56 protein-coding genes and 2 riboswitches (1 of these 58 running past the window's edge) are annotated in these 57671 nt (G+C 38.2%); of the genes, 15 read left to right on the top strand and 41 right to left on the bottom strand.

The annotated features are described in order from the left end of the window. The 4 genes from V7112_RS18665 to V7112_RS18650 all read right to left on the bottom strand — a co-directional run. On the bottom strand, window positions 1-314 hold the 5' portion of the coding sequence (locus tag V7112_RS18665; RefSeq protein ID WP_335422648.1) for a branched-chain amino acid ABC transporter permease. The gene continues 547 nt to the left of window position 1, outside the view; 314 of the gene's 861 nt are visible here — the first part of the coding sequence; its start codon is at window positions 312-314; the stop codon falls past the left edge of the window. A gap of 270 nt (window positions 315-584) precedes the next feature. Continuing rightward, the gene (locus V7112_RS18660; RefSeq protein ID WP_335422646.1) at window positions 585-1820 is read right to left on the bottom strand and encodes an ABC transporter substrate-binding protein; all 1236 of its coding nucleotides are present in this window, start codon (window positions 1818-1820) and stop codon (window positions 585-587) included. A gap of 80 nt (window positions 1821-1900) precedes the next feature. Next, complete coding sequence (locus tag V7112_RS18655; RefSeq protein WP_335422644.1) at window positions 1901-2917, bottom strand: amidohydrolase family protein; 1017 nt, start codon at window positions 2915-2917, stop codon at window positions 1901-1903. 40 nt (window positions 2918-2957) lie between these two features. Beyond that, the gene (locus V7112_RS18650) at window positions 2958-3956 is read right to left on the bottom strand and encodes a VOC family protein (protein ID WP_335422642.1); all 999 of its coding nucleotides are present in this window, start codon (window positions 3954-3956) and stop codon (window positions 2958-2960) included. Between the two features lie 426 nt (window positions 3957-4382). Here V7112_RS18650 and V7112_RS18645 point away from each other — a divergent pair, with 426 nt between their 5' ends. Continuing rightward, window positions 4383-5177 (top strand): IclR family transcriptional regulator, encoded by a 795-nt coding sequence (locus tag V7112_RS18645; RefSeq protein ID WP_335422640.1) that lies wholly within the window; start codon window positions 4383-4385, stop codon window positions 5175-5177. A gap of 74 nt (window positions 5178-5251) precedes the next feature. On the opposite strand, the gene sufB is transcribed toward V7112_RS18645, so the two are convergent. The 18 genes from sufB to V7112_RS18555 form a co-directional block, all read right to left on the bottom strand. Further along, window positions 5252-6649, bottom strand: a complete 1398-nt coding sequence (gene sufB / locus V7112_RS18640; RefSeq protein WP_335422638.1) for a Fe-S cluster assembly protein SufB — start codon at window positions 6647-6649, stop codon at window positions 5252-5254. A gap of 55 nt (window positions 6650-6704) precedes the next feature. Continuing rightward, window positions 6705-7154, bottom strand: coding sequence for a Fe-S cluster assembly sulfur transfer protein SufU (sufU, locus tag V7112_RS18635; protein WP_335422635.1), 450 nt, complete (start codon window positions 7152-7154; stop codon window positions 6705-6707). Then, complete coding sequence (locus V7112_RS18630) at window positions 7144-8364, bottom strand: cysteine desulfurase (RefSeq protein WP_335422633.1); 1221 nt, start codon at window positions 8362-8364, stop codon at window positions 7144-7146. The genes sufU and V7112_RS18630 overlap by 11 nt, the downstream gene beginning before the upstream one ends. After that, window positions 8364-9671, bottom strand: coding sequence for a Fe-S cluster assembly protein SufD (gene sufD, locus V7112_RS18625; protein WP_335422631.1), 1308 nt, complete (start codon window positions 9669-9671; stop codon window positions 8364-8366). The genes V7112_RS18630 and sufD overlap by 1 nt, the downstream gene beginning before the upstream one ends. A 17-nt stretch (window positions 9672-9688) precedes the next feature. Beyond that, complete coding sequence (gene sufC / locus V7112_RS18620; protein WP_335422629.1) at window positions 9689-10474, bottom strand: Fe-S cluster assembly ATPase SufC; 786 nt, start codon at window positions 10472-10474, stop codon at window positions 9689-9691. 420 nt (window positions 10475-10894) lie between these two features. After that, window positions 10895-11035 carry a hypothetical protein gene (locus V7112_RS18615; protein ID WP_335422628.1) on the bottom strand — a complete coding sequence of 47 codons (141 nt, stop codon included), beginning with the start codon at window positions 11033-11035 and terminating at the stop codon, window positions 10895-10897. Window positions 11036-11318: 283 nt separating this feature from the next. After that, on the bottom strand, window positions 11319-12161 hold the full coding sequence (locus V7112_RS18610) for a MetQ/NlpA family ABC transporter substrate-binding protein (protein ID WP_335422626.1): 843 nt from the start codon (window positions 12159-12161) through the stop codon (window positions 11319-11321). Between the two features lie 15 nt (window positions 12162-12176). Continuing rightward, window positions 12177-12776 carry a methionine ABC transporter permease gene (locus V7112_RS18605; RefSeq protein ID WP_438823920.1) on the bottom strand — a complete coding sequence of 200 codons (600 nt, stop codon included), beginning with the start codon at window positions 12774-12776 and terminating at the stop codon, window positions 12177-12179. A gap of 97 nt (window positions 12777-12873) precedes the next feature. Continuing rightward, window positions 12874-13899: a methionine ABC transporter ATP-binding protein gene (locus tag V7112_RS18600; RefSeq protein WP_335422622.1), complete on the bottom strand. Its 1026-nt coding sequence runs from the start codon at window positions 13897-13899 to the stop codon at window positions 12874-12876. 143 nt (window positions 13900-14042) lie between these two features. Continuing rightward, window positions 14043-14149: riboswitch (SAM riboswitch) on the bottom strand. Between the two features lie 103 nt (window positions 14150-14252). Next, on the bottom strand, window positions 14253-15575 hold the full coding sequence (locus V7112_RS18595) for an O-acetylhomoserine aminocarboxypropyltransferase/cysteine synthase family protein (RefSeq protein WP_335422620.1): 1323 nt from the start codon (window positions 15573-15575) through the stop codon (window positions 14253-14255). Window positions 15576-15645: 70 nt separating this feature from the next. Next, window positions 15646-15747, bottom strand: a riboswitch (SAM riboswitch). A gap of 144 nt (window positions 15748-15891) precedes the next feature. Then, on the bottom strand, window positions 15892-17166 hold the full coding sequence (locus V7112_RS18590) for an MFS transporter (RefSeq protein ID WP_335422618.1): 1275 nt from the start codon (window positions 17164-17166) through the stop codon (window positions 15892-15894). Window positions 17167-17260: 94 nt separating this feature from the next. Then, the gene (locus V7112_RS18585; protein WP_335422616.1) at window positions 17261-17581 is read right to left on the bottom strand and encodes a thioredoxin family protein; all 321 of its coding nucleotides are present in this window, start codon (window positions 17579-17581) and stop codon (window positions 17261-17263) included. A 67-nt stretch (window positions 17582-17648) separates the two neighbouring features. Beyond that, window positions 17649-18002: a toprim domain-containing protein gene (locus V7112_RS18580; protein WP_335422614.1), complete on the bottom strand. Its 354-nt coding sequence runs from the start codon at window positions 18000-18002 to the stop codon at window positions 17649-17651. Window positions 18003-18257: 255 nt separating this feature from the next. Next, window positions 18258-18641 (bottom strand): glycine cleavage system protein GcvH, encoded by a 384-nt coding sequence (gene gcvH / locus V7112_RS18575; protein ID WP_335422612.1) that lies wholly within the window; start codon window positions 18639-18641, stop codon window positions 18258-18260. Window positions 18642-18750: 109 nt separating this feature from the next. Continuing rightward, entirely contained in the window at window positions 18751-19110 is a 360-nt protein-coding gene (locus V7112_RS18570) for an arsenate reductase family protein (protein ID WP_335422610.1), read from the bottom strand. A 429-nt stretch (window positions 19111-19539) separates the two neighbouring features. After that, entirely contained in the window at window positions 19540-21324 is a 1785-nt protein-coding gene (locus V7112_RS18565; protein ID WP_335422609.1) for an acyl-CoA dehydrogenase family protein, read from the bottom strand. 58 nt (window positions 21325-21382) lie between these two features. Continuing rightward, window positions 21383-22561 carry an acetyl-CoA C-acetyltransferase gene (locus V7112_RS18560; protein WP_335422607.1) on the bottom strand — a complete coding sequence of 393 codons (1179 nt, stop codon included), beginning with the start codon at window positions 22559-22561 and terminating at the stop codon, window positions 21383-21385. A gap of 69 nt (window positions 22562-22630) precedes the next feature. Further along, a complete protein-coding gene (locus V7112_RS18555; RefSeq protein WP_335422604.1) occupies window positions 22631-25015 on the bottom strand; it encodes a 3-hydroxyacyl-CoA dehydrogenase NAD-binding domain-containing protein in 2385 nt (794 codons plus the stop codon). Between the two features lie 246 nt (window positions 25016-25261). Between V7112_RS18555 and V7112_RS18550 the strand changes: the two genes are divergently transcribed. Continuing rightward, complete coding sequence (locus V7112_RS18550) at window positions 25262-25411, top strand: YuzL family protein (protein ID WP_335422810.1); 150 nt, start codon at window positions 25262-25264, stop codon at window positions 25409-25411. A 40-nt stretch (window positions 25412-25451) separates the two neighbouring features. Here V7112_RS18550 and V7112_RS18545 read toward each other — a convergent pair whose 3' ends face one another. Next, complete coding sequence (locus V7112_RS18545) at window positions 25452-26369, bottom strand: proline dehydrogenase (protein ID WP_335422602.1); 918 nt, start codon at window positions 26367-26369, stop codon at window positions 25452-25454. 203 nt (window positions 26370-26572) lie between these two features. Between V7112_RS18545 and V7112_RS18540 the strand changes: the two genes are divergently transcribed. Beyond that, the gene (locus V7112_RS18540; RefSeq protein WP_335422600.1) at window positions 26573-26887 is read left to right on the top strand and encodes a hypothetical protein; all 315 of its coding nucleotides are present in this window, start codon (window positions 26573-26575) and stop codon (window positions 26885-26887) included. A gap of 15 nt (window positions 26888-26902) precedes the next feature. Beyond that, on the top strand, window positions 26903-27268 hold the full coding sequence (locus V7112_RS18535; protein ID WP_335422598.1) for a spore coat protein: 366 nt from the start codon (window positions 26903-26905) through the stop codon (window positions 27266-27268). Window positions 27269-27551: 283 nt separating this feature from the next. Here the strand turns inward: V7112_RS18535 and V7112_RS18530 are convergent, their stop codons facing one another. The 5 genes from V7112_RS18530 to V7112_RS18510 form a co-directional block, all read right to left on the bottom strand. Continuing rightward, window positions 27552-27800, bottom strand: a complete 249-nt coding sequence (locus V7112_RS18530; protein WP_335422596.1) for a YusU family protein — start codon at window positions 27798-27800, stop codon at window positions 27552-27554. Beyond that, window positions 27772-28578, bottom strand: a complete 807-nt coding sequence (locus V7112_RS18525) for an IucA/IucC family C-terminal-domain containing protein (RefSeq protein WP_335422593.1) — start codon at window positions 28576-28578, stop codon at window positions 27772-27774. Before V7112_RS18525 ends, V7112_RS18530 begins: the two co-directional genes overlap by 29 nt. Before the next feature lie 183 nt (window positions 28579-28761). Next, entirely contained in the window at window positions 28762-29574 is an 813-nt protein-coding gene (locus V7112_RS18520) for an ABC transporter ATP-binding protein (RefSeq protein ID WP_335422591.1), read from the bottom strand. Between the two features lie 74 nt (window positions 29575-29648). Then, window positions 29649-30707: a FecCD family ABC transporter permease gene (locus V7112_RS18515; RefSeq protein WP_335422589.1), complete on the bottom strand. Its 1059-nt coding sequence runs from the start codon at window positions 30705-30707 to the stop codon at window positions 29649-29651. Continuing rightward, on the bottom strand, window positions 30704-31708 hold the full coding sequence (locus tag V7112_RS18510; RefSeq protein ID WP_335422587.1) for a FecCD family ABC transporter permease: 1005 nt from the start codon (window positions 31706-31708) through the stop codon (window positions 30704-30706). The genes V7112_RS18515 and V7112_RS18510 overlap by 4 nt, the downstream gene beginning before the upstream one ends. A gap of 530 nt (window positions 31709-32238) precedes the next feature. On the opposite strand from V7112_RS18510, the gene V7112_RS18505 reads away from it, so the two are divergent. Further along, window positions 32239-33210, top strand: a complete 972-nt coding sequence (locus V7112_RS18505) for an ABC transporter substrate-binding protein (protein WP_335422584.1) — start codon at window positions 32239-32241, stop codon at window positions 33208-33210. A 39-nt stretch (window positions 33211-33249) separates the two neighbouring features. Here the strand turns inward: V7112_RS18505 and V7112_RS18500 are convergent, their stop codons facing one another. From V7112_RS18500 to V7112_RS18480, 5 genes are all read right to left on the bottom strand, one after another. Then, complete coding sequence (locus V7112_RS18500; RefSeq protein ID WP_335422582.1) at window positions 33250-34200, bottom strand: Gfo/Idh/MocA family protein; 951 nt, start codon at window positions 34198-34200, stop codon at window positions 33250-33252. Window positions 34201-34305: 105 nt separating this feature from the next. After that, a complete protein-coding gene (locus V7112_RS18495) occupies window positions 34306-35061 on the bottom strand; it encodes a (S)-benzoin forming benzil reductase (RefSeq protein ID WP_335422580.1) in 756 nt (251 codons plus the stop codon). A 120-nt stretch (window positions 35062-35181) separates the two neighbouring features. Further along, the gene (locus tag V7112_RS18490; protein WP_335422577.1) at window positions 35182-36264 is read right to left on the bottom strand and encodes a Ger(x)C family spore germination protein; all 1083 of its coding nucleotides are present in this window, start codon (window positions 36262-36264) and stop codon (window positions 35182-35184) included. Further along, window positions 36261-37349: a GerAB/ArcD/ProY family transporter gene (locus tag V7112_RS18485; protein ID WP_335422575.1), complete on the bottom strand. Its 1089-nt coding sequence runs from the start codon at window positions 37347-37349 to the stop codon at window positions 36261-36263. Before V7112_RS18485 ends, V7112_RS18490 begins: the two co-directional genes overlap by 4 nt. A 24-nt stretch (window positions 37350-37373) precedes the next feature. After that, complete coding sequence (locus V7112_RS18480; RefSeq protein WP_335422573.1) at window positions 37374-38858, bottom strand: spore germination protein; 1485 nt, start codon at window positions 38856-38858, stop codon at window positions 37374-37376. A gap of 166 nt (window positions 38859-39024) precedes the next feature. Between V7112_RS18480 and V7112_RS18475 the strand changes: the two genes are divergently transcribed. The 7 genes from V7112_RS18475 (at window position 39025) to V7112_RS18445 (ending at window position 46623) form a co-directional block, all read left to right on the top strand. Further along, window positions 39025-40398, top strand: coding sequence for a S8 family peptidase (locus tag V7112_RS18475; protein WP_335422572.1), 1374 nt, complete (start codon window positions 39025-39027; stop codon window positions 40396-40398). Window positions 40399-40499: 101 nt separating this feature from the next. Then, entirely contained in the window at window positions 40500-42194 is a 1695-nt protein-coding gene (locus V7112_RS18470; protein ID WP_335422570.1) for a DUF6044 family protein, read from the top strand. 162 nt (window positions 42195-42356) lie between these two features. Continuing rightward, a complete protein-coding gene (locus V7112_RS18465) occupies window positions 42357-43388 on the top strand; it encodes a glycosyltransferase family 2 protein (protein WP_335422568.1) in 1032 nt (343 codons plus the stop codon). After that, window positions 43357-43770 (top strand): GtrA family protein, encoded by a 414-nt coding sequence (locus tag V7112_RS18460; protein WP_335422566.1) that lies wholly within the window; start codon window positions 43357-43359, stop codon window positions 43768-43770. The genes V7112_RS18465 and V7112_RS18460 overlap by 32 nt, the downstream gene beginning before the upstream one ends. 230 nt (window positions 43771-44000) lie before the next feature. Next, window positions 44001-45257 (top strand): hypothetical protein, encoded by a 1257-nt coding sequence (locus tag V7112_RS18455; RefSeq protein WP_335422563.1) that lies wholly within the window; start codon window positions 44001-44003, stop codon window positions 45255-45257. A 9-nt stretch (window positions 45258-45266) separates the two neighbouring features. Continuing rightward, window positions 45267-46034 carry a hypothetical protein gene (locus V7112_RS18450; RefSeq protein WP_335422560.1) on the top strand — a complete coding sequence of 256 codons (768 nt, stop codon included), beginning with the start codon at window positions 45267-45269 and terminating at the stop codon, window positions 46032-46034. 55 nt (window positions 46035-46089) lie between these two features. Then, window positions 46090-46623 carry a DUF5381 family protein gene (locus tag V7112_RS18445; RefSeq protein WP_335422559.1) on the top strand — a complete coding sequence of 178 codons (534 nt, stop codon included), beginning with the start codon at window positions 46090-46092 and terminating at the stop codon, window positions 46621-46623. 48 nt (window positions 46624-46671) lie between these two features. Here the strand turns inward: V7112_RS18445 and V7112_RS18440 are convergent, their stop codons facing one another. Next, a complete protein-coding gene (locus V7112_RS18440; RefSeq protein WP_335422557.1) occupies window positions 46672-47847 on the bottom strand; it encodes a D-alanyl-D-alanine carboxypeptidase family protein in 1176 nt (391 codons plus the stop codon). Between the two features lie 191 nt (window positions 47848-48038). Then, window positions 48039-48752 (bottom strand): ASCH domain-containing protein, encoded by a 714-nt coding sequence (locus V7112_RS18435; protein ID WP_335422555.1) that lies wholly within the window; start codon window positions 48750-48752, stop codon window positions 48039-48041. Window positions 48753-48923: 171 nt separating this feature from the next. On the opposite strand from V7112_RS18435, the gene V7112_RS18430 reads away from it, so the two are divergent. Continuing rightward, window positions 48924-49073, top strand: a complete 150-nt coding sequence (locus tag V7112_RS18430; protein WP_165439141.1) for a hypothetical protein — start codon at window positions 48924-48926, stop codon at window positions 49071-49073. 35 nt (window positions 49074-49108) lie between these two features. Here V7112_RS18430 and V7112_RS18425 read toward each other — a convergent pair whose 3' ends face one another. Together V7112_RS18425 and V7112_RS18420 are read right to left on the bottom strand one after the other, a co-directional pair. Beyond that, a complete protein-coding gene (locus tag V7112_RS18425; protein ID WP_335422553.1) occupies window positions 49109-49309 on the bottom strand; it encodes a CLC_0170 family protein in 201 nt (66 codons plus the stop codon). A gap of 135 nt (window positions 49310-49444) precedes the next feature. Further along, on the bottom strand, window positions 49445-50050 hold the full coding sequence (locus V7112_RS18420; protein WP_335422552.1) for an alpha/beta hydrolase: 606 nt from the start codon (window positions 50048-50050) through the stop codon (window positions 49445-49447). A 176-nt stretch (window positions 50051-50226) separates the two neighbouring features. On the opposite strand from V7112_RS18420, the gene V7112_RS18415 reads away from it, so the two are divergent. Together V7112_RS18415 and V7112_RS18410 are read left to right on the top strand one after the other, a co-directional pair. Continuing rightward, on the top strand, window positions 50227-50715 hold the full coding sequence (locus V7112_RS18415) for a hypothetical protein (RefSeq protein WP_335422549.1): 489 nt from the start codon (window positions 50227-50229) through the stop codon (window positions 50713-50715). 86 nt (window positions 50716-50801) lie between these two features. After that, window positions 50802-51791: a DUF3231 family protein gene (locus tag V7112_RS18410; protein ID WP_335422547.1), complete on the top strand. Its 990-nt coding sequence runs from the start codon at window positions 50802-50804 to the stop codon at window positions 51789-51791. Window positions 51792-51834: 43 nt separating this feature from the next. Here the strand turns inward: V7112_RS18410 and V7112_RS18405 are convergent, their stop codons facing one another. The 4 genes from V7112_RS18405 to V7112_RS18390 form a co-directional block, all read right to left on the bottom strand. Further along, the gene (locus V7112_RS18405) at window positions 51835-52683 is read right to left on the bottom strand and encodes a MurR/RpiR family transcriptional regulator (protein WP_335422544.1); all 849 of its coding nucleotides are present in this window, start codon (window positions 52681-52683) and stop codon (window positions 51835-51837) included. A gap of 4 nt (window positions 52684-52687) precedes the next feature. Beyond that, window positions 52688-54073, bottom strand: a complete 1386-nt coding sequence (locus tag V7112_RS18400) for an aspartate aminotransferase family protein (RefSeq protein ID WP_335422542.1) — start codon at window positions 54071-54073, stop codon at window positions 52688-52690. Between the two features lie 160 nt (window positions 54074-54233). After that, a complete protein-coding gene (locus V7112_RS18395) occupies window positions 54234-56261 on the bottom strand; it encodes a TRAP transporter permease (protein ID WP_335422540.1) in 2028 nt (675 codons plus the stop codon). 85 nt (window positions 56262-56346) lie between these two features. Continuing rightward, the gene (locus V7112_RS18390) at window positions 56347-57354 is read right to left on the bottom strand and encodes a TAXI family TRAP transporter solute-binding subunit (RefSeq protein WP_335422539.1); all 1008 of its coding nucleotides are present in this window, start codon (window positions 57352-57354) and stop codon (window positions 56347-56349) included. Between the last annotated feature and the right edge of the window lie 317 nt (window positions 57355-57671).

The raw sequence follows: 57671 nt of genomic DNA, 5'->3' as shown, positions 1-57671 counted from the left end.
GCAATAACTAGCATTAAACCAAATGTCAGCAACACTTGCTGCAGCACTTTTCCATAAACACGTTTGATTAATACTTTTTCAAGGATAAAACCAAATATCCCTACTGAAATAGCGGATAATAGTAGTGCAAACCAAAAGTTAATCCCATTGCTGATAAAGGTAAAGGCCAAATAGGATCCTAGCATAAATAGTGCTCCATGAGATAGATTGACAACATTCATAACGCCTAGAATAATCGTTAGCCCTGCTGCAATCATAAAGTACAGCATTCCATATGCAATACCCGTTATAAGTTGAACTAGAATTATATCCAAGGACTCTCCCCTCTCTTCCTTTAAAAATGTAGTAGTATAATCATTTTTTAATGAATAAATGGGGTTGTCTTTTTGGACAGCCCCATTTATTTAGTTTATCCCGCATTAACTGGCAGTAAGACCCCCACTTCAAGACTTTAGGAAAGCTGAAGAAGTATAAGTGGGGGATCAACTGCCAGTAAAAGCCCGATTGGTTCAACTAACATTCAGTGGGGGTGGAGAAAACCCCACTGAATCAAGTTTCACTTTATCGGAATTTTTTAGTAACCATTATTCAAATGGTGATGTTTCCGGCATTGTTACTTTTTCTTTTGTTTCAATTACTTCAGGAACAAGTTTTCCATCTTTCATCACATTTTTCGTAATATAGATATTTTGAATGATGTTATGCGTTTTTTCATCAATTGTACTTGGTCCGCGTGGACTATCATAAGAAATACCTGGTAATTCTTTGATTAACTTTTCTGCTTCTACGCTGCCTGCTGCAGCTAGAGCTTTGTCAATAACAGTTGCTGAGTCATATCCATTAACAGAGAACGTATTTGGAAGCTTTCCGTATTTCTTTTCATAAGCTTCAACAAATTTTTTGTTTAAATCATTCTCCAACCAAGGTGAGTATACAGTTCCAGCAAGATATCCTTCCGAACCATCTCCAGTAGGCTCTAACATTAGTAAATCACCAAACTCTAATGTTCCAGACATTGGTATTTTATCTTTTAAACCAAATTCCTTGTATTGTTGAATATAACGAATACCGTCACTACCAGCAAAGAAGGAATAGATTACATCTGGCTCCAGGCTAGATGCTTCCTGTAAATAAGTAGAAAAGTCATTTGTCCCTAATTTCGGATAAAGTTCTTTTATTACTTCACCGCCCGCTTCTTCATAGGCAGCCTTAAAGGATCTTAACACCTCAATACCAGCAGGGAAATCAGAACCCATAATAACCGCTTTTTTACCAACATTTTCTGCTACATACTCCCCAAGAGGGTATCCATTTTGCCAGTTAGACCAAGAAACACGGTATACATAATCACTCTTTTTACCCCAGTTAAGATCATCTGCTGCTGCGTTTGGTATAATCATTGGAATTTGGTCTTTATTAACTTCATCACGTAATGCAAGAGCGATAGATGAGTTAGTTGTTCCAACTAGAAGGTCTACTTTTTCACTATGAACTAATTGGCGATATTTTCTTAAACCAACTTGTGGATTTCCTTCGTCATCTTCAAATTTTAGCTCTACATTTTTACCGCCTAACTTTCCACCATGTTCCTCTAAATATAGTTCGAACCCTTCTTTAATACTGTCAGATAATGGTGCCAATGGACCCGTAAAGGATAGGACAAAACCAATTTTAATCGTTTCTCCTTCGCCTTCTCCTTCCCCATCTTTGCTTCCAGTTGTATTTGCTTTAGTGTCACCACCGCTACCGCCACTACACGCACTTAATAAAACCAGGGCTAAAACCAATAATAGTCCTAACAACTTTTTAAAATTTTTCATCATCTTTCCCCCTTTTTAATAGTAGGCTTTAGGCCAACACGATATTGGTCACTCAGACGTTTCCACAGGATGTGGCGTTCTTAGTCTGAGTTCCTTTTACTTAATCCAAGAAAATCCAAAGCATTTTGTCCAAGCATTAATTTTGCATCCTCTTCTGAAATATCCTCAAGGTTGTCAATAACCCTTCCGACTGGCTTTTCGCGCAGCAGGAATGGATAATCAGATCCGGCAATAATTTGCTTTGTTCCAAAACGTTCAATCATAAACTTCAAATTATTCGGATCGTAAACGAGAGAATCATAATACAGTTTTTTTGCATAGAAGCTTGGAGGTTTTTCTGTACTACGAGTATCCGGCCAGACTTCCCAGCCTTTATCCATTCTTGGAAGGATATAAGGCAGAGACCCACCGCCATGGGCAAAGCAAATTTTAAGGTTTGGCAGCTTGTCCAGCATCCCACTCATAATGATGCTTCCTGCTGCCAACGCAGTTTCTGACGGCATTCCGACTGTATACATTGAATTGAACCGTTGCAGCCTTTCTCGTCCTAATGTTGCCCATGGATGGACGAAAAGTGGAACATTCATTTCTGCTGCTGCTTCAAAAAAAGGATATAGGGAATCGTCATCGAGATTCAGTCCGTTAACATTAGAACCAATCTGAATCCCTTTAAGCCCCAGTTCATTAACAGCCCTTTCCATCTCAGCTATCGCCTGCTTCACATCCTGCAGCGGAACCGTGCCCATTCCGACAAATCGGTCCGGATACCTTTTTACCACAGAAGCGATAAAATTATTCTGTGATTGGGCGAGCTCTAATCCAGCCTGTGAATCTGACCAGTAGGTAAAAGTTACTGGAATCGGTGACAGTACCTGGATATCCACACCTTCTTTATCCATGTCTTCAATCCGCTTTTCAGGGTCCCATGTCTGCTCAGTTATCTTCCTGAAAGTTTTGCCCTGTATCTTAATCTCAGCTCCACAACTGCAGGTCATTTCAAGAGTCGGAAATCGATCATCTGCATATTTTTCTGCCAGGTCTGGGAAATCTTCTGAAATGATGTGTGTATGAAAATCAACACGTAACTTTTTTGTCAAAACAAAACCTCCTTTCTTAAAATCTAGTAAACTATCATTTTTATTTCTTAATTTCTGTACCATATGTTAAATAGCTTTTTGGTGGTGTGCTTCCCCACATATCAAGTCCAAATTGCCCTGTTCCTGATTGCCACTCAATCGGCTCCCAGTCTGGTGCAAAAATTAGCATGCCACCTGTCCACAGTTCAACTCGGTTGCCCGATGGCTCAAAAGCATATAGGAATTGTGCCCCGCTTGTACCATGTTTTCCTGGTCCCCACTCAATTTTGATGTCATTTTCTGCCATGATATTAAGTGCACGCAGTAATTCATCTGGTGAATCCAAGAAATAAGCAACGTGGTGCAGGAGTGCCCCTGATTGATTACTGTTTCGCATAAGTGCAATTTCATGTGCAATATTTGTTTTGCTCAGCCAAGAGCCAAGACGAACATCCGCTTCATTTTGGATATAGTAGCGATGATGGATTCCAAGGAAATTAGTCCACCATTCTTGTTCTTTTGCCACATCATCCACCATCACATTCACATGGTCAAAACGGCGTGGCGCTGCACCTTTTCCACTGTATTTCATTGGGTGGCTTGGCAATTTGGAAGCAGTTAGTGGATTCGAATACTTCTCCATTTCCCAGTAAAGCTCAACCGGAATTCCGGCAGGACTGTGGAATTTGATTGCATCTCCCTGTCCAAGCTCCGTACCACCTTCAATCCACTTATAGTCAGTTCCTGTTTCTTTTAATGTTTTTTCAAATGCATATAATGCTTTTTCTGAATTAACTCGCCAGCCAAAATGATCTAGACCGGATTGGTCTGACTTTTGAAGAACCAATGTGTGGTGATCCCAGTCCTGCCATGCTCGTAGATAAACCTTGTCTTTTTCCTCCGCGGAGACATGCAGTCCCAAAACCTCAGTGAAAAACCACGTAGATCTTTCTAGATTAGTCACGTTGATTGATGCATGACCGATGTGTGCAACATTCGATAATTTCAAATCTAATTCAGTAAGTTCTACTTCTTTTTGTTTCGCATTTGATAAAGTCATTTTTTCATACCCCCAATTTTCTTTTATTTTGAATAAATTATCCCACAATGGAAATCGCTTTCATTTTTTATGTAATTCCCATTATTCAAATAATTCATTATAAAAAAAGATATCTTTTTGATTTACAGGACTAAATACCTGAATTAGTTATTATTATATGGGTTTGAAAATGCAAACAAAAGCGTTAGTTTCCTCTATGTGGAACAATATCAAAAAAAATTAAAAAATTTGAATTTTTATTTTTTTAAACTAGGCTGTTGGGATAAATCCCACCATTACTTAAATTACCACTTCTATTGTATACGCTACCATTCTTTTGGTATACATTACCAATCTTTAATGGTAGAATATTTAGAACATAACTAATATTAAAAGTAAAAGAATATGTTCCTCTATTTGGAACAGCTTACGAAAGGGGAATGGAACATGTCTAAGAAAGCCAATAATCCACAAATTCTCTCATCCGTCAGTAATGCACTTCGTATTCTTAAAAGCTTTTCTACATTTGAACCAACACAAAAGGTTAGTGACCTCTCAGAATCACTTGGTCTGGCAAAAAGTACGGTAAGTCGTTTGCTCACTACACTTGCTCATGAAGGTTTTGTAGTAAAAGATAAAAAGACTGGAAAATACAAACTTGGATTATCCGTATTAACACTAGGCGGGATTGTTACAAATCACCTCGAAATTCATAAAGAAGCAGCCCCACTACTACATAAATTAGTGCATGACACAGGGGAAACAGCACATTTATCGATTCTGGATGGTCTGGACACAATCTATATTCATAAGGAGGAATGCAGTCATCCTGTTCGTATCCTCACCCACCTTGGGAGAAAAAACCCAACATACTGCACAAGCTCTGGGAAAGTATTGCTTGCATTTGAAGAAAATAATCTTGTTGAAAAAGTAATCGAACGTGGGTTACATGCCTATACAAGTAAAAGTATTACAGATCCCGATGAGCTTCGGAATGAATTAAAGTTGATCCGGGAAAGAGGCTATGCAATAAGCACCGAGGAATTAACAGAAGGGACAAGATCCGTGTCAGCACCCATTCGTGATTATTCAGGAAGGGTTATCTCTGCCATAAATGTAGTCGGTCCTCTCCAACGCATGCCGGATTATAAGGTACCGGATATCGCTAAAAAGGTTATGAATGCAGCCAATGAAGCTTCTGAAAGATTGGGGTATGATAAGAGATTTTTGGAGGTCAGATAAAGGAAGAATAGTTTATTAATAAAAAAACAACTCGTTTGAGAAATTCTCAAACGAGTTGTTTGCATGTGTTTAGATTATCCGATAGAACCTTCCATTTCGAACTTGATCAAGCGGTTCATTTCAACTGCGTATTCCATTGGAAGCTCTTTTGTAAATGGCTCGATGAAGCCCATTACAATCATTTCAGTCGCTTCTTGTTCTGAAATACCACGGCTCATTAGATAGAATAATTGTTCTTCAGATACTTTTGATACCTTCGCTTCGTGCTCTAATGAAATATTATCATTTAGAATTTCATTATATGGGATTGTATCAGAAGTAGATTGATTATCCATAATTAATGTATCACATTCGATGTTTGAACGAGCACCTTCTGCTCTTCGACCAAAGTGGACAACACCACGGTAAGTTACTTTACCGCCATGTTTTGCAATTGATTTCGAGACAATTGATGATGTCGTATTTGGCGCAAGATGCAGCATTTTTGCACCAGCATCTTGGTGTTGGCCTTTACCAGCGATCGCGATAGAAAGTGTCATACCACGAGCTCCTTCACCTTTAAGGATACATGCTGGGTATTTCATAGTTAACCTAGAACCGATATTACCATCAATCCATTCCATTGTTCCATTTTCTTCAACAACAGTACGTTTTGTAACTAGGTTGTAAACATTGTTTGCCCAGTTTTGAATGGTCGTATAACGGCAATACGCATCTTTTTTAACAATAATCTCAACTACCGCACTGTGAAGTGAGTTAGTTGTGTATACAGGTGCTGTACAACCTTCAACATAGTGTACGCTTGCACCTTCATCAACGATAATCAATGTACGCTCAAATTGACCCATGTTTTCAGAGTTGATACGGAAGTAAGCTTGAAGTGGTGTATCAACTTTGATACCAGGTGGTACGTAGATGAATGAGCCACCAGACCAAACAGCTGAGTTCAATGCAGCAAACTTGTTATCAGTTGGAGGAATTACAGTTGCCCAATGCTCACGGAAAATTTCTTCATTTTCTTTAAGAGCTGAATCTGTATCCTTAAAGACGATTCCAAGATCTTCAAGGTCTTCCTTCATGTTGTGGTATACAACCTCTGATTCGTACTGCGCAGAAACACCGGCAAGGTATTTTTGTTCAGCTTCTGGAATACCTAATTTATCAAATGTAGCTTTGATTTCTTCAGGTACTTCATCCCATGATTTTTCAGACTTCTCAGATGGTTTTACGTAATACGTAATCTCATCGAAGTTTAAGCTATTTAAGTCTCCACCCCATTGTGGCATTGGTTTGCTGTAGAAATGCTCCAAGGATTTAAGACGGAAGTCTAACATCCATTGAGGCTCTTCCTTCATGCGGGAAATTTCTTCAACAATTTCTTTAGTTAAACCACGTTTTGAACGGAAGATGGAAACGTCTTTATCTGCAAAGCCATATTTATAATCGCCGATTTCAGGCATTTTCTTTGCCATTCTACTTCACTCCATTCTTTGTAAGGAACCCTCGTAATATGCTACGAGAGATCACTCACGATTCGTTTTGTTCGTTCTCAAATCCCTTTTCCATTGCTTTCCATGCTAATGTTGCACATTTAATACGCGCAGGGAATTTTGAAACGCCCTGAAGTGCTTCAATGTCTCCTAAATCAATGCTATCATCATGTTCTTTTCCTAGCATCATTTCTGAGAAGATTTGTGACATTTTTAATGCATCTTCAATTTTTTTGCCTTTAATCGCTTGAGTCATCATGGAAGCGGATGACATTGAGATGGAACATCCCTCACCGTCGTATTTTGCGTCTTGAACGACACCATCATCATCAACTTTTAAAGTAAGATGAATACGGTCCCCACAAGTCGGGTTATTCATGTCGATTGTTAACGCACCTTCTTGAATAACACCACGATTTCTTGGCTTTTTATAATGATCCATTATCACCTGTCGGTACAAGGTATCAAGGTTTATGTTAGAATCCATTGCTGAAATACTCCTTTGTTTTTATGAGTCCTTCAACTAGTTTATCAATTTCTTCTTCTGTATTATATAGGTAAAAACTTGCACGAGCGGTAGCTGATACCTTTAACCATTTCATTAACGGCTGTGCACAGTGGTGACCTGCTCTTACAGCGATACCTTCCGCATCTAAAACTGTCGATACATCATGTGGATGAACGTCATCAATATTAAAGGTTACGAGTCCTGCACGATGTTTTGGTCCATAAATCGTTAGACCCTCAACCTGTGACATTCGTTCCATTGCATAATTTGCTAAATGATGCTCATGCTCTAGGATTTGATCAAGTCCAATTTCCTCTAAAAAGTCAATTGCTGCACCTAATCCAATTGCTCCAGCGATGTTCAATGTTCCTGCTTCAAATTTCCAGGGAAGCTCTTTCCATGTCGATTCGTAAAGGTCAACGAAATCAATCATTTCACCACCAGTTTCAACTGGCTCCATTTTTTCAAGTAGTGCTTTCTTTCCATAAAGGACACCAATACCGGTTGGTCCACACATTTTATGACCTGAAAAAGCAAGGAAATCACAATCGAGGTCCTTCACATCAATTTTCATATGTGGAGCGGCTTGTGCACCATCAACAACCATGATTGCTCCGTTACGGTGTGCAATTTCGGTAATTTCTTTTATAGGGTTGATTGCTCCTAGAACATTCGAAACCATCATGACTGATACAATCTTGGTTTGATTTGTAACAGTAGCTTCAACATCCTTTAGATCAATTGACCCATCCTCTTGAAGAGGAATATACTTTAATGTTGCACCTGTGCGTTTTGCAATTTGCTGCCAAGGAATAATATTGGCATGGTGCTCCATGTAGGTAATGACAATTTCATCGCCCTCTTTAAGATTATCACGCCCATAGCTTGCAGCAATCGTATTGATTGCAGTAGTTGTTCCACGGGTGAAAATAACCTCCTGAATAGAGGATGCATTGATGAATTTACGAACCTTTTCACGAGCATTTTCAAAAGCATCCGTTGCTCTTGTACCAAGGGTATGAACCCCGCGGTGTATGTTTGAATTATATTCACGATAGTAGCGATCAATCGTTTCGATAACAGTAACAGGTTTTTGTGATGTAGCAGCACTGTCCAAATAGACAAGAGGTTTTCCATTAACCTCTTGATCTAAGATAGGGAACATTGAACGAATATCTTGGATATTCATTATCTTACTTTCCTTTCGATTACCTCAACTAGTTGCTTTTTAACACCTTCGATTGGAAGTTGGTTAACAACTGGTGCAAGGAATCCATGGATAACTAAGCGTTCAGCTTCCTTCTGCGGAATTCCACGACTCATTAAATAATATAATTGTACTGGGTCAACCCTACCAACAGATGCGGCGTGACCTGCTGTTACATCATCTTCGTCAATAAGTAAAATTGGGTTTGCATCTCCACGAGCTTTTTCGCTAAGCATCAATACTCTAGACTCTTGTTCCGCATTTGATTTGGCAGCACCATGTTCAATATGCCCAATACCATTAAAGATCGAGCTTGCGCTGTCCTTCATAACACCATGCTTCAAAATATAGCCTTCTGAATTTTTACCATAGTGAGTGATTCTTGTAGTGAAGTTTTGCTTTTGTTCGCCACGACCGACAACCACTGTCTTCGTATCTGCGTAGGATCCGTCACCAACTAAATTCGTGATATTTTCTGAGATCGTATCACCATCATTCATCAGTCCAAGAGCCCATTCGATTTTACTATCACGGCCGATTACACCTTGACGAGTTACAAAAGTTGTATTTCCTGTTGCTAAGGCATCTACAGCACCATATGTTACCTTCGCATTGCTACCCGCAATAACCTCAGACACAATATTAACAACAGTATTTGCAGAGTCTGTAGTTGAAATATAGTTTTCAACATAAGTAACAGAACTATTATCTTCTGCCACAACAATTACATGGTTAAAAGTGGCCACTTCACCATTTTCTTGAATAAATACTGAATGTAGTGGAACAGAAACCTCTACATTTTTAGGAACATATACAAATGCACCACCATTAACTAATGCTGCATGCAATGCAGTAAGACGGTGTTCGTCAACCTTAACCGCTTCTGTCATAAAGTATTTTTGAAGAAGGTCTCCATGTTCACGAGCAGCTGTATGAATATCTGTAAAAATAACGCCACTTGCTTTTACATTTTCTGTAAGAGAGATAAAAGCTGGTGTATTATTACGTTGAATATATATATTCTTTTCTTCTTCAACATGAATTAATGATTTGATTTCTTCAGGTAATTCGTCAATTGAGTTATATGGAGCACTTTCCACAACATGGTTAGCAAATTGAGTAAAGTTCCATTTGTCAATTTTTGTTTTATCTGGTCTTGGCATTGGAAGGTCTTCTGCTTTTTCAAGAGCCTGTAAGCGAAGTTCCTGTAGCCAACTTGGTTCACCAAGAGTAGACGAAAAACCCCTGACATAATCTTTATCAAATGGTAATTTCGTATCGATTGTCATAGTAATCCTCCTAACGCTTACGCTTCTTGACCTACAGTTTCATCTTCAATTCCTAGTTCTTTCTTGATCCAATCATATCCTTCTGCTTCTAGACGTTGCGCAAGCTCTGGACCACCAGATTTTACAATACGTCCCTGCATCATAACATGCACTTTATCCGGTGTAATATAGTTAAGTAAGCGTTGGTAGTGAGTGATGATTAAGCAACCAAACTCTTCTCCGCGCATTTTATTGATTCCATTAGAAACGACCTTCAATGCATCGATATCAAGTCCTGAGTCAATCTCATCAAGGATTGCAATCTTAGGCTCAATCATCATTAATTGTAGGATTTCATTACGTTTCTTTTCTCCACCTGAGAAGCCTTCGTTTAGATAACGTTGAGCCATGTCAGGATCCATTTCTAAGTATTCCATGTTTTTATCCATTGTACGGATGAATTTCATTAGTGAAATTTCATCGCCTTCTTCACGACGTGCATTAATTGCAGAACGAAGGAATTCAGCATTTGTAACACCACTGATTTCACTTGGATATTGCATAGCTAGGAAAAGACCAGCACGTGCACGCTCATCAACTTCCATTTCTAATACATCTTCACCATCTAAAGTAACGCTACCACTTGTAACCTCATATTTAGGATGACCCATGATTGCAGATGATAAAGTTGATTTACCTGTACCATTCGGTCCCATGATTGCGTGAATTTCACCGCCGTTTATTTCAAGGTTTACTCCTTTTAAAATCTCCTTGCCTTCAATTTCGACATGAAGATCCTTTATTACTAAAGTAGATCCTGCCATAACTACTACCTCCATTAGACAAAAAATATTTTGTATAGTGTTGACAAATTAAGTCAAAACTTTATTCTCATTTTATTCTCATTACAATCTTATAACAAATTCAAAGTGATATCAACCTTTACACATTGCTAATAAGATTACATTTTTGACAATGAGCGGATTGAATATTAACTGTGAATTTCAATCTCTTTTTGAGAATATGAATAAGTTCTAATATCTTTATTTTTTCCTTAAAACTTGTCCATCACTAAGATAACATAAATTAATGGGATATGTAAGGAAGAAGGGGATTAACGCATATTTTAGGCCTTATCGCTCACCGTTTATTTTTCACACATAAGGTGAATTCATTCGATAAGAAAGTATCCATTATAAAAACCCAGTGTCATAGCACTGAGTTTGATTATAATTCTTATCTTTTTAGGTATGAATTCTACCATCAATTTGAGCAACAAGCATTTGACCTTGTTTATATTCTTGTTCACGGTTTTTCTCCACCCGCATACGTTCCTTAAACTTTCGACAGTAATCCTCATAGCCAATCCCATGTGCTTGATGCATTGCCTTTTCCATTTCGCCCGTATAATTTAAACGGATTCGATTGATAATGAACCAATCCCTTCATTTTTATCGTGTTATCTTTACACAGTTATAATGGTAACACCCTCAGCTTTTTACCTCAAAGACGAGAAATTGCAATATTTTAAGCTGCCCCTTCTTATTAAGCTGTAAATGTATAATGATGAACACTTGATATACAATTAAGGCTGATTCCTTAGAATTCCTCGCAAATAGTCAAAAATTGAAAAGAAGCTTACCAATTGGCAAGCTTCCTTCCTTAACATTATTTTACTGTAGTAACCGCACCAGCATATTTTTCTTCGATGAATTTTTGAATTTCATCAGATTTTAATACTTCAACTAATGCTTTAATTTCCTCACGGTCTTCGTCACCTTTGTTAACAACGACTAGGTTTGCAGGAACCACATCGTCTCCTTCAAAGGCAATGCCATCCTCCGCGATATTTACGCCACCTTCAAGTGCGTAGTTTGTGTTAATTACAACTGCGTCGCCTTCACCATTTTCAAATGAAGTAGCAAGAAGTTTTGCTTCAATCAATGTAGAGAAATCTAGATTTTTTGGATTTTCGACGATGTCTTCAACTCTTGCTTGGTTACCAACACCCTCTTTAAGTTTAATGACACCTTCTCTTTCAAAAATCGGTAAAATACGACCGTGGTCACTAAATGAGTTACTCATGATAATTTTTGCTCCATCTGGAAGCTCATTTAAACTACTATATTTTTTAGAATAAATTCCAATTGGCTCTTTATGAATTTCCCCAACACTTACAAAATCAAAATTTGGATTGTCCTCTAATTGTAATTCTAAATAACCTGGTGTTTGGAAATAGTTTGCATCTAGTTCTTTTTCATGAAGTGCGACGTTCGGTAAAATGTAGTCTGTAAACACTTCAATTTCAAGGTCAATTCCTTTTTCCTTTAATAAAGGTTTTGCTTGCTCAAGCACTTCTGCATGCGGAACCGCGGATGCTCCCACGACTAGCTTTTTATTTTGGTCTGCTTCATTTGTACCGCCTTCTCCAGCATTATCATTATCACTTGTACCACAAGCAACTAATAATGAAAGAAGTCCAATTAAGAGTAATGAAATAAGTTTTTTCATGTTATGTTCCTCCTGTTATCTCTTGTCTGTATGTTTTGTATAGTAATCACCAATAAATTGAATGATAAATACCAAAATTAAGATTGCTACAGTTGCTATAAATGTAATGACTGGTTTGTTACTTTGGAAACCATATAGGTAAGCAAAATGACCTAAACCACCGGCACCGATAACACCAGCCATAGCTGTAAAGCTTACTAATGAAATTGCAGTAACCGTGATCCCTGATATTAAGGCTGGTAGTGATTCAGGTATTAATACTTTAAAGATGATTGTTGAATTTGTTGCTCCCATAGAATGAGAAGCCTCAATAACACCTTTATCGATTTCACGTAATGCAATTTCAACCATTCTTGCGTAAAACGGCGCTGAACCTATAATTAATGATGGCAATGCAGCATTCGGTCCTAGCATTGAACCCATTACAATTTTGGTAAAAGGTATTAATAATACAATAAGGATAATAAATGGTATGGATCGAAAAATATTAACAAAAGCTGATACAATTCGATTTACTACAGTATTTTCCCATGCATTCCCTTTATCCGTTAAAAAGAGGACTAAGCCTAAAAATAGACCTATGATAAAAGTCGCTAACACTGAGATTGCGGTCATATATAAGGTCTCTAAAGTTGCTTCCCAAAGATTCCCCCAATTCAATGCTTGATAATCTTTAACCTGTTTTTCCCATTTAAGTAGTTCTTGGAATTGTTCAAGCATTTTCAATCACCTCAGCTTCTACTCGTTGTTCCCGAATAAATTCAATGGCTGAAGTGACTTCATTCAGTTCGCCAGCTATATGAATAAATAATGTTCCATAAGATCCATTTTGGGTTTGTGAAATTTTTCCTTGTAAAATATTCACTTCAACTTTAAAGTCTCGGATTAAAGTAGTGATTAATGGTTTTTCTGCATCTTCCCCAACAAAAGTGAGTTGAACCACTTTTCCATTTGGATAATGTTCAAGCAAATGCTCAATCATTTCTTTTGTTTCCTCAGGCTCTGTCACTTGCTGTACGAAACGTTTTGTTATAGCGGCTTGAGGCTTTTTAAAGACATCCAATACTCGTCCTTGCTCGACAATCGCTCCATTTTCCATAACAGCAACACGGTGGCAGATTTTACGAATCACATGCATTTCATGGGTAATTAACACAATCGTTAATCCCAAACGTTCATTGATATCAACTAGTAATTCCAATATCGAGTCAGTCGTTTGGGGGTCTAGTGCAGATGTTGCTTCATCACAGAGCAAAACTTTCGGGTTATTAGCAAGTGCTCGGGCTATCCCGACCCTTTGCTTTTGACCACCACTGAGCTGTGAAGGATATGCATCTTCTCTTCCTTCTAAACCAACCAGCTTAATAAGCTCTGTAACACGTTCTTCCCGTTTAGCACTTGGAACTTTTGCAATTTCAAGTGGAAATGAAATGTTTTCTCTCACAGTTCGCGACCATAAAAGGTTAAAGTGCTGAAAGATCATGCTTATTTCTTGACGAGCGTTACGTAATGCTTTTCCTTTAATGGAGGTGATATCATGGCCGGCAACTGAAACCGTTCCTTCAGTCGGAGTTTCGAGTCCATTCAGCAAACGAATAAGCGAGCTTTTACCGGCACCACTGTACCCAATAATTCCAAAGATTTCACCTTCATTGATTTCCAAATCTACATTGTTAACGGCTGTAACGGAATTTGTTTTGGTTTTATATATCTTCTTAACATTTTTTAGTGTTATCACGTAGTTACACCTTCTATCCACAGAAAACTATGCTTAGTTTATGCGATATCGTAAATAATTAAAGCTGTAACAAAGAATCGGCAAATAAAATAAAAGCCTTTCTGCAAAAAAAGAGCAGAAAGGCCAAATTTAGTGATTCCTTCCTCTCATCTTCCAAAGCTTTTGCTTTGTGTGAATTGGCACCTTTTCAACGTAAGTTGACGGTTGCTGGGTTTCATCGGGCACATCCCTCCACCACTCTAAATAAGAGTAACTAGATTATTTACTTGTTTATCGTACTAAACACTCGAAAGTTATCTTATCACCTGGTTGGTAAGGTGTCAATGGAAAAAAGATGACGAATGTCCTAATTCTTACACAGTTGGCAATGGTAAAACTGAACTTGTTCCATTTGCAACTTTAATGGCTTGTTCTAAATCCTCTAAAATATCTTCAATATTTTCAATTCCAACAGATAAGCGAACTAAATCCTCACTAACACCAGACAATTTTAAATCTTCAGGACTTAATTGTTGGTGTGTTGTACTTGCTGGGTGAATGATTAAGCTTTTCGCGTCACCGACGTTTGCAACATGCGACCAAAGCTCAACATTATTAATTAGCTTCTCACCAGCTTCTCTTCCACCTTTAATACCAAATATAATGACTGAACCTGCACCTTTTGGTAGGTATTTATCAGCTAATTGTTTGTTAGGGTGATTGTCTTCACCTGGATACAATACCCATTCAACTCCAGGATGGTTTTTAAGATATGAAACAACCTTTTTCGTATTTGCAATATGCTCCTTCATACGAACGTGTAAAGTTTCAAGACCTAACGTAAATTGGAATGCATTATATGGGCTTAATGCCGGACCAATATCACGAAGAAGTTGAACTCTTGCTTTAATGATATAAGCAACAGGTCCTAACGCATCAGCATAGACTAAATCATGGTAGCTTGGATCTGGTGTTGTAAATCCAGGGAATTTTGGTGAATTCCAATCAAATTTACCACCATCAACAATAATTCCACCCATTGTTGTTCCATTACCTAACAACCATTTTGTAGCAGAATGAACAACAATGTCAGCCCCGTGCTCGATTGGGCGGCATAGATATGGCGTTGCGAATGTATTATCAATAATTAAAGGAATTCCTGCTTCATGAGCAATATTTGCTACAGCTTCAATATCGAGGATATCTAAGCTTGGGTTTCCGATTGTTTCGGCAAAGATTGCTTTTGTATTCGGAGTAATCGCTTGACGGAAGTTTTCCGGATTTGTTGGTTCTACCAAATGAGTCTTAATTCCATATTTAGGAAGTGTGTTAGCGAATAGATTATAAGTTCCACCATAAAGTGTAGAAGCAGATACAATCTCATCCCCTGCACCCGCAATATTCAAAATAGCTGTTGTAATCGCAGCCATACCACTTGAAACTGCTAACGCACCAACTCCACCCTCTAATTGTGCAACTCTTTCTTCAAAAACAGTTGTTGTTGGGTTATGGATACGAGTATAAATATAACCATTTTCCTTTAGACCAAATAGATTTGCTGCATGTTCGGTTGTATTAAATTTAAATGCATTTGATTGATAGATTGGTACTGCTCTTGCTCCTGTTACTGGATCTGCTTCAAGTCCTCCATGTACCGCAATTGTTTCTGGTCTATAATTCTTTTGTTTTTCACTCACTTGAATCTCTCCCTTTTTGTATATAATTAAAAACCCTCTTCGATAAGAAGAGGGTGTGTAATCGGTTCTCTTCTTATCTTTCAGACAAAAAAGTCTGATGGATTTAGCACCGTGTAAATTAACCGGTTGCCGGGCTTCATAGGGCCATTCCCTCCGCCACTCTTGATAAGATTAATATGAAATTTTAATACTTTAATTGAATACTATCATGCTAACTCTTTATCTATTATAAGTCAATAGGAATTTTTAGAAAAAATAAGCAATTTTAAATTCTGCGTTTATTTTATATTTCGGAACTCCTGGGAAATATGTCATGTCATGATATTTTTGCAAGTGGTTTTTCTTCATCACGAAAAGATTTTCTACTGAAAACAAATAGGAAATAAAGTGATCCAATTAAATACAAGACAGACGTGATTGTAAACACATAAGCATACCCCCAATATGCGCCATGCAGCATCACAATTGAGGTCGATACAGGTCCCATTAATGCCCACCCTAATGAAAATACCATTTGATTCACTGAATTAGCAAGACCCTTCATTGAATCATTTACACGTCCCATTACAAGTGATGCTTGGATTGGGTTACCCGCATTCATTAATGCTTGCCTAAATAAAAATGCGATAGCGGCTATATAAAGATTTTCAGTATACCCTGTGAGTAAAAGGAAAGGAAGCGATGATAATTGCAAATAAACGACTGCGCGAACCTCTCCCACCTTACTTACAATGTAGGGTCCAATAATCATCGCAATTGCTGTTGCTGCTTGCCCTAATGAGAGTATTAAACCTATTATCGTATTACTAGCTAGAAAGCGATCTGCAAAATACAAATTCAGGTATGGTATAACTAATCCAGAACCAAACCCGATAATCATCTGTGCAAAGGCAAACAGAGCAATAAGTTTAATTTGCGATTTATTTGTTTTTAATTTTTGACCAAAGGATTCTACTGGTTTAATCTCCGGTTGTCTCCGCTGTTCATTCATTTTAAGTATTGGTAGAATTCCTACAACATAGATTATCGTTGCAATTAAAAGCGTGATTCTTACGCTCCAAAGTCCACTTATATGAAATATAAATTGAAATGCATCAGACAATGCTCCACCTGCAATGTTTCCAACCACCTGGGCACCCATCATGATTGCTGAATGAAAGCTAAAGAGATGAACCCTTTGCTTAGCGGTTGAGTTTTCCGCAAGCCATGGGATACCAGAAACCTGAATAAAGGCCGTTGACAAACCAGTTAAAAATGCTGTCGCTACGAGTAGCTGTTCAACATCTAGGATACTTCTTGCAAAGAATGCGATTGTTGAAACAGCCATACCCAGCAACATCACTTTTTTTCTTCCAAATTTGTCACTCATAAGACCTGCGGGTACGAGAATAATGGCCGATGCCAAAGCAGTCATGGCAATGATTGTTCCATTAGTTTGCTCAGAATAGCCCAGTTCTCGAACATAGAAGTTATACATGATCGTGAACATACCCATGCCGAGCTGTGTAAAAATAGTCGTAAAAATAAATAGTTTAATATTTTGATTGTATGATTTGTATTGTGCTTTCCATCCAGTAACTATGCTGCTCATATGTGCTCCCTAAGTTCTATTTACTTCGATTCCCTAAATATCATACAACTTTTCACAAAAATTGCAATAAAAAAACAACGCTAAGGTAGCGTTGTTAGTGTTTTGATAGTATTTCAAGCAGATATGGAACCGAGTGGAAAGCATAGTATTTTTTTGTCACTTTCCCGTCTTTGAGATGCATTAAACAAGGGACACTCTCGATTTGCCATTCCATTGCTTTCCCGGGTAAATAATTGAGATCACTTTTTCCAATGTTTACATTAGTAAGTAATTCATCAACTACCGTGATCATTTTTGATGCCACTTGGCAGGTTCCGCACATCGGTGTATATAAATAAAGCCAAAACTCCTCCGCATCAGAGAGTTTGGTTTCAATTTCTTGTTCATTCCACTCTTTCATCTTTACTACAACCAACCCTTTACATCCTTAATTGCTTATTATTGTAGCATGATTTTTAGAAAGTATATATGATTCACACTTACTACAATAAAAATTCTGCATGAACATCTATGTTTGCCGAAAGAAGTACTGTTGCAATATGCTGTTCAGGGGCTGTCGCAACCTCGCGATATGTTTTATCGATAAACAAATGCCTTGCTTCAGGAAATTCACGTTTAAATTGTTTTCTTAGCTTATTACCGGCACTATCAGCATCCACTAAAATATATACATCTTTATTAAATAAACGTTCAATTAATTCATCAAGTTTCGAAATACTAATCGTTCCATTTGTACAAATGATTTCAACAGGTTCATTCACAACCGTTTCGACCTTCTTTTTGTCTGTTCTCCCCTCAACTATGATTACTTTGTCTATATCGTCAAAAGCCACCATTTTATCACCTGTCTTCGAGTTACATTATTATGCGCTTATACCAACTATTCGTTGTGTACAACCGCTTTTCCTTCATTTTATAGAGAAGATTATGGTTTGGTGAATTATTTACGCAGCTGAGTCAAAAAAAGGCAGTGGAAAAATCACCACTGCCACGCCCTTTATCCTTATTTATATGGTGTCCTAAACATTCATAACTAATCAAAAAAAGAACCATGAATAGGGAAACTTCCTACCATGGTTCATCAAGAGAAATTAGTCTTCTTTGATCATTTCTTCGTACTGCTCAGCTGTCATTAAGTTCTCTACATCTCCGGCATTTGCGGGTTCAACAACAATCATCCACGCTTTTTCATATGGAGATTCGTTTACGAATTCTGGGCTGTCATCAAGGTCTTCGTTAATCTCAACAACTTTACCACTTATTGGTGCATAAAGCTCAGATACAGTTTTTACAGACTCAACACTTCCGAATGGCTCGTCAGCTTGGATTTCGTCGCCAACCTCAGGAAGTTCAACGAATACGATATCACCTAATTCAGATTGTGCGAAATCTGTAATTCCGATACGTACTTTATTTCCTTCGACTTTCACCCATTCATGTTCTTCAGAATAACGTAATTCTTTAGGTGTGCTCATTTTGTACCCTCCATTTAATTCGAATTTATGAAATATGTTTTACTCATTTCGTTGAGTTTTCCCAACAAAATGTTTATGTAAAAGTCCTTAAAAAGGTCTTTCATCCGGGTTATTTTGCCCAAGTCTCTTCAAATTTCGCCTCATTAAATCCAACCGTGACCTTGTTCCCATCCGTAGTGAGCGGGCGCTTTATTAGCATTCCATCAGATGCAAGTAGCTCTAGCAATTCATCCTCAGAAGCAGAACTCACTTTATCCTTTAGCCCAAGTTCACGATATTTTTGACCACTTGTATTGAAGAATTTCTTTAACTCCAATCCACTCTTTTGATACATTTCTTTTAACTGCTCTTTGGATGGTGGATTTTCTACAATATGTATTTCCTCAAAGGCAACTTGATGTTCTTCCAGCCATTTTTTCGCTTTTCGACAGGTTCCACATTTCGGATACCAATAAAATGTTAATGTCATCTTCTCACCACCTTAATTAAAAAGCGCAAGCGCCTTGAATGGAACATCGACTAACTACTGCCACGTCCTGTGGCAAACGTCGAAGTCAGCACATCCTCGAAAATGCGGTGCATTTTCTTCGTGCGATGTTTATGCTGTCGAAGCCTTCCTTGTCCTGTGCAAGTCCGACAAGCATAAGAAAAGCCGGCGAGAATGATGCCTTTTATCATTCTTGACGGATTGGCTTATGAGCTCGAGGGGCTAGGCGCTGGAGCTAGCCTAGCCACATTGAATATTTTATCATATTCAATTTTGAATTAAAAATTATTCGATATTTCCATTGATTAATTTCGACTCAATTCCAGTTTATCCTGCAAAGAAAAGAAAAAACCTTCATTTTTCACATAAAAAAGCCCCCATGTAGATAGGAGCTTCTTCAGAAGAATTTTATTACACAGTGTATTTTTCTGCCTCGATTAGGGTTGCTGCAATTTCTCGTTTCTTCGCAATCACATTCACAGGAGTAAAGCGTGTTAACTTACGCAAAGCCGATATCATCATACGCAATACGTCGCCTTCCTCTGTTGCAACAAGTGTTTCTTTTGCATGTGCTTCAATTTCATTGAATGCTTCTTGAACAAATACTTGTGTGTAAAGGATCTTTTGCTGATTCCTATCTTCGCCTAATTTATTGATTGCTTTTTCAGTACGGAGAACAACTGATTCCATCGCATAAATATTTGCAGCGATATCTGCAATATTTGCTAGGATCTCTTGTTCTTTTTCTAGCTTTGGACCAAATTTTTGTGCAGCAAGACCCGCAATCATTAATCCAATCTTCTTCGCATTACGAACGAGGTATTTCTCTTGTTCAAGAACACCTTCACCCACCTCTTCAGGCATTAGCATCATAAGCTCTTCTTGAAGCTGAGTTGCTTTTTCAAGTAAAGGTAATTCTCCCTTTAATGCCTTACGAAGGAAGGTTCCGGGTACTAATAAGCGGTTGATCTCATTCGTTCCCTCGAAGATTCGGTTAATACGTGAATCACGATATGCTCTTTCAATTTCATATTCCTGCATAAAACCGTATCCACCATGGATTTGAACCCCTTCATCCACTACATAGTCCAATACCTCTGTGTTAAAGAATTTATTGATGGAGCACTCAATTGCATATTCGGCAATTGACTTAGCTACTTCCTTACCATTTTTCACTTCTTCTTCTGATAATTGACCCATACGGTCCTCAAAATATCCAACCGTACGGTACACGCTAGATTCAGCAGCATAAATTTTTGTTGCCATGTTCGCCAATTTTTCTTGGATTAAACCAAATTTTGAAATTGGCGTTTTGAATTGCTGACGTTGATTGGCGTATTTAACCGCAAGTTCGAATGCACTCTTGGCTCCACCAACCGCACCAACACCTAGCTTATAACGGCCAATGTTTAAAATATTAAATGCGATAACGTGCCCTCTACCAACTTCTCCTAAAAGATTTTCGAACGGTACATGGGCATCTTCAAGAATTAATGTACGGGTAGATGAGCTTTTGATTCCCATTTTCTTTTCTTCTGCACCTGTAGAAACTCCTGGATACTCGCGTTCAACAATGAATGCAGAGAATTTATCGCCATCAATTTTTGCATATACAATAAATACATCAGCAAAACCTGCGTTTGTAATCCATTGCTTTTCACCATTTAGGACATAATGTGTTCCTTCTGCATTTAATTTAGCAGTGGTCTTTGCACCTAGTGCATCAGATCCTGAACCAGGCTCTGTTAAGGCATATGCTGCCAGCAACTCACCTGTTGCTAATTTAGGAAGGTATTTTTGCTTTTGCTCTTCATTACCAAAAAGAACAATTGGAAGAGATCCAATTCCAACATGTGCTCCGTGAGAAATGGAGAAGCCACCTGCTCTTGCCATTTTTTCAGCTATTAATGCGGAGCTTACTTTGTCTAGTCCTAGACCACCATACTCCTCTGGCACGTCTACACCTAAAAGTCCAAGATCTCCTGCGCTTTTTAGTAATTTAACAGAACGATCAAACTCATGGTTTTCAAGATGTTCAACCTGAGGCAGAACCTCATTCGCTATATAGTCCTCAGTTGTTTTTGCAATCATTTTATGCTCGTCTGTGTAATCTTCCGGTGTAAAGACACGGTCTGCTTCAAGGTCTTCGATTAAAAATCCTCCACCTAGAACGACTTTATCAGTTGCATTTGACATATTGTTTCCCCCTAAAAATAGTTTTATCAAAGGCTAACCTTTTGGCTAGCCATAAATTTTAAGCCAGTAATTCAAATACCCCAGCTGCTCCCATTCCGCCACCGATGCACATTGTTACAACACCAAATTGTACGTTGCGACGCTTCATTTCATGCATTAATGTAAGTGTTAATTTCGCTCCCGTACAACCAAGTGGATGCCCTAGTGCAATTGCGCCACCGTTTACATTTACTTTTTCTTCATCAAGACCAAGCTCACGAATAACTTGAAGTGATTGAGATGCAAAGGCCTCATTTAATTCAAATAAGCCAATATCAGAAAGCTCCAGACCTGCCATTTTGAGCGCTTTTGGAATGGCTGCTACTGGACCGATTCCCATTACTTCAGGTGGTACCCCTGCTACAGCAAACGATCTAAATTTCACGAATGGTGTTAATCCTAAGCTAGTCGCTTTTTCACGATCCATCACCATGACTGCTGCTGCACCATCACTCGTTTGTGATGCATTACCTGCAGTAACTGAACCAGTCACTGAAAATGCTGGTCTTAATTTTGCTAATACTTCAAGATTCGTATCTTCACGTACCCCTTCATCCTGTGAGAATTGAACATGCTTTTCTACCAATTTATGATTGGATTCAACTTGTCGAAGAGTAACGTCCACTGGAACAATCTCATCTACAAATTTACCTGCCTTAATAGCAGCTGCCGCTTTTTGGTGACTTCTTACTGCAAAAGCATCTTGGTCTTCACGGCTAACACCATACTTGACTGCAACTTGTTCAGCAGTGTGACCCATCCCCATATAGTATTCAGGTGCTGTTTCAGCAAGCTTTGCATTAGGGCGAACCACATGACCCATCATTGGGACTAAACTCATCGACTCTGCTCCACCCGCAATAGCCGTATCCGAGTGACCCAGCATAATTTTTTCTGCAGCATAGGCAATTGATTGAAGTCCTGAAGAACAATAACGATTCACAGTGATTGCTGGAACTGTATGCGGTAGTCCTGCTAAGGCTCCAATATTTCGTGCCATATTTAAGCCTTGTTCTGCCTCAGGCATGGCACATCCTATGATTAAATCATCAATATTTCCTTCATAATTCCCTGCACGCCTTAATGTTTCTTTGACAACTAATGCTCCTAAATCATCTGGTCTTACGTTTGCAAGGGTTCCTTTTTTCGCTTTTCCAACCGGGGTTCTCGCTCCGGCAACGATGACTGCTTCTCTCAATACATTCCCTCCTAACTTTTTAACCGCAGCAGGAGATTGAAGATTTCAATCTCCTTCAAGCATGTATGTTTAGTTACGTAACGGTTTTCCTTTTACTAGCATGTGTTGCATTCTTTGCTGTGTCTTTGGTTCACCAACAAGGCTTAGGAATGCTTCACGTTCTAAGTCAAGTAAGTATTGCTCATCAACCTCGGTACCATATGGAACATTACCACCTGCTATAACCCATGCAAGCTTCTTCGCAATCTTAAGATCATGGTCTGAAATATAGCCTGAATATTTCATTGCTTGTGCACCTAAAAGGAGAGTTGCATAGCCTGTTTCACCAACCACTGGTACTTTCTTACGCACTGGAGCCTTATAGCCTTGTGCGGATAATGCTAATACAGATTGTTTTGCATCATAGATAAGGTGATCACTGTTAATGGTGATACCGTCTTCTTTTGTTAAGAAGTTATTTGTTCGAGCTTCTTCAGCTGAAGTAGAAACCTTTGCCATTGCGATTGTTTCGAATACTTTATTTGCAACATTTTGAAGGTTAACTTCTACTCCTGTAGGCATTCCTTGAAGATGGTTGATATAAAGTTCCTTGTTACCACCACCACCAGGAATCACACCAACACCTACTTCAACTAGCCCCATGTACGTTTCGCTTGAGGCTTGAATTTTCGCCGCCGGTAAACAGATTTCTGCTCCTCCACCAAGGGTCATACCAAATGGTGCTACCACTACCGGCTTTTCACTATATTTGATATTCATCATCGCTTGTTGGAAATTACGTACAACAAGGTCAATATCATAAAAATTATCATCCTGTGCTTCCATTAAGATCATCGCAAGGTTTGCACCAACACAGAAGTTTTTCGCCTGGTTTCCGATGACTAAGCCTTTATAGTTTTTCGCCACTTCTTCTATGGAGTAATTGATCATCTGAATAATATCGAAACCAATTGCATTATTGGGTGATGTGAATTCTAATAAGGCGACATCATCACCTAAATCTATTAAACTAGCCCCACTGTTTTTCTTAATGACGCCATTTGTTTCTTTCAGTTTTTTAATATGAATATTTTTCGGATTCACCTTAATGGCTTTGTATTCCCCATTTTGATAATAAGAAACAGTACCATTTTCTGTTTTATAGAAGGATGTATTTCCGTTTGAGAGCATTTCTTTAATCCATGCTGGTACTTCAACACCATCTGCTTCCATTTTAGCAACAGATTTTTCGAGACCGATTGCATCCCACATTTCAAATGGACCTAATTGCCAGCCGAAGCCCCATTTCATTGCCTCATCAATGGCGACAATATCGTCTGCGATTTCGCCTAGAAGATTCGCAGAATAGATGAGAGCCGGACTTGTAATATTCCATAAAAGCTTTCCAGCACGATCTTCTGCATATAGAAGGGTTTTAATCTTATTCGCTGTACCTTTGACTTGTTTAATGGATGCAGTGACTGGCGTTTGAAGCTTCTTGCGCTCTTGGTATTCAAGTGTTTCAGGGTTTAATTCAAGAATTTCCTTGCCTTTTTTCAAGAAGAACCCTTGACCGGTTTTACTTCCAAGCCATCCTTTTTCCTGCATTGCTTTCATGAAATCAGGAACATTGAAAACATCTTTTTCTTCACCTTCAACTTGCTCGTAAACATTATTTGCAACGTGGATAAATGTATCAAGTCCCACAACATCAAGAGTGCGGAAGGTTGCACTCTTCGGCCGGCCAATCATTGGACCTGTGACGGAGTCTACTTCACCGATGCTGTATCCACCTTTAAGCATTTCACGAACGGTTACAAGCAAGCCATATGTGCCAATTCGGTTTGCGATGAAATTAGGTGTATCCTTCGCTTCAACGACACCTTTACCGAGTACATCCTCACCAAAACTTTTCATAAAAGAAAGTACTTCTGGGCTTGTGTTTTTTGTCGGAATCACTTCAAGCAATTTTAAATAACGCGGTGGGTTGAAGAAGTGTGTTCCTAAAAAGTGCTTTTGAAAATCTTCTGAACGTCCTTCAGCCATTGCTTCAACCGAAATACCAGATGTATTGGAGCTTACAATGCTTCCTGGTTTTCTTACCTCGTCGATTTGGCTAAAGACCTTTTTCTTAACGTCAAGGTTTTCAACAACCACTTCAATAATCCAATCCACTTCTGCAAGCTTTGCCAAATCATCTTCAATGTTCCCAGTTGAAATAAGAGCGATGTTTTCCTTGGAGGTTAGCGGTGCCGGCTTTTGTTTTAGCAGCTTTTGGACAGCTATATTACTTAATCGATTTCGAACTTCTTTACTCTCGAGTGTAAGCCCTTTCTTTTCTTCCACTTCTAAAAGTTCACGAGGAACAATATCTAATAGTAAGGTAGGTATTCCGATGTTTGCTAAGTGTGCAGCTATACCTGAGCCCATAACCCCCGAACCAAGTACTGCAGCTCTTTTAATGCTTTGGATCATTCACATTTTCCCCCTTCGATTCGATTTGAATGAATACTCATTCATTTTTGCTTCAAAAAAAATATTCCTAATCAATTACACCCGGTGGAATTTAGCATAACCAATAAGAATGAGTTTCTTTATATCTAAATATAAATCAATATTTAAATTTTCGCAATATATTCACGAAACAATTTTTCTTTTATTTTCTTCTTCGCATTGAAATAGGAGTATCAGGTGATTCTAAAAGATGGAGGTGACAATCAAATGGCGAAAGTTGATAAAAATCCATCAAAACGGGCTGTGAGTGCAGCTAGTGTAAAAGGAAATGCAGGACCTGATTCCAGAAAAAAATTCGGGAAAACTGGGTCCACCAACCAGCAATACGGTGCGCATAATACGGGCGGAGAAGAATAATTAAATGGGGCTGTTATGGCACAGCCCCTTAATCAACAACCTACTTCCCAAACACGCCTTTCAATACAAATGCAACATTTGCTGGACGTTCGGCAAGGCGTCTCATGAAATAACCATACCAATCGGTTCCATACGGAACATACACGCGCATCGTATAACCTTCTTTAACAAGCTCCTCATGACGTTCCGTACGTATTCCGTACAGCATTTGGAATTCAAATTGATCGTGGCTGATATTGTGTTCCTTCACTAAATCCTTCGTATATTGAATGATCGCCTCATCATGTGAAGCAACGGCTGTATAGTTTCCATTTAACAAATGCATTTTTATAATTTTTTTAAAGTTCTCATCCACATCCTTCTTTTCAGGGAATGCCACTTCAGGAGACTCCTTATAGGCACCCTTTACTAGGCGAAGATTTGGGTGATACTCATTTAAATCCTCAATATCTTTGACAGTACGGTATAAATAGGCTTGAATAACCGTTCCTACATTATCGTAGTTTTTTCGAAGCTCTTTAAAAATCTCGATTGTCTTTTCGCACCTTGTGAAATCCTCCATATCAATTGTTACGAAGACATCGTTTTCCTTTGCAGCATCCAGAATTCTGCGCATATTATATATCACAACCTCATCTGAAATATCCAATCCCATTGAGGTCATTTTTAAAGAAAGCTGTGCATTTAATTTCTCTCGACCAATTGCTCTTATTGCCTCGATTGAGCCTTCAGCCATTTGATTAGCTTCCTCCACACTATCGACAAATTCCCCCAGATAATCGATGGTAACCGCAAGGCCCTTTGCGTTAAGCTCTTTGATTTTCTCAACCGCTAAATGAATTGTTTCTCCAGCGACAAACCTTGCGGCACCAAAGCGTAAGCCATATTTTCTCGCTACCTTTGTAAACGCTTTATTTTTCGATAAAAATAAAAAGAAATTTCGTAAAACTTGTTCCATTCCAAGTTCCCCCTCGAAACGTTCTCTAGTTGCAATCTATTAATCTCTTAATTTCACATATAGTTTATCACGATTATTTTGCTTTGAATATACTACTAAAAAAAATTCGCTAAACGCTTACATTAAGTATTGTATGCTATGCATACAAAAACGTTTTATTGGCAACCTAATACTGAAAAAATTAGATAAGGAGGTTTTTAAATATGCAACAACAGCAACCACAACAGCAATCTTTTTATACACCAAAGGGACCACAAATGCCAGAAGCACCAGCAGTTATCACTTCAAAGGATCTGCTGTATTTAACCGATATGATGTCATGGAACCTTTTGGCCTTAAAAAAGGCACACTTCTATGCGGGTCAATGCCAGATGCCTGAAATCTCACAAGCGCTAGAAAAAGCATGCCAAATGCATGAGCGCCACTACCGTCAGATTTTAGATCATATGCAAAAGCATACAGGGCAACAGCCACAGCAACCGAGTCAAAGTCAAATTCAAAGCCAGCAAATGCAATAAAAAGGGGGCTACATAATGAATCAGCAAATGAATCAGCAGATGAATCAAAATCAAAGTCAAAACCAAGTGAAAAACCCAAAAACGACTGTTCCAAAAACGCCACAAATGAACGACCGTGATTTTATCAACGATATGTTAGCAACAGAAAAATACATGACATCGGCTTATACGACGGCTTTACATGAGATGAGTCATGACGGATTATATGAGGATATCCATTCCATTTTTAATGAAACACTGGATTGTCAACGAGACCTTTATAATCTCATGTTTAAAAATGGATGGTATAAGCTAGAGGAAGCAGAAACACAAAAGGTTCAACAAAAGCTACAGCAGTTTTATAATTATACAACTACACAATTTCCAAACCACATTCAATAGGAAAAGTGCAAGGCGCCCTGAAATGAGGAACATCGACTAATTACCGCCACGTCCTGTGGCAAACATCGATGTCAGCACCTCCTCGAAAATGCATTGCATTTTCTTCGTGCGATGTTTATGCTGTCGAAGCCTTCCTTGTCCTGTGCAAGTCAAGCATAAGACGAGCGCTGACAGAAGGTGCATTTTACCTTCCGAAGCAATTGGCTTATGACCCGAGAGCCGATGGCGCCTGGATCTAGACATAGGAAAAAAGAGATGAAGCCCTCTAAAGGTGCCTCATCTCTTACTTTTTGCGTGAACGATGTTCCTCATTTAACTTTTTTATATCAGCAATGATTTCCTTGATCCCTTCTTTTGCATCTGGGTACGTTTCGTTCCAGTGCTTCGCAAGAGGTGGCATTGATTTTGAAATATGCATATAGAGCGACCAAAGTTTTACTTTTTCCTTTAATTCCGGTGAACTTTCTCCAAGCAAAAGCTCTGTATATTTTTCTAGCAATCCATCAATTTGCTCTTCTATTTTTTGATTCATCATTCTTATCTCCTATTTTACAATTTAGTGGACATGTTTTGCAGCGGTCTTCGGTGCTCGTAGTTTTATAGTAAAGACAACATGTTTTCCTTGTTCGGATGTTTTGGTCGTACTCTGGGCGATATACCTTTACACCAAAGTAACGTGATAAAGGGTTGTATGGAATCTGACCGAAAAGTTCCCCATCTGCTTTCTTCACGAGGTACTCGAAGTCTTTCTGGATGTTATTTCGTTTAACATCAAATTTTGATTTTGCCAACACAGATTCATAGAGCCAATACACATAAATCGCAATATTTTCCCAAAGGACTTTTTTCGATAGACCTGAATGTTTTGTAAGGGTCATTAAGACTTCATGGATATGATCATGAAAAATGGCACGAATAGTTTCGTCTCGCCATTCATCTCGAGAATCGGAAGGTGCAGTCACGGTCTGAAGATCAGAGAAATAAAACTTCGGATTCCAATACCAGATTTTCTCTTCATCACTTGTTTCTAATGAAATGTTAGACAAGGACACATTTAATCGTTTGTTTAAAATCGTCATTGCATACAAATTAAGGACTGCGAAAAATCCATAACGTTTCATGAACATCGATGCCGCCACTCGCTTATCTGGTGCTGAAATTCTATCCCCGACATTCTCCAAATACAGCTTCATTTTCTCTTCTTCAAAAAGCTCTGAAACCGGACTTGATAAACTTGATGGAATTTGCCTATCACTAAAACGAAATTCCTTTAATTCTTCGATTTCCGTTTCCAAAAGGTGGTTTGACATCGTTATACTCCTATCTTATTTAATCAAATTCGCCTGGCGTATTTGCTTCTCGATTTTTCATGCCCACACGAGGTGGGTCACAAAGACGATGACATCAGGATGTGGCGGTCTTAGTCTTTGATCTTACGCCTCGAAAAATTTCCTTTGAAAAATAGTGGCATCCGCCAGAGGCTTTAACTATATTCAGCACTTCTGCTGAATATAGTTAATCCGTCTTCCCTTGCCGTGCGGGATACATAAAGGTGTTCCGAACAACGGATCTACGGTAATTTCACAATTCATTCCAAATACATCTTTTACTAGACTGTTATTAACGACAAGTTCAGGTTTTCCCTGCCCGTAGATTTGTTTGTCCTTAATCGCTACAATATGATGCGCATAACGGCAAGCTAAATTTATATCATGTAAAACCATGATGATGGTTCGTTTTTCAGTTTCATTTAGCTCAAATAAAAGGTCGAGAATCTCAATTTGATGTGTCATATCAAGATAGGTGGTTGGTTCATCAAGTAAAATAATATCGGTTTGTTGGGCAAGTGTCATCGCAATCCAAGCACGTTGGCGTTGTCCCCCTGAGAGTGAATCGACTGTCCGTTCTGCAAAATCAGTCATATTTGTGGCCTCTAATGCATGTTTGACCGTTTTTTCATCTTCTTCAGTCCATTGCTTGAGCCAGTTTTGGTAAGGGTAACGACCTTGTTTGACCAACTGAAGGACAGTCAAGCCTTCAGGGGCAGTTGGTCCTTGTGGAAGAATAGCAAGCTTTCTCGCTACTTCTTTTGTTGGAAGCTTTGCAATAGCCTCGCCTTCTAGGAAAATAACTCCCTGTTTTGGTTTTAGAAGTCTTGCTAAGGAACGAAGCAATGTTGATTTTCCACATCCATTTCCACCGATAAAAACAGTGATTTCCCCTTTTGGGATTTCAAGATGCAAATCTTCGATGATAATCGAATCCCCATATGATAAAGTTAAGCCCTCAGTTTCCAATGCATTCATCAAGTACGCCCCCTTTCAAATCATATGTTTTGAATCCGTAGCTATAAAAATGGACTTAGCCTCGGCGATGTTCTCTAGCGGTTTCTACTCTTGTAGAGCAAATAGATAAAATATGGTGCTCCAATTGCAGCGGTAAATACGCCAGCTGGAACTTCGGTTGGTGAAAAGACAGTTCTACCAATTAAATCAGCTAGCATTACGAGAATTCCCCCTAACAGGGCCGCAGTTGGTAGCAATGCCCCAAATGCTGAGCCCACCAATCTCCGTGCCATATGGGGTGCCATCAAGCCAACAAATCCAATCCCACCAGCAAACGCAACGGCACTACCTGTTAGTGCTGTACTTGCTAGTAATAATAGAAATCTTTGCTTCTGAACAGCACTTCCAACACCAGTTGCAAGTTCTTCTCCTAGCTCCTGAATGTTTAAGTTTCGTGCGAGCATAAAGCAGATGATTAATAACATAATGACAACAGGACTTAGGATTTGTACATTTGCCCATGTTGAGCCATTAACAGTCCCGGTAATCCAAATATTTGCCTGACTTGCTTGATAAATCGGCCCCATTACCATAAATGTGGTTGTTAGGGCTTGCGTGAGGGCAGAAACCCCGATCCCTATTAAAACGAGACGAATAGGTGAAACTCCATTTTTCCAAGCCAATAGATACACTAAAAAGGCAACAACCGTTGCACCAATAAATGCAGCAACTGGCATCCATTTAATACTAACCGTTAAGGCATTACTTGAATTTGAAAAAAAGGCTAAAAAGGCAACAACCGCGACAGATGCACCACCTGTAATCCCTAAAATATCTGGTGAGGCAAGTGGATTACGAATAATTCCTTGTAGAATACTTCCTGCAGCCGCTAATGCCATCCCTACTAAAAAGGCAATGATAATTCGCGGTAAACGAAACGATGTGACGACCAATTGCTCCATTCGCGTTCCATATCCAAAGAGTGTTTTTACAACCGTAACTGGGTCAATCTTCATTTCACCAAGCCCAGTACTTACTAAAAACAAGATAAGTGCTATTGCTACTAAAATGAAAAACGTGACAAGTGCTTTATTATCAATTAAAAAAGAGATATTTCCCTTTTTCCCAATCCGAAAAGATTTATATTTGTTCATGCTTTGCGAAACCCCTTTCTCGCCACATAAATAAAGAAAGGTGTTCCAATTAATGCAGTCATAACACCTACAGGTACTTCTTCTGGCATGACAATATACCGGGCGGAGATATCGGCTAATAATAGTAAAACACCGCCAAGAATCCCGCTAAATGGAAGAATCCAGCGATGGTCAACGCCAACTAAAGCTCGTGATAAGTGTGGAATGACAATGCCGATAAACCCAATAGGTCCGGCAACTGCCACTGCCCCACCAGCTAATAGAATAATCGTAATAGCTGTTATAAGTTTAACTGTCCCTGTTCGCTGCCCTAGTCCTTTTGCAACATCTTCACCCATCGTTAAGATATTAATTTTACCTGCTAATAGAAGTGAAGCAATCCATGCAGCCCCCAAATATGGAAGGACACTTGCAAGCATTTCCAGCTTTCTTCCTTGAATTGAGCCTGCGAGCCAGAATAATACTTGGTCAAGCGCCATCTCATCAATGACAAGTAAACCCTGTGTGAACGAGGAAAACATGGCTGCTATTGCTGCACCTGCTAATGTTAATTTCATTGGGGTGAGGCCTTCCCGACCGAGTGACCCGATAAAATAAACGATGAATGCTGCAATTGCAGCCCCTAAAAAAGCAACCCAGGTAAAGGCTTGTAAAGAATTAATCGAGAATATGGAAACAGCGGCCACAATAAAAAAACCCGCTCCTGCATTAATCCCAAAAATTCCTGGTGATGCCAAAGGATTCTTCGTTAAAGCTTGCATGAGTGCTCCTGCTATTCCCAAACTTGCTCCAACGGCAGCAGCAATAAGTGCACGCGGTAGTCGAATCGTTTCAATAATGATATGTTCATTTGAGCCATTATAAGCTGTAAATGTTTCGTAAGCCATTTTCCAAGAGGTATCCGTGTACCCATAAACAATGCTTGCGCATATCGATAACAGCAATACTAAAATTCCGATAACAAGCCCTGCAAATTTAGCTTGATTTGATTTCAAAACCATCTATTAAAACTCCTTGTTTATTCGAAAAGCGCAAGGCGCCCTGTTTGAGGAACATCGACTAACTACCGCCACGTCCTGTGGGAACGTCGATGTCAGCACTTCCTCGAAAATGCTATGCATTTTCTTCGTGCGAGGATTATGCTTCGAAGCTTTCCTTGTCCTGTGCAAGTCAAACATAAGACGAGCGCTATCAGAAGGTGCTTTTTACCTTCCGAAGCGATTGGCTTAGACCCGAGAGCCGATGGCGCCTGTAGCTAGACATATTGAGAAAGTCATGTATGACTTTGGTTAAACATGTTTATGTTAATATTAGGTGTTTTTTGTTTTGCTATACATTTTCCTTGTCTTTCTATTGCATGACAGATAGACAATGAAAACAGGTACTTAGTTCTCTTTTAGTCTATTGGAAATGAGAATGATTGTCAACGGAATGAAAATCATTCTCAATTTAGTATTGACTAAAGATTCAAATCACATTATCATTTTAAATAGTAAATGAAAATCATTATCAATTAACAGGAGGATACATAATGAATGATAGAAAAAAAACGTATCTTGGATTTCTTACGCTGGCTATCTTTTCACTCATATTGTCTGCTTGTGGAGCCGCAGATAATACCGATAAGAATGAGGCAGTAGAAAGTCCGAATACATACACAGTGGAACATGCAATGGGTACAACACCAATTAACAAGGATCCTAAGCGAATTGTCGTTTTAACTAACGAAGGAACGGAAGCCTTGTTAGCAATGGGAGTTAAACCTGTAGGCGCGGTTCGTTCTTGGATTGGTGACCCATGGTATGCACATATCGAGGATCAAATGGAAGGTGTAGAGGTTGTTGGTGAAGAAAGCAATGTTAACATTGAAGCCATTGCTGCCCTTGAGCCAGATTTGATTATCGGCAACAAAATGCGTCAAGAAAAAATTTATGAGCAACTAAAAGCGATTGCACCTACTGTATTTGCAGAGGATTTACGTGGTGATTGGCAAAAGAATTTTACTCTTTATTCAAAAGCAATTAATAAAGAAGAAGAAGGTAAAAAGGTATTAGCCGAGTTTGAGGATCATGTAAATAAAATAAAAGAGAACATCAATACCGATACGGAAGTGTCAGTTATCCGTTTTATGGAAGGCAGAACTCGGATTTATTATACGGACTCCTTCTCAGGGGTTATTTTTGAAAAATTAGGCTTAAAGCGCCCAGAGCAACAGGTGGAATTATTCGCCCAAGACAAAAATGATCAATTTGCCCGCGAAGTTGATCAAGAGAAAATTCCGTTGATGGATGGAGATGTTATTTTCTATTTCACCTATGAAACTGGAAATGGCGAAGCAACAAAGGTGGAGGAAGAATGGATTAATAATCCGTTATGGAAAGGGTTAAGTGCAGTGAAGGAAGGCAACGTTCATAAGGTAAGTGACCCGATTTGGAACACTGCAGGTGGCGTACTAGCAGCAAACCTCATGTTAGATGATATTGAAAAGTACTTAGCTAAGTAAGAAAATAGCTCCCACGAATTGCAGTGGGAGCCTTTGTTTTTATTTTGCTCTTAGTTTATCTAAAATCATCTGTGCCTCATATCCATCCTTAAATGTATATAGACTGCTTTCTTTACCGCCGATTGCAGCAACGAGATGATTAATGAGTGTTGAAGTCTCTTCCTGTTCAATTTCAATTGGCAGAATCTCCTCACCTAGCTTACCACCTTCGAGTTTACCCCAATCTACTAGTGACAGGGTCCCGTCAGTCCCATAAGCTGTGTAAGCAATTCGCTCAATTCCGGCAATTTGACTGATTCCATTAACTAAAAATGGAATTCCATTTGTTAATTCTAAAGAAGCAATAACACCCGTTTCACATTTGGTCGTGTCCTCAGGAAGCTCTAACCGGCTATTTAAATGCGTAATTGAACCAAAGATACGTTGGGTTAATTGAATAAAATGAACCCCTACCTCCAATACAAAACCACCTTGTTCACGACCTGCCACCCAATCATTCTGCTGCCATAGACGTGGCCAATTAGGGAAATTCATGGATAATTCAAGTTTACGTAATTTTCCTATGTATCCTTCTTTAATCAACTTTTCAAACGTATTTGCAGGGCTACTATAGTTAAGTGGGAAATTCATTGCATGTATAATTCCCGCTTGCTCAGCTTTTTCGAACATTTCCTTAGCCTCTTCAACCGAATTCGCAAGGGGTTTTTCACACAACACATGCATTCCCTTTTCAATGACATCCATTGTAACAGCGTGATGATATTTAGGTGGGACAGCTACATAGACAAGGTCCAACTTCTCATTTGCAAGCATGTCCTTGTGGTTATCGTACCAATTGATCCCACCAAGCTTATCCGCCATTCTTAAGGCACGCTCTTTATCTGTATCAACGACTGCTTGAACTTTCGTATTATTATTTGCATTAATGCCCTGGATGAGTCTTTCACCAATGGCCCCTAGACCGATTACTCCAATTTTTACTTGTTTCAATTGTATCTCTCCTCCCCATTCCCTATTATAGTTTCAACCCAACAAAATCGTCTATAACGTCTCATAAAAAATAGCCCCTCGTAATTAAGAAAGGGGCATTCATTTTTATAAAAATGATTTTATATCATATACCTGACCATTGATTAGTTCTTGGTTAAAGATGAGGTCTAGGATAACTCCCGCAACAAAATCAGGCGTTCTTAGCATCCCCTTCTCTTTGAATTCAATGAACTGCTCAACTTCTGTGAAATCCTCTATCTTTGTTTTTCGGATTACCTCTTGCATTTCCGTATCCATGACACCAGGTGAAAATGAAATCATTGTGACGGGATTTTCAACTGTTTCCTGTTCAAAGGCAACTGATTTTGTGAACATATCGATTCCAGCTTTAGACGAAGAGTATGCAGTCCATCCATGTCTGGCACGGTTTGCAGCACCTGATGAGATATTCACAATCACCTTTTTTGTTGCAAACTCTGCCGTATGGCGAATAAAATACGAGCTTAACAGCATTGGCGCCAACAGGTTAACATGAACATTTTCCGTTAGTTCTCTTGGACTCGCCTTTCCAATTGGTTTAATTGGATCAATCATTCCAGCATTATTCACTAAGTAAATTCCTTCTGCATTTGAAAAATCAATGGATGAAAAAATTCGTTCCATCACTTTTTCAATTTCTTCTGTCTTTTGGAGATCACAAGAAAAATAATAAAGATTGATTCCTTTTTCAAATGCTAGTTCTTTTAGTTCATTATTTTGCTTTCTTGAAATACAAAATAAGGTGTGATTCTTGTCCAAAATTTGTTTTACAATGGATTCTCCTAATCCCCTAGATGTTCCAGTAATAATAAAATATTTCAAGTAAGACACTCCTATTAGACTTTTATCTTTTCTACCCTTTACAAAAGTATATCATACCCTATTGAACACTGGTTGATAGGATTAAAGCAAGTAAATTGCCCTTTTCTTTTTGTTACCATATTAATCAGTAATACCCGTCTCGGTTAGTACAACCTTTGAATGAACGGCTATTTCTATATTAGGATAATCCGACTTCCATTTTTCAAAATCTACACCCCGAGTTGAATGTCTGGCAATGTATCCTATCCCAACTGGGTCAATATTTTTATCTTGAAAATCCTTTAACATTCCTTCTGATTTTTCTTTAATTGTGTTTTCGAGTTCATTAATTATTTTATGAATGGTTTTTGAAGTAAGTTTTTGCCCAGAAAACTCACTTAAAATCCCTTGAAGGGTAATCGTAATGTTTACCTTCGGATCCCCATGTAAATCCTCTATCTCTATTTTTCTTTTTGTTTTGATTCTCTTGATGGATGCATATTCATCTGTTCCTTTTAATCGTATAGTATAAGATCCCTCGCCGTAATTTTCGACCATCCCCTTAAAGAAGAACATTTCAGGTTCATCCAGTATAGACACCATTTTTCCATCCTGAAACAGTCCAAGACCAGTAAGCTCCATTTTATCACCAACCATTTTTAAAATTGGAAGATAGGGATCCATCCCTACCATAAAATGTCTATACATAAAGGTATGAAGGTCTGACCTTGGCAAATCTCTTTGCTTGGTATGATGTTGTAACATGATTGAAAGGTATTCTCCTGTACCCCTGTTACCTAAATTTTTTTCTAATACATCCCTTGTCTTTCCTTCTATAATAGCTAAATTAATTTTCGACCCGATACTTGCATCACGTTGAAGGGCGTCGATATACCGTAAAATTCCGTTTTTTGCAAGCTCATCCTCGTATATGACAACACGTATTGCACCAGTTACTAAAGGGTCAGCTGATTTTTTTTGTAATTCATTAATGATTTCTTTAGCTAATACAGATTCTCCAGTAAAACTAGTATTATCGATGCTTTTATCCGCATTAAAAACGGGAATGACAGCTGTTCCTTTAATTTTTTGACCCTCAGCACGATCAAACCCAACAGCTGCCACCATATTAATTTCATCAATAATTTCTTCTGTTATCCTACCGTAAATAATTGTTACTACAATAATGACTACTAGCGCAATTCCTATTAGAGTTTTTTTCATTTTTTCTCCCTCAGTTTACGAATGACTAATGTGAGCACAAAGAGGATTGGAATATAAGCAAAAATAAAATAGAAACCAAACTTTGACATGTAATTATTTAGCACATCTATATGATGACGAGTTTTAAATAAACCACTTACCACTAAAACCACTGGTAAAATAAAAAGGACTGCTTTTCGTTGTTGCACTGAAAACACCTTTTTGAATCCCCTGCTTGCTCCCCAGATTGCTATACAAATATTAGGAAGGACGATAAGAAACCATGATGCTATTCCGATATATTCAAAACGTTCAACAAATGGCATGATGATTACTTTAAACATGGTTAGAGTTGGCCAGATGATTTTATCAAGCTGGTCTGAACTGTAAAACATAATTGCTGTTAATGCAGCTAATAAGTATAAAACCGTAGTTGCTAGGACTCCAAGATGAGCCCATTTTTGTGACTTTGCTGGATGTTTAATAAAAGGATAAAATATCAAAAGCGTTTCAAATCCCATAATACTAAGAGTCATATCCTTTGTAGATTGGGCAATTTCTGATAACGAATGATTCATGATTGGCACTAAATTTCGGATATTGGCATATTCCAACGGATAAAATACTAAAAAAATGATATAAACCGGCAGGACAATACTAAAAAAACTGATACCCGTTACCGTTCTAAAACCACCAAGGATAATATAGTATGTGAGAACCATTGTAAAAAAACCAAAAACCCAGCCATTAAATTCCGGAAACATCCATACTTGAACAACCTCGATATAAGTGCGTAATACCGTTATTGCCATTGCCATTAGGTAGACTATAAATAATAGGCTAAAAAAACTGCCTATCCACTTCCCAAAAACCTCTTTATGAACTTCGATTATGTCCCCCTTTGAATCATTTAAGATTTTATACATTATCCACACAATAATGTGTACAGCTACTCCCGCCAGAATGACGGAAATCCAACTGTCATACCCTGCTGATTTTGCAATGATCCGTTGGAAACCAAGCAACCCCACCCCTACTTGCATGGAATGAATTAAGAAAAATACAAAAATAGGAGAAACTAAAAATGATTCTTTGACCCTTTCCATCACTGCAACTCCTTGGTTTATGGGTTATTCATCAATATCTTTTTTATCCTTAGCATTTTTGGCATTGAACCGTCTTGTATCTTCTGAGCGAACATAAATCGGGCGCTTTGAAAGCTGGGAATATGGCAGCCGAACAAATGCATCCTTTAAATCTCTCATCCGCAGTGGGTAGATTGGTTCTAAGAATGGTCGACCTAAAGATGTTAATCGAATTAAATGTGTTAATAGAAAACAGAAACACATCACAATTCCTAATAATCCCCATAGCTGTGCAATAAGAAGAAAAGGAAACCGAATTAAACGGATGGTGTTACCCATCGTATAAACAGGTGTTGTAAATGATGCGAGTGCAGCAAGTGCAATCATAATAAGCAAGACATTACTTGTAAGTCCTGCATCAACAGATGCCGTTCCAATTACGATACCACCCACGATACCGATTGTTTGTCCAACCTTGGCCGGCAGTCTTGCACCAGCCTCACGTAGTAACTCAATAACTATTTCCAAAAACAAAGCCTCTAAAATTGGTGGCAATGGAACCTCACGTCTTGAAATAACCAAAGTTGCCAGTAAGTCCCGAGGAATTAACTCATGATGATAAGTAAGAACCGCAACGTATATTGGTGTTATTAATATGGAAAAGACTACTGCAAAAAGCCGAAGCATCCGAACAAAAGATGCAATATACCAATTCATGAAATAGTCTTCAAACGATGAAAAAAACTCGACAAGGGTCGTTGGTGTAATCAAAGCATGAGGTGAACCCTCTGATATTACAACTACCTTCCCCTCAACTAATACTGAAGCTGCGCGGTCAGGCCGCTCTGTTTCCAACAACTGTGGAAAGGGTGAGTTCTGATTATCACTAATGATTTGGGCAATAAAAGAACTATCACTAATCTGATCGAACTCAATATCACTGATGCGTTGCATAACCGTTTGCACATTTTCCTTCTCTACGATATCTTCTATATAAAGAATACCTACCTTTGTTTTTGAAACTTTTCCAACTGTCAATTCCTTTACTCGCAATTCAGGCACAGGGAGTCGCTTTCGGATCAAATTTATATTCGTATCAAGTGATTCAACAAATGCCTCTTTTGGCCCATTTACACTAAATTCCGTTAATGGAGGGCTCACTGACCTTTTTTCAAATTTCACAGCATCAATAAGGGCACAATAGCTGTCATTTTTGTGAAATTGAATCATAATACTGCCTTGTAAAAGCTTTTCTTCTATTTCCCTAACCTTATTAGTAATCACAATCTCCTTATTTGGAAGAATTCCTTTAAGATCGCGGATTGAATGAATTTTCGCGTATAGCAAATAAGGTAGAATCTGTTCGTTGAGTGTTTGTGTATCAATAATATTGCGCTGATAACAAATCCAAAAAGGGCGTATGGCTTGATTATTAAAATGACAAATAAAATCTGCTGATTTTCGGAAAGTTTGATAGATCTCCTCTATTAATCGAGGTTTTTTATACTCTTTCTTAAACCAATTCGCCATAATGATCTCCTCTTCACTTCTTCTCTTCTGTTAGTTATTCCATGAAATGTATGGAAATTATGCATGTTTTTTCTTTTTCTGATGAAATTATTGGAATGAAATCTTGGCATGAAAGAGGGAGTTAGGCAAGATACTAAAAGAAAAAGTGTATCCTGAGGTGATATAGATGTGGAATAAAAAAAGAATCGCGATCGTCGCATTGGTCATTACAATTGGACTCACACTATTCGTTTCTTTTTCTTTCTTTAATCATGATGATAAAGTGGGACCTAAATCATTTTCTTCTCCGAATCGTTCTTTACATTTAGGAAATGAAACAATTGATACGTCTCCCCAAATCATGAATGTGGACTCGATACAGCTATACAATAATGTTCAAAAACAGTTAGACACCCATAAAGAAATTGATGTGATTGACCATAATGGTAAAGACAAAAGTCATTACCATCACCATCAGGTCATCGTTGATTTTAAAAAGCACTTAACACAAGATGAAATTAAACAAATCGAAAAGGATATTGAAGGTAAGCTATTACGTAAACTTGATTCATCTTATATTTTTGAATCAAATAACATGAAAACAACTGAAATGATTTACTACTTCGAAAAAAATAAAAATGTGGAATTTGCCGAGCCGAACTATATTTTAATGCAAAACCAGCAGCACCCAAACGACCTTTTATACAATGATTTTCAATGGAATTTGCGAATGATTGATTCAGAAAATGGCTGGGGAATTTCACAAGGATCGGATAAAGTAAAAATTGCGATCGTCGATACGGGAGTCGACCTGGATCATCCTGACCTTGTTAACCGAATTGCTGGTGGCTATAACGTCCTAAAAGACAATAATGTTCCGGATGATGACAATGGTCATGGGACACATGTTGCCGGAATTATCGCCTCTCAAACAAACAATCACGAAGGAACTGCAGGAATTACCTGGTTTAACCCAATTATGCCGGTAAAAGTAATGGGCGCTGATGGATATGGCTCTACCTTTGATATTGCCCGCGGCATCATTTGGGCAACCGATCACGGAGCTGATGTCATCAACCTGAGTTTAGGTAACTACCAAGGCTCAAAGCTGTTAAAACAAGCGGTTGATTATGCATATAGACACGACGTAGTGATGGTTGCGGCATCAGGAAATGATAATTCAAGCCAGCCGAGTTACCCTTCTGCCTATCCGCAGGTTTTAAGTGTAGCAGCAGTTGATTTAAATGGAGATAAAGCGGATTTTTCGAATTACGGTGATTATATTGATGTGGCTGCACCTGGTGTGACGATACCAAGTACCTATATTGATGAACAATATGCAGCCTTATCAGGGACATCGATGGCAGCACCACATGTCGCTGCTCTTGCAGGATTAATGCGCTCAATCAATCCAAACCTTTCAAATAAAGAAATTATGGATATGATCAAGGGAACAAGCTTGGATCTTGGTAAAGCAGGAAAGGATATTTATTTTGGAGAGGGACTCATTGATATTGTGCAAGCCCTTCAGCAGGCAAAACAAGGAACTGGCTCTAAGTAAAAAAGTGGGGTTTCCCCCACTTTTTCTTTTTCAAATTCATATTCCATTTAATTATGGAAAGGATAAAAATGAAATTGGCAAAAATGAGTGGAGGAAGGACATTGTCTCATACTGGAACTCTACAACGAAGTGAGTATCGTCTTATCATCGCCGCACTTTTACTCATCGTCATTTTTGTCTCTCCCTATTTTATTCTTGGAGAGAATGCTCATCTACGAGTTCATGACAACTTAGATTCGAACCTTGCTTGGTATCGAGTATTAGCCAAAAGCAATCAAATGCTTGGACCGGTCAATGCGACCATCCCGCAAGTTATCAATGGAGAGCTTCAAAGAGGTGCTTTTGGAACAGAGCTTAGCGGAATTGTTTGGTTACATGTTTTATTTCCACCGATGGTCGCCTATGGGTTAAGCCAATTCATTACGAGATTTTTCGCCTTTCTTGGAATGTACTTGTTATTAAAAAAACATTTTCTAACGCGTGATGAATGGTCTTGGATTCGGGTTGGGGTTTCATTAGTTTTTGCCCTGACACCTTTTTGGCCTTCTGGAATGCTGAGTACACTTGGGATGCCGTTAGCCCTTTGGGCACTGCTTAATATTCGTGCAGGAGAAAAATCACGGGTAAACTGGTTAACATTAACCTTACTTCCGTTCTATTCGAGCATCGTTCTTGGTTTTTTCTTTTTCATAAGCGCGATGGGGATTTTGTGGATTGTCGATTGTCTTCGCGGTAAAGGCTGGAACCTTCGCTTTTTATGGGCACTCATCTATTTCACGTTCATTTTTATGGTAGTTGAATACCGACTTGTATACTCTTTTCTGTTTATGGATGAACCTAACAGTCGTGATGAATATTTTCATGCACGATTATCATTCCTTCAAGCCTTACAACTTTCCTTAAAAAACTATGTCGTGGGTCATACCCATGTACTAAGTGTTCATGGCTTGATCATTTTGCCTGTTAGCTTACTAGCCTTGAATCTTGTGATCGTAAAGAAGCGGTGGAAACAAGAGAAGGTTTTTCTTTTCTTACATATCCTTAATGCTACTTTATCCATTTGGTATGCATTTTGGTTTTATAAAGGCTGGATTCCTTTAACAGAACGGTTTCATTTTCTTAATACCTTTAATTTTGCAAGATACCATTTCCTTAGACCAATGGTGATCTACGTTTTATTTGCCATTTCCTTAAAAATCATGTGGGAGAACACAACTGGCTGGAAACGAGCAGCTTTTATTTTCCTGATTGCCCAATTAGTCATTGTGACCATTTTTAATGAAGAAATCAAATATAAAGAGAAGCCAACGTTTCAACAGTTTTTTGCAGAAAAACAATTCGAGGACATTAAAACGTATATCGGATTGCCACAGGAGGACTACCGTGTAGCCAGTATTGGCCTCCATCCTGCCATCGCTCAATTTAACGGGTTTTATACTCTAGATACATACAATAACTTTTATCCTCTTTCCTATAAGCATCAATTTCGTGAAATTATCGCGAAAGAATTAGAAAAGGATCATGATTTGCAGCAATACTTCGATGAATGGGGAGGCCGTTGCTATATCTTTCTAGATGAACTTGGTAAACATTATATGTTCGAAAAGACCTCCAAAAAGAAAATTAAGAAAATGGAACTGAATATGCAAGCATTTTACGATATGGGAGGAAGGTACATTTTATCTTCCTTACCCATCAAAAATGCTGCGAAAAATGACCTCGTGCTTGAACAAACCTTCGATTCATCAGAATCAGCATGGAGGATTTATTTATATCGGGTAACCTTTGATTACTGAGAGTTACTAGTACTAGTATTTTAGTCAATGAAAGTTGAAAACATTAGGTTTATGTCGCAATACAGAGGTTATTGGGACTCAGAGTGCTGAAAACATTTAGCTTGTGTCGCAATCCGCAGTTCATTTGTTTTGACTTAACCTAATCAATCGGGGGGATTCATCATGAACGCACCATCACTTACCATTGTCGTCCCTTGCTACAATGAAGAAGAAGTTCTTCCAGAAACAATGAAGCAGCTTCGTACCCTTTTAGATGAGCTTATTACAGACGAACTCGTTTCAAAAAAAAGTAGACTTTTGTTTATTGATGATGGCAGCAAGGATCAAACATGGTCGATCATTTATAAAAAAGGTCTAGATGATCATAAGATCAAAGGACTTAAGCTCGCACGAAATGTGGGACACCAAAACGCATTACTGGCCGGACTCTTTGCTGCAAAACGCGGGTCTGATTGTCTTGTTTCGATTGATGCCGATTTGCAGGATGATATTTCGGTCATTCGAGAGTTTTTAATTCGATACTCTGAGGGCTATGAAGTCGTATACGGTGTCCGAAAAGAGCGCAAGACAGATACTTTATTTAAAAAACATACAGCACAAGGCTTTTATAAATTGATGCAATTCATGGGTGTGAACCTCGTTTATAATCATGCTGATTACCGGTTAATGAGTAGAAGAGCTGTTGAAGCACTTGAACAATTTGATGAGAGTAACCTCTTTTTACGAGGAGTTGTTCCGCTAGTTGGCTTTCAATCAACGTCTGTTTTTTATGATAGAAAGGAACGAATGGCTGGGGAAACGAAATACCCGTTACGGAAAATGATCTCATTTGCTCTCGATGGAATCACATCCTTTAGTGTGACACCAATCCGCTTCATTTCCCTGATGGGGTTTCTCTCCTTTTTTGTCAGCCTTCTATTTGGGGGATACTTTTTTTATTTGAAATTTAGTGGACAAACCACGACAGGATGGACATCCATGATCACGTCGATTTGGTTAATTGGTGGACTGCAGTTGATTGCTTTAGGTTTTATCGGGGAGTATATCGGCAAAATCTATAAGGAAACGAAGCGACGGCCAAAGTTTGTTGTTGATATTGACACATATAATCTTGCGGTTCCTGAAGAGGTGCCATATGCCCCGGAAGAGGGTGAACTTCTGATTGATTACAACTCACTTTCTGAAACCAACTAATACATTTATTCGCTTTTTGCTTGTTGGATTCATAAATACAATTATTGGGCTCTTGAGCATTTTTTTATTGCTTGATGTAGTAGGTTTCTCCTACTGGCTATCGACCTTTCTCGGAAATTCGATTGGCGCTGCTGTCAGTTATGTGTTGAACAGACGATTCACTTTCGCTAGCGAGGCTTCGTTTGGAAGGAGTTTCCCCTTATTTGTTACAGTGATTGTAGCCTGTTATTTTCTTTGTTTTTCAATAAGTAAGATAATAGCTGGTTTCATTATTGTGGAGTATACAAATGAGTTAGCCGTTATAATAGGAACAGGACTTTATACAATCACTAACTATCTTGGGCAGAAATATATTGTGTTTTCATTGGAAAAAGCACTTTGATTAAGTGCTTTTTTTCATTTTTTTGTATTAAGAAGATACACTAGGCAAAATAAACCTCTTTTCGACAATAATTGCAAGAAAAACACTGTAAAATAAACCTTTAGTCCCTTTACGAAAATGCACTACTTTTTTACCATTATCTGTAGTGACTAATTTACCCTTCGAATTCCTTCACCTGTATCAATCCAAGTTAGAAATAACTGATAATCCCCATAAAGGAGTGAAGCATTTTGTCGCAAATACATATTAACACAAGCGCGTTGAATGGAAACATACCAGGCTTAAGCCAAACTATTACAAAACTGTCAAGTATAAGTTCAAATGTGAATTCTCTCAAGCACAGCATAGACAATAAAATTTCAAGCCGTAGTGGTATCGAAAGCAGATTGTCAACCGCTACGAGATCAATGCAAGACATTGAACGTGATTTAATTCAATTAAAATCATTTATTACAAACACAGTCCAAACATATCAAACAGCTGAAAACAAAGTATCACAAAAAGGGAAACAATTGGAGGATAAACTACAAGAATTTCGAAAAAACCTTCTTCCAAGTAATTTGTATGAATTCTATAACAATACATGGGGAGTTGTGGATGGGTTAATTACAGCAGGTCTTTATTCGGGAAGCGCGTTCCTCTACCAAGCCCTTGGATTCCAGTTTGAGAAAATGGATAATGGGCTATATCGATTCATAACGTCCGACAAAAATTTCAAAAAGTTTAATATCCCGACTGGTCGCGTGATAGATTTCATTGAACGGAATAAATATTTAAATACAGCTGCCCGTTTCTTAGCAAAACCATCATCCCTATTTAGACATAAAGATAAGTCTTTATCTGAGTTAATCTACAATAAATATACAAAGCAATTTCCGAAAACCGTTGTGAATTATGCCAATAATGTAAAGGCCATGATGTTAGGAGCATCCGATGATGGGGCAAGAGGCGTCATGAATGTGATTAAAAATAATGCGGGTGCGATGACAAAAAATTCCCTTCGTTTCTTAAAAGGAAATGCTATTCTTGCAGGGGGAATTACAGTCGTAACTGAAGGCATCGGAGCAACTATTAAAATTACGGAAAACTACGCCTTATATGGCAATGATATTGAAAAATTAAAAACAGAAAATGCAAAGGTTGTGGGCGAAGCAGCCTATAAAACAGTCGTTAATACGGCAGCATCTACTGCAGGTGCCGTCATCCTTGGTGGCGCATTAAGCGTACTCGGTCCTGTTGGTACTGTTGTCGGCGCTAGTGTTGGAGGATTCCTCGGCAGCCTTGTTGGTGATGCCATTACAAAACATACACCACAATGGGTAACAGACACCGCTGTTAAGTTTAAAGACAACATCCATAAAGGAACTGAGTTTATCGGAAAAGGTGTAGACAAGGTAAAAGAAGGATTTAATGTTGTAAAAAATAATGCTGTGAACTTAGTAAAAGGTGCTGGTAAGCTCTTTAGTAATTTGGGGTTTGGAGGTTAAATGAATATTATGAAGAAATTTTCACTTTCTGTTGAAGAGGTAATCTTTTGTTTTTACAGTGAAGGTTATTTTGAACAAGGAAATGCTTTAAGACAAGTGTACTTTGGAGATTTAGGTGATGAAAAAGTAGAACTCATGTTAGAAACGGCCAATCGCTCGTTATTATCGAAAGACCTATTAATTTATAAAAATCGTAAGTTTACAATGGTTGACGACCTGAAAGAAATTGTCATTTTCATTAACTCTGCGGAACAGACTGTTCGTTCTTCCAAACATGGTGATCAAAACGCTGAAGAAGCGACCTCCTATCATATAGGGGATAGCTTCGTGGTTAAACAATACACAAAATACGATGATCAGGTCCATGTATTTGAAAAAATCACAGATAAAGATGTCGTTGATGATCTAGTGGAGTTCTTTGGTGTAAGTGAAGAAGACCCATTGTCCAATTCTGCTCTCAAACTCACACAAGAAGAATTCGAAGGTTTACTTGAAATATTTGATAGTAACGATAAACAGTTCGACCTTCCGCATTTTGAAGGTGAAATGGATCAGTTTTTCAAGGTATTATGGGAGGCAAATGGCAAACTGAACACCCTAATGTTTATCGAATTTAGTGAAAAGAACGAACCAATTGTTGATAATGTAATCCTGTTTACAGATAACAAAGAGAAAAACTATGAAATAGAAAAAATAGGCGATAACTTCAATATTAAATTAAGCAGCAGAACCTCCATGAAAGAGCTTATGAACAAATACACGAAGGTTCCTCAGTGAAACTAAAAAAAGCTATGGAATAAGCGTTTCATTATGAAAGGATCGATGTTTTTTTATGAATAACTATTTGATACCAAATAAAAATGGTGTTGACCTTGTATATAAGAGCGGTGGGGTTGGTTGCTTATACATGGGAGCTGGTGTAGGACTTATTGCCTCTCTAATCCTTCTAATCATCGGAGCTACTCTTGGTACATTCAAAGGATTTATTGGAATCATCATAGGCATAATCGGTGTCCTATTTACAGGCGGTGCTATCCTAAGACTCATTTCTGTACTATCAAAGAGTAAAGTTTTGATTACAATTGAAGATGGCCATATAGTTAACCGTAAAAATCGTGTACCTCTGTCTGAAATCACGGATGTATTTTACGGATGGCATACTGAAAAATTAAGTGGCGGCGTGTTCCAAAACCTCGTTGTCACTACAACAAACGGAAAAAAATACTACTATTCTTACTATAACTTAATTCCAGATCAGGTCCTTAAACAACTAGTCGAGGAATATATCCTGCCTCTTGCAACTCTTACCTGCAAGATTAATTGGGAGAAAAAACGAAAAAATTCTAGTGAGACTATTAAATTATAGGGACTGAGGTAGGGACAGAGCCTGAGTTCCACAAAAAAAGCACTTTTTTTAAGTGCTTTTTTTCATGTTCTTTATTGTTTTTTGAAGGAAAACAACACCAACGCTTAAAAATACGATCATTAGGATGGCCGGTAAATGACTTTTTATTGGAAGAACAGCCGGATTGATTTCGGCACGCGTGCCCATCACTTCCTTTGGAATATCCATTTTGAGCTGCTTCATCGCAAGTTGTCGACCATCATCCCCTAGTACCTGGAGTACACCCTGTTCGTTCATTGCCATTTGAACGGTTTCATTTTTCTTTTGAGTGTATTGAAGTGGTTTGTTCAAATGATAGCTTTCATTCTGTTCACCGTAAAACTTCTCGTCTGCCGCCACCTCTGTTACCTCAAAATTTTCAAAGCCATAATCTAAAAGTTCCACTGTATCTTCGTACGCATATTCATTCTGCTCTGCCTTTAAAACAATGGCAATCAAAGACAAATCTCCTTGTTCAGCGGATGTTGAAAGGGTATAACGCGATTCTTGAACAAAACCAGTTTTCCCACCAGTAATCCCATCATAAGGGATTTCGCCTCTAAGTAATAAATGGTGGCTGAATAGGGTGGTATCCCATGATTCTCCGTCCCATGCTAATTCCTTTGTCCCAAAAATCTCACGAAAATCGGGATTTTTTAACGCATATTTCGTTATTAACGCAAGGTCATATGCCGTTGTGTAGTGATTTTCATCAAAGAGACCATGTGGATTCGTAAAATGAGTCTGTTTGATGCCAATTTTTTCTCTTAAATATTGATTGAGTGAATCTGCAAAGGCCTCAACACTCCCATTCAGATGCTCTGCGATCGCAACTCCGGCATCGTTTCCGGAATTAATCAATAAGCCTTGAATAAGATGTTTTAATGTGACCTGCTCTCCTTCTTCAAGGTAAACGCGCGTACCACCTGTTTCATAGGCGTTTGCACTTACCGATACGACATCATCTAAATTTCCTTTTTCTATCGCATAAATGGCCGTTGCCATTTTCGTTAAACTTGCTGGATACATTTGTGCATGACTATTTTTCTCATATAGAATTGAACCAGTATTTGCATCTAATAAAATGACCGCATCACTCTTAATCGCTGGTGCGTTTATGGACGGAGAATTCTCCGCAAAAACTTGAAAAGGCGAAAGAGAAGTCATCAAAAATACTAGAATCAAAATAAAATTAAGTTGCTTCATTTCACTTCTCCCTTGCAGTGTTTCCAATTCTATAGGACAAAAAAACCTATCCCATCGTCCCACGATTCTACAATTACAGGTATTCGAATGTCAAATTGGTTTTCTGACTGGACAGAGAAAAGCGCAAGGCGCCTGGAGCCAGACAGAGAAAAGATGTTGGCATGATTTATTGCCAAACATCTACAATTTCTTTATTTATGGTAGGTGTATATGGAACTCCATTCGTGGATGATCGTAGTTGCCAAAAGTGCTTCCTTAGCATACTTTTCAGCGTTCTTCATAAGTTCTTTTTCATCTATCTGACCTTCAAAATCAGGATTTACTTTATAATACATGTATGTGTTCTTTTCGTTTTGACGAAATCGAACAAACGCAACAAAATCCTTTTTTTTATAGACGGAATAATAGTAATCTGTAGACTCTCTAAACAATTCAAAATCATTCCAATTGGTTGCCTTGTACCTTTCCGCTTCTGTCATTGGGACAAGGTGCAGATCTATGATAACATCTGTAAAAATGTCTGTAACCTTAAAATGCTCCACTACAATAATGGTGTCCTCATTAAGCTCAAACCCATCATTGTGCAACGGCTTCTCCCAGCTAAAAACATGGTCCTCGATAAATTCATCTAAAGTGGAATTTTCCCCGTTTGCAATTCGTTCTCCCACTTGACCTTGAATTTCGCCAAATCGAATTTCATAAAAATCGGTAATCTGGAGGTTAGCTTTATGCTCATCCCGCTTTGTAAAAACCTGAATGATATCACCAATTTCGCTTTTTTCCTCGCTCGGTAATTGATCATACCAAACCTTGGGGGTACAGGTGACCGTCTTCACACCACGTAGTACTTCTTCTAGCAGTCTTTCATCATATTCATCTCGACCCCAAAAATCGATTCGTTTCATTCAAATCACCTCTTCCACTACTTGAATTATATAATGAATGATTTAAAATGAACAACAAAAACTCGCCAAGCACGAAGGTAAAATGGCTAATTTTCCTATTTAATGTCTTCGCATAAAAGATTGGATACTTCTCATACTACGAATGAAGTACTAAGAATGGAGTTGAAGAAATTGGGTAGAACGAAGCGTGGAAATGCGAATGCGCAGCGAAATAATAATGTGAAAAAAGGAAATAGAATCAGCGAGGAGCTCGTTGAATTTGCATCCTATACAGAGGTAGAGGCAGAAAAGCAAAACGTTCAAAAGAAGAAAAAGAAATAAGCTAGACTGGCCAGGTTTCGCCTTGGCCAGTATTCTCACCAATAAAAATTCTGATAAAACCAATTCAGGATTAAAACGAGAATCCCAGTTGATATATTAAACCATCCCAGAACCTTACTAACTTTTTGTTCTTTCTTCATATTTGCTTTTTTATAATTCTTCACATCAAACATGAGAATCAAGATTCCGGTCGTTACACTTAATATTACAATGTAATTTAAATACCCAATAAACACCATGTTGACTCCTTTGGTACACAAAGACTATTTTGCCTTTGAACCTATTCTTCGAATTTTTGTTGTACAATTGATATCAATTGTCATATCCTTGAACACTTCACGCCATTTCTCCAATTAGCCAAAAAGCCTGTTTTAAAAATGCTTTTTATACCATGCCGCAGCTGCTGCAACCTCAGTTCCGGTTAACATATGTCCGTGATTTTCCCAGTGAACCTCGACATCCGCATTTGCTTTTTGTAAGAGGTCACTGAGATCATCTGTTTCTTGTGCAGGACAGATTGGATCATTTTTTCCCGCAGCAATAAAGACTGGTGTACCTGTTAAATTAGGCAGCTCGATATCCCGTCTTGGTACCATTGGATGATGGAGGATGGCTCCTTTTAAGGCGTCCTTGTAATGGAATAATAAGCTTCCGGCAATATTTGCTCCATTCGAATATCCAATTGCTACAATATTATGTCTATCGAATGAATATTTTGTAGCTGCTTCATCAAGAAATTCATTTAATTCTTTTGTTCGGAAAATAAGATCCTCAATATCAAACACACCTTCTGCTAAGCGACGGAAAAAGCGTGGCATGCCATTTTCAGATACATTTCCACGAACACTTAATACAGACGCTTCCTCATCAATATGTGGTGCCAACGGTAATAAGTCAGATTCAGTTCCTCCAGTTCCATGTAATAACAGAAGTGTTGGTTTTGTTTTATCTATACCTTCTCTAAAAATATGCTTCATAATATAATTCCCTCCAAAAGAATAGACTCATTCTACTATTTCCTATTTTTAATTCAAATAATAGAATTAATTAAAGTATCTTAAATTCAAGATAATATACTATAATCTATTTGTCAAATGACATATAACGAGGACAAGACTCATATCCTTTTATATATGTTTTTAGGAGGGGCCGTATGAATCGAAAAATTATCATTCCGTTTATTTTATTAGCTTTTTTACTAGGATGTACTTCCAATTCAAAGACAGCCACAGAACTGTACAGCATACTTGATCAGAATCTCTCACAGAAGGATAAGGCCATATTAGAAAGCCTCCAAAGTCATGTACAAAAGTTTATCCAGCTTAATGAGGAACTAGACATGCTTTTGGATGAAATGAAAAAAGATGATGAACTTGAGGCCGCCATTGAAACGATGCAAATCGCGAACGAAGAGGCAATGTACATTTTCAACTTAATTGAGCTTGATGATCAACCTACCAATGAAAATTTACATGAATTAAGGAACCTTGTACAAGCCTCTATTGAAAAATACATGGAAGTCATGAGAATACAGCTTGAAGGAATCACAACTGGCGACCCAAAGAAAACAGATGAAGCTTATAAAGAAATGAAAATGATTAATAATGAATTTGAACAATTATATCGGGCAATGAATGGTTAAATTGATTGAGTGCGTCTTTATGCTAAAGAATAGAAAACGATTTTTAGCCTATACTACCATAGATAATGATTTGAGGAGGTTGCCTCATGGACAAGCATAATGTTCGCTTATCCAGCGCTGAAATCGGTGGACTATGGACCACGTTTATTCAGGGTAGTTTGACGGTATGCTTAATCAAATATTTTCTTCACCATTTACGTGATGAAGAAATTAAAGCTATCTTGAAAGAGGCTTATCAAATATATACTGGGCAAATGAAAGAAATAAAGCGGATTTTTTCAGAAGAGAAGATTCCAATACCTGATGAGTTTAGTGATGAGGATTTGAACTTGTCCGCACCACCACTGTTTTACGATTCATTTGCACTCACATTTGTTTATGCAATGAGTCGAATGAACATGATCAATTTTAGTTTCATTACAGTGAATATCGCTAGGGAAGACGTTCGGTCATTTTTTTCAATTGGCTTAACAGATGCATTGAAGCAATATAATGAGGCTACACAGTTAATGCTTGAAAAGGGGATCTATGACCGACCACCGATGGTTGTCTACCCTACTAAAAATGAGTATATCGAAAAGAAGACATATTTAACAAAGCTAATCGGTGGAAAAAGACCATTAAATATGATTGAAATTACGGATATGTTTTTTAATATTGAGCGCAATTACTTTGCAATTATCCTGTGTATGGGGTTTCAGCAGGTGGTCCAAGACAAGGAAATTCTTGAGTTTATAAAAGAAGGACGAGAGATTTCTGAGAAGCAAATTACCTTTATTAATGACCTATTAATAGAAGAAAATCTAATGGGGACAACGTCCATCCCAATGGAGGTCACAGGTTCGACCGTTTCACCGTTTTCGGATAGATTGATTCTTACTCTTTTCCATGCTCTTAACGGAATCGATATTACTCTTATTGGCCATGCCCAGGCATTATCGATGAGAACAGATTTGGTTGCATTTTACTCTAAAACGATCGGAGAAATTTTCTTATACTCTGCAAAAGGCTTTAAATTGCTAGTTGAACGAGGATGGATACAAGAACCGCCTCATAATCTGGACCGAAAAAATTAAATAATACTCAAAAATAACCGACGTGCAATTTAAGGCACGTCGGTTATTTTTGAAATATTTGAAACCTCTCCCACACTTCCTCTAAATCTGACAGATGTTTTTCAATTTCTCCCCGTTTTTTTCGACCAACTGTCGTTAATAACGCATTTACCAAGCTTAACGGAGCCACAAACGAATCAATATAAGATGGCATCTCACTAGGTGAGCAAAGAACAATATTCGCATAAGGAATCAAGGGCGAGAGCATTGTATCTGTAATAGCAATGACATTTGCCCCCTGGTCTTTGGCAAATGATACTGCTTCAATTGTATTTTTCGTATACCTTGCAAAGCTGAGTCCAATTACAACATCATCTTCATTTATTCGAAATAACTTTTCAGAAATACCATTCGGATTCCTAATTAACTCTGTATTCTCGAACAATAGATCTAAATAAAACTCCATAAAGGATCCGAGTGAAACGGCACTTCGATTCGCTACAATAAAAATTCGTTTTGCCTCAATAATTGACTGAACAGCTTGATGGAAGGCGGTTATATCAAATTGATCTGCCATTTTTTGAATACGGTTGATTTCTTCTTGAAACATTTCGTAAACGGCTTTGTCCTCTGAATCATAAATATCATCAGAAATTTTTAGACGTTCCACTGTGGTGAGCTGTCTTTTTACAGAATCCTGCATCGCCTTTTGCCACTCCGGATACCCGCTATATCCTAAAAATGTAGAAAAACGAACAACAGTTGCCTCACTTACATCTGCCATTTTTGCCAACTGACCTACTGTAAAAAATGGAACAGATTCTGTGTTGCCTAATACATACTTTGCAATTTTACGTTGTGATTTACTCATTTCTGGTAATTTATTCGTTATATGTTGGTACACTTCTTGCATTTTTCTAATCGATTCCTTTCACACCCCTAATCGCCCTCTCATGCTTTCTGATAGTTTCTTTAATATCTTCTTCTGTATGCACGATAGACATCGAATAGCGATTAAGTGGCTTTGTATAGATTCCCAGCTTTAAAAGTTCATAATCTATTTTTTTCCGAAGATTCATATCTGCTGCTAACAAATCCCGGTAATTTCGGATTCTATGATTCGTATGGACAAGATTGAAAATACTTCCCATCCCAACAGTCTGGAGAGGAATCCCATATGAATGGTAAAGTTGTTCAAGACCTGAACGAAGACTTTCTGTTTTTTGTATTAACTCTGGGTATATATTTTCTCCTTCTAGTACCTTAATTGTCGCTAATCCCGCTGCAAGTACAAGCGGATGACCATTATAGGTTCCACTATGAAAAAGGACATGCTCCTTCATTGTAGCCTTTCCACCTGCGGATAAAATATCTCTTCCTTTGGAAGGATCCATGGTCTCCATAATATCTCGGAGTCCACCGACAGCTCCTATTGGGAATCCACCTCCCAATACCTTTCCTAGGGCTGTAAGGTCTGGCTTAATTCCGTAAATCGATTGAGCACCTCCAAGTGTCAAGCGAAATCCAGTTTTAACCTCATCAAAAATTAAAACAATCCCAAGATCATTCGTTAGCTTCCGAAGTCCATCCATAAATTCTTTTTCAGCTGGTATAAATCCACCTTGAACAGGTTCAATAATAACAGCTGCAATATCGTCCTTGTATTGCCGTACTATTTTTTCCGTTGATTCCAAATCATTAAAAGGTAGGATAACTGTATTTTCGACGTTATGTGCTGATATCCCTTTTGACTCTGGTACAGAGTTTGGTTTCTTCTCATCTCCAGCTTCATCTATGTCAGGATTTACACTTAGCAAGACCTCATTATAACCTCCATGGTAATGCCCTTCAAATTTGGCGATTGTTGTTTTACCTGTATACGCTTGAGCTAACCGAATTGCTAGTAATGTAGCCTCCAAACCTGAATTGGTATAACGGACTTGCTCGATACCAGGAAAATAATTTATTAGTTTATTCGCCATTTCTGCTTCTAAAGCATGTGGTGCTCCAAAAACGGCTGTTCCAGCAGATGTGAATTGATGAATTACGGCAGATGTAACTTCTGGGTGTCCGTGCCCAAGAAGTAGTGCCCCATAGCATAATAAATAATCGATATATTCATTTCCATCAACATCAACTAACCGGCTCCCATTTCCTTTCTCCATAAAAATCGGATGAGGCGAAAAATATTTTATATTCGCTGAAACTCCTCCGGGAATGACAGATTTTGCGTCAGCGAATAAATTTGCAGACCCAATTGTTTTTTCAGAAATAAGCTCTTTGTTAGATTGAAACAATGTCAATCGAAACACCCCTCAGAAATTTATATTTCATATATTTTATAAATGAAATATTTATTTCATTATAGAGTGAGACAATCTCCGAAGTAAATAAGTAATTTAAATTTTTCCTTCGACAAAAACAGTAAAAAACCACCCCTTATTGAAAAAGGGTGGTTGAACTCTAGCTCAGTGAAATCGTTGGAGCTTGAATATTTTCTTTTGGGCGGCGGGATTGCATAAACAATACCGCAGCTATTGCAACAATACCTACCAGTCCTAGATAGATATCTGGCGAGATTAAACAAAGGCCTCCCGCAAAGAGAATTAAGCGTTCCCAAATATAAGTTCTTCGTATAAAATAGCCCACCATCGCAGTACTTACACCTAACATTCCGATAATTGCTGTAATTACTGAAATAGTTAAAAACGGGATTTCATAGTCAATTAAAAGCATTTGTGGATTGATGACAAAGAAAAACGGAATGATATATGCCGCGGTTGCCTGCTTGGTCGCTGTAACCCCAGTCTTAAATGGATTTGCTTTAGCCAATCCTGCAGCGGCATAGGCAGCTAAACAAACAGGTGGCGTAATATCAGCAACAATTCCAAAATAGAAGACAAACATATGGGCCGCTAAGATAGGGACATCTAACCCTTGAATTAATGCTGGAGCAGCAAGTGTTGCGGTTACAACATAGTTGGCGGTTGTAGGCAATCCCATACCTAAAATTAAACATGCAACCATTGTAAAGACTAAGGTAAGGATTAAACTACCTGCACCTAACTCGATGATACCATCTGCAATCCTACCACCTAGACCTGTTTGAACAACAACACCTACGATTATTCCAGCAGCAGCACAAGCTGCAATGACAGGTAAAGCAACCCTTGCGCCTTCTTCTAGTGTTTTTATAATTCCCCATAAGGACAGGCGTGTTTCTTTTTTAATAAGACTCACCAAAAATGCAATAAATATTGCAAGCAAAGCCGCCCTCATCGGTGTGCGCCCAATTGCTAACGCATAAAAAATCACAAAGATAGGAAGAAGTAAATAACCTTGCTTAATCATTAAGTCTCTTAAACTAGGTAATAGATTCTTCGAAACACCGATAATACCTAGTTTCTTTGACTCATAATGTACGGCTAAATATACTCCTAAGAAATATAAAAGGGCAGGTATAATAGCTGCAATCATGATTTGGCTATACGGTATATTGGTATAGGATGCCATGATAAATGCAGCAGCTCCCATAATTGGCGGCATAATCTGGCCACCAGTTGACGATGAGGCTTCAGTTGCTGCAGCAAATTCCGGAGTATATCCAGCCTTCCTCATCATTGGAATCGTAAATGCGCCTGAACCAACTGTATTGGCGACAGAGCTTCCTGAGACCATTCCTTGAAGGGCACTTGAAACAACCGCTGCTTTCGCCTGCCCTCCTGTAAAACGACCCGTTAAAGCATATGCAAGATCATTAAAAAATTGGCCAATCTTTGTTCGAATTAAAATCACACCGAACAGAAGGAATAAGAATATAAAAGTTGATGAAACTTGAATTGGCGTGCTATAGATTCCTTTCGTTGTTAGATATAAATCACTTGCAAGTGTGTTCCATGAAAAACCACGATGCGAAAAAAGTTTTGTTGGAATCAAATTCCCATATAAAGCGTATAGAATGGCAACACCAGCAACAATAACTATTGGTAAACCAACACACCGTCTTGTAGCTTCTAGAACGAGTAATATACCAAAAGTTGCTACAATGTAGTCTGGTGTTGTGTAACCAAATACAATTCTTTCTGTAACTAATGCTTCATAGAAGAAAACATTATAATAACCAACACATAAGGAAATAGCTGCTAAGACAACATCGTACCAAGGTACTCCCTTTTGCTTCCTCTGTAATCCTTTTTTTGCTGGATAGAGTAGAAAGATTAAACATAACGCTGTTCCCAAATGAATTGGACCTTGGATACGCGCCTCAAATGAACCACGGTAGCCCGTATATAAATGAAATAGTGTTAATAATACAGCAATCGTCAGTACTACCCATGTGAATTTTCCTAAGTTTCTCCGATATGTACTTTCCCGGTCATATTTTTCTAGAATTTCATCCGTTTTTTCTAGTATCTCTTCAGTTGATAGGTTTTCATCATCCATCATTTGCTCATCGTTGTCATTTTTCCTTTTTGTGAAAAACCATTTCATTTCCTTCACCACCTGGTCATTTACTTATTAGTGAAAAAAGGGCCAGAACACATAGTGTTAAAGCCCTTTATTCCTTTTGAAGCTATTAATCTAGGATTCCAATTTCCTTATAATACTTTTCTGCACCTGGATGGATTGGTAACTCACCTAATCCGCTGAGTGCATTTTCTTTTGTCATGTGGGCTGATTGTGCATGTGTATTTTCACTTGCTTTTTCAAGCATAACCTTTGCAAGTTGGTATGCTAGTTCGTCATCCACTGTATCTGTATTTGCAACAAGAATAGCATAGGCCGATACAACATTTGCATCCTCTTTTAGCCATTCGTAAGAGCCTGCCTTGATTGTGTAGCCTGAGTAACCGCTATTTTCTTCAACAACATTTAGCTCATCGCCAGTTACCTCTAAAAACTTGACATCTCCTACTGATGCCTGAAGCTCATCTATTCCAGCGTCTGGTAAGCCTAATAAGCCGAATGAAGCATCAATCGTACCATCCTGAAGCTTCGACTTGGCGTCACCAAATCCTTCTTGATATGCATCATAATCCCCATCATTAATACCATAGGCTGCTAATACTGCTTTAGTTGCTGTTTGCGTTCCACTTCCTGGAGGTCCAATCGCAATTCGCTTTCCTTTTAAATCAGCAATTGTTTCTACTCCTGTACTTTCGCGTGTAATAATTTGAAGAACTTCTGGATAAATATGTCCAATAAATGCGAAATTCTCAACCTTCTTACCCTCGAAGTCACCTGTTCCGTTAAGAGCATTGTAAGCAGGTAGATTAACAGTCATTCCAAGGTCAAAATCACCATTTGAAATTTTCGCTAAGTTCTCTACTGAGGCACCTGATTCGGTTGATGTTACGTTAACGCTTTCAATATTCTTGTTCCAAACATTTGCCATCTCTGCACCAAGTGGAAAATATGTACCACCTTGGCTACCAGTACCCATGAGAAGATCAACCGTTTCCTTTTTACCGCTATCTCCTCCACCATCATCCTTGTCGTCACCATTCGTGTTATCACTACTACAAGCAGCAATGACTAAAACCAATGCTAATAGCAAAGTAAGAAATGAGTACTTCTTAAGCATTTGCATTCCCCCTATTATTCTTTTTTTATGTAGAACCTCGGTAATGAGGTTTACTACCAAACTACCATTTTGGTTTAAAATGGGATTTTTACCAATTTTAAACCTACAAATATAGGTTAACACATATTGTTTATAGTTTGCAAAATATTTTTAATATTTACTTAATGTGTTTGAAATAATAATTTTAAAAAATTATCAGATAAACTTGAGATTTATTACATCTGTTTGAAACCTTTTTCGGTCTCTTTACGTAAATAGGATAATTCCATTTTTGAAGGGAATTAGGAAAAAATCGGATTGCATACTATATATAGTGT

It is taken from the genome of Bacillus sp. JJ1566, assembly GCF_036962685.1.
Lineage (GTDB): Bacteria > Bacillota > Bacilli > Bacillales > Bacillaceae_L > Ferdinandcohnia.
Note: the sequence above shows the minus strand (reverse complement) of the source record. Positions and strands in the feature narration are given on the sequence as shown.

Coding starts and splice junctions, on each gene's coding strand:
- V7112_RS18395 (WP_335422540.1), bottom strand. CDS start 56,261: ATGAAATGGTTTTTCACAAAAAGGAAAAATGACAACGATGAGCAAATG.
- V7112_RS18415 (WP_335422549.1), top strand. CDS start 50,227: ATGAATCGAAAAATTATCATTCCGTTTATTTTATTAGCTTTTTTACTA.
- V7112_RS18465 (WP_335422568.1), top strand. CDS start 42,357: ATGAACGCACCATCACTTACCATTGTCGTCCCTTGCTACAATGAAGAA.
- V7112_RS18605 (WP_438823920.1), bottom strand. CDS start 12,776: ATGACCGCAATCTCAGTGTTAGCGACTTTTATCATAGGTCTATTTTTA.
- V7112_RS18525 (WP_335422593.1), bottom strand. CDS start 28,578: ATGTCAAACCACCTTTTGGAAACGGAAATCGAAGAATTAAAGGAATTT.
- sufC (WP_335422629.1), bottom strand. CDS start 10,474: ATGGCAGGATCTACTTTAGTAATAAAGGATCTTCATGTCGAAATTGAA.
- V7112_RS18570 (WP_335422610.1), bottom strand. CDS start 19,110: ATGACATTAACATTTTATTGGTATCCGAAATGTGGAACCTGTCGAAAA.
- V7112_RS18515 (WP_335422589.1), bottom strand. CDS start 30,707: ATGAACAAATATAAATCTTTTCGGATTGGGAAAAAGGGAAATATCTCT.
- V7112_RS18540 (WP_335422600.1), top strand. CDS start 26,573: ATGCAACAACAGCAACCACAACAGCAATCTTTTTATACACCAAAGGGA.
- V7112_RS18555 (WP_335422604.1), bottom strand. CDS start 25,015: ATGATCCAAAGCATTAAAAGAGCTGCAGTACTTGGTTCGGGGGTTATG.
- sufU (WP_335422635.1), bottom strand. CDS start 7,154: ATGGATTCTAACATAAACCTTGATACCTTGTACCGACAGGTGATAATG.
- V7112_RS18475 (WP_335422572.1), top strand. CDS start 39,025: ATGTGGAATAAAAAAAGAATCGCGATCGTCGCATTGGTCATTACAATT.
- V7112_RS18450 (WP_335422560.1), top strand. CDS start 45,267: ATGAAGAAATTTTCACTTTCTGTTGAAGAGGTAATCTTTTGTTTTTAC.
- sufD (WP_335422631.1), bottom strand. CDS start 9,671: ATGACAATCGATACGAAATTACCATTTGATAAAGATTATGTCAGGGGT.
- V7112_RS18550 (WP_335422810.1), top strand. CDS start 25,262: ATGGCGAAAGTTGATAAAAATCCATCAAAACGGGCTGTGAGTGCAGCT.
- gcvH (WP_335422612.1), bottom strand. CDS start 18,641: ATGAGCACACCTAAAGAATTACGTTATTCTGAAGAACATGAATGGGTG.
- V7112_RS18445 (WP_335422559.1), top strand. CDS start 46,090: ATGAATAACTATTTGATACCAAATAAAAATGGTGTTGACCTTGTATAT.
- V7112_RS18405 (WP_335422544.1), bottom strand. CDS start 52,683: ATGCAAGAAGTGTACCAACATATAACGAATAAATTACCAGAAATGAGT.
- V7112_RS18520 (WP_335422591.1), bottom strand. CDS start 29,574: ATGAATGCATTGGAAACTGAGGGCTTAACTTTATCATATGGGGATTCG.
- V7112_RS18530 (WP_335422596.1), bottom strand. CDS start 27,800: ATGAATCAAAAAATAGAAGAGCAAATTGATGGATTGCTAGAAAAATAT.
- V7112_RS18420 (WP_335422552.1), bottom strand. CDS start 50,050: ATGAAGCATATTTTTAGAGAAGGTATAGATAAAACAAAACCAACACTT.
- V7112_RS18610 (WP_335422626.1), bottom strand. CDS start 12,161: ATGAAAAAACTTATTTCATTACTCTTAATTGGACTTCTTTCATTATTA.
- V7112_RS18645 (WP_335422640.1), top strand. CDS start 4,383: ATGTCTAAGAAAGCCAATAATCCACAAATTCTCTCATCCGTCAGTAAT.
- V7112_RS18410 (WP_335422547.1), top strand. CDS start 50,802: ATGGACAAGCATAATGTTCGCTTATCCAGCGCTGAAATCGGTGGACTA.
- V7112_RS18490 (WP_335422577.1), bottom strand. CDS start 36,264: ATGAAAAAAACTCTAATAGGAATTGCGCTAGTAGTCATTATTGTAGTA.
- V7112_RS18650 (WP_335422642.1), bottom strand. CDS start 3,956: ATGACTTTATCAAATGCGAAACAAAAAGAAGTAGAACTTACTGAATTA.
- V7112_RS18435 (WP_335422555.1), bottom strand. CDS start 48,752: ATGAAACGAATCGATTTTTGGGGTCGAGATGAATATGATGAAAGACTG.
- V7112_RS18485 (WP_335422575.1), bottom strand. CDS start 37,349: ATGGAAAGGGTCAAAGAATCATTTTTAGTTTCTCCTATTTTTGTATTT.
- V7112_RS18660 (WP_335422646.1), bottom strand. CDS start 1,820: ATGAAAAATTTTAAAAAGTTGTTAGGACTATTATTGGTTTTAGCCCTG.
- V7112_RS18580 (WP_335422614.1), bottom strand. CDS start 18,002: ATGGTGGCTTTTGACGATATAGACAAAGTAATCATAGTTGAGGGGAGA.
- V7112_RS18615 (WP_335422628.1), bottom strand. CDS start 11,035: ATGCATCAAGCACATGGGATTGGCTATGAGGATTACTGTCGAAAGTTT.
- V7112_RS18505 (WP_335422584.1), top strand. CDS start 32,239: ATGAATGATAGAAAAAAAACGTATCTTGGATTTCTTACGCTGGCTATC.
- V7112_RS18630 (WP_335422633.1), bottom strand. CDS start 8,364: ATGAATATCCAAGATATTCGTTCAATGTTCCCTATCTTAGATCAAGAG.
- V7112_RS18545 (WP_335422602.1), bottom strand. CDS start 26,369: ATGGAACAAGTTTTACGAAATTTCTTTTTATTTTTATCGAAAAATAAA.
- V7112_RS18565 (WP_335422609.1), bottom strand. CDS start 21,324: ATGTCAAATGCAACTGATAAAGTCGTTCTAGGTGGAGGATTTTTAATC.
- V7112_RS18510 (WP_335422587.1), bottom strand. CDS start 31,708: ATGGTTTTGAAATCAAATCAAGCTAAATTTGCAGGGCTTGTTATCGGA.
- V7112_RS18440 (WP_335422557.1), bottom strand. CDS start 47,847: ATGAAGCAACTTAATTTTATTTTGATTCTAGTATTTTTGATGACTTCT.
- V7112_RS18590 (WP_335422618.1), bottom strand. CDS start 17,166: ATGAGCAGCATAGTTACTGGATGGAAAGCACAATACAAATCATACAAT.
- sufB (WP_335422638.1), bottom strand. CDS start 6,649: ATGGCAAAGAAAATGCCTGAAATCGGCGATTATAAATATGGCTTTGCA.
- V7112_RS18535 (WP_335422598.1), top strand. CDS start 26,903: ATGAATCAGCAAATGAATCAGCAGATGAATCAAAATCAAAGTCAAAAC.
- V7112_RS18480 (WP_335422573.1), bottom strand. CDS start 38,858: ATGGCGAATTGGTTTAAGAAAGAGTATAAAAAACCTCGATTAATAGAG.
- V7112_RS18390 (WP_335422539.1), bottom strand. CDS start 57,354: ATGCTTAAGAAGTACTCATTTCTTACTTTGCTATTAGCATTGGTTTTA.